58 protein-coding genes, 1 pseudogene and 2 riboswitches (2 of these 61 only partly in view) are annotated in these 56,840 nt (G+C 55.8%); of the genes and pseudogenes, 19 read left to right on the forward strand and 40 right to left on the reverse strand.

The window, feature by feature from the left end; genetic code table 11:
• Positions 1 to 399, reverse strand: the 5' portion of a protein-coding gene (upp, locus tag AB1S56_RS23750) for a uracil phosphoribosyltransferase (protein WP_340870840.1). It extends 231 nt beyond the left edge of the window; the window shows 399 of its 630 coding nt (coding positions 1-399); the start codon lies at positions 397 to 399; its stop codon lies beyond the left edge, outside the window.
• Positions 400 to 633: 234 nt separating this feature from the next.
• On the opposite strand from upp, the gene AB1S56_RS23755 reads away from it, so the two are divergent.
• On the forward strand, positions 634 to 2,844 hold the full coding sequence (locus AB1S56_RS23755; RefSeq protein WP_340870839.1) for an Ig-like domain-containing protein: 2,211 nt from the start codon (positions 634 to 636) through the stop codon (positions 2,842 to 2,844).
• 88 nt (positions 2,845 to 2,932) lie between these two features.
• On the opposite strand, the gene AB1S56_RS23760 is transcribed toward AB1S56_RS23755, so the two are convergent.
• The 13 genes from AB1S56_RS23760 to spoIIR all read right to left on the reverse strand — a co-directional run bounded on the left by AB1S56_RS23760 (position 2,933) and on the right by spoIIR (position 17,003).
• Positions 2,933 to 4,039: a mechanosensitive ion channel family protein gene (locus AB1S56_RS23760; RefSeq protein WP_340870838.1), complete on the reverse strand. Its 1,107-nt coding sequence runs from the start codon at positions 4,037 to 4,039 to the stop codon at positions 2,933 to 2,935.
• A 130-nt stretch (positions 4,040 to 4,169) separates the two neighbouring features.
• Positions 4,170 to 5,126: a dipeptide ABC transporter ATP-binding protein gene (locus tag AB1S56_RS23765; protein ID WP_340870837.1), complete on the reverse strand. Its 957-nt coding sequence runs from the start codon at positions 5,124 to 5,126 to the stop codon at positions 4,170 to 4,172.
• Positions 5,123 to 6,130, reverse strand: coding sequence for an ABC transporter ATP-binding protein (locus tag AB1S56_RS23770; RefSeq protein ID WP_340870836.1), 1,008 nt, complete (start codon positions 6,128 to 6,130; stop codon positions 5,123 to 5,125). The genes AB1S56_RS23765 and AB1S56_RS23770 overlap by 4 nt, the downstream gene beginning before the upstream one ends.
• A 34-nt stretch (positions 6,131 to 6,164) precedes the next feature.
• Positions 6,165 to 7,103, reverse strand: coding sequence for an ABC transporter permease (locus AB1S56_RS23775; protein ID WP_340870894.1), 939 nt, complete (start codon positions 7,101 to 7,103; stop codon positions 6,165 to 6,167).
• 24 nt (positions 7,104 to 7,127) lie between these two features.
• A complete protein-coding gene (locus AB1S56_RS23780; protein ID WP_340870835.1) occupies positions 7,128 to 8,060 on the reverse strand; it encodes an ABC transporter permease in 933 nt (310 codons plus the stop codon).
• A gap of 127 nt (positions 8,061 to 8,187) precedes the next feature.
• Complete coding sequence (locus AB1S56_RS23785) at positions 8,188 to 9,873, reverse strand: peptide ABC transporter substrate-binding protein (protein ID WP_340870834.1); 1,686 nt, start codon at positions 9,871 to 9,873, stop codon at positions 8,188 to 8,190.
• Positions 9,874 to 11,087: 1,214 nt separating this feature from the next.
• A complete protein-coding gene (gene glyA, locus AB1S56_RS23790; protein ID WP_340870832.1) occupies positions 11,088 to 12,335 on the reverse strand; it encodes a serine hydroxymethyltransferase in 1,248 nt (415 codons plus the stop codon).
• 53 nt (positions 12,336 to 12,388) lie between these two features.
• Positions 12,389 to 12,994 carry a TIGR01440 family protein gene (locus AB1S56_RS23795; protein WP_340870831.1) on the reverse strand — a complete coding sequence of 202 codons (606 nt, stop codon included), beginning with the start codon at positions 12,992 to 12,994 and terminating at the stop codon, positions 12,389 to 12,391.
• 30 nt (positions 12,995 to 13,024) lie between these two features.
• The gene (rpiB, locus tag AB1S56_RS23800) at positions 13,025 to 13,483 is read right to left on the reverse strand and encodes a ribose 5-phosphate isomerase B (RefSeq protein WP_340870830.1); all 459 of its coding nucleotides are present in this window, start codon (positions 13,481 to 13,483) and stop codon (positions 13,025 to 13,027) included.
• Between the two features lie 193 nt (positions 13,484 to 13,676).
• Positions 13,677 to 13,757, reverse strand: a riboswitch (ZMP/ZTP riboswitch).
• A gap of 59 nt (positions 13,758 to 13,816) precedes the next feature.
• Complete coding sequence (locus AB1S56_RS23805; RefSeq protein WP_340870829.1) at positions 13,817 to 14,398, reverse strand: low molecular weight protein arginine phosphatase; 582 nt, start codon at positions 14,396 to 14,398, stop codon at positions 13,817 to 13,819.
• Positions 14,399 to 14,415: 17 nt separating this feature from the next.
• Complete coding sequence (locus tag AB1S56_RS23810; protein WP_367903478.1) at positions 14,416 to 14,991, reverse strand: manganese efflux pump MntP family protein; 576 nt, start codon at positions 14,989 to 14,991, stop codon at positions 14,416 to 14,418.
• Positions 14,992 to 15,044: 53 nt separating this feature from the next.
• Positions 15,045 to 16,100 carry an L-threonylcarbamoyladenylate synthase gene (locus tag AB1S56_RS23815; protein ID WP_340870827.1) on the reverse strand — a complete coding sequence of 352 codons (1,056 nt, stop codon included), beginning with the start codon at positions 16,098 to 16,100 and terminating at the stop codon, positions 15,045 to 15,047.
• Between the two features lie 168 nt (positions 16,101 to 16,268).
• Positions 16,269 to 17,003: a stage II sporulation protein R gene (spoIIR, locus tag AB1S56_RS23820; RefSeq protein WP_340870826.1), complete on the reverse strand. Its 735-nt coding sequence runs from the start codon at positions 17,001 to 17,003 to the stop codon at positions 16,269 to 16,271.
• Between the two features lie 137 nt (positions 17,004 to 17,140).
• Here spoIIR and sigJ point away from each other — a divergent pair, with 137 nt between their 5' ends.
• Together sigJ and AB1S56_RS23830 are read left to right on the forward strand one after the other, a co-directional pair.
• Positions 17,141 to 18,037, forward strand: coding sequence for an RNA polymerase sigma factor SigJ (gene sigJ, locus AB1S56_RS23825; protein ID WP_340870825.1), 897 nt, complete (start codon positions 17,141 to 17,143; stop codon positions 18,035 to 18,037).
• A 79-nt stretch (positions 18,038 to 18,116) separates the two neighbouring features.
• Positions 18,117 to 18,536, forward strand: a complete 420-nt coding sequence (locus tag AB1S56_RS23830; protein WP_340870893.1) for a carboxymuconolactone decarboxylase family protein — start codon at positions 18,117 to 18,119, stop codon at positions 18,534 to 18,536.
• 131 nt (positions 18,537 to 18,667) lie between these two features.
• On the opposite strand, the pseudogene AB1S56_RS23835 reads toward AB1S56_RS23830, so the two are convergent.
• The 4 genes and pseudogenes from AB1S56_RS23835 to prfA form a co-directional block, all read right to left on the reverse strand.
• A pseudogene (locus tag AB1S56_RS23835) lies at positions 18,668 to 19,090 on the reverse strand (L-serine ammonia-lyase, iron-sulfur-dependent, subunit beta); the annotation flags it as partial.
• A gap of 65 nt (positions 19,091 to 19,155) precedes the next feature.
• Positions 19,156 to 19,797: an L-serine ammonia-lyase, iron-sulfur-dependent subunit beta gene (gene sdaAB / locus AB1S56_RS23840; protein WP_340870823.1), complete on the reverse strand. Its 642-nt coding sequence runs from the start codon at positions 19,795 to 19,797 to the stop codon at positions 19,156 to 19,158.
• Positions 19,798 to 20,241: 444 nt separating this feature from the next.
• Positions 20,242 to 21,189 (reverse strand): peptide chain release factor N(5)-glutamine methyltransferase, encoded by a 948-nt coding sequence (prmC, locus tag AB1S56_RS23845; protein WP_340870822.1) that lies wholly within the window; start codon positions 21,187 to 21,189, stop codon positions 20,242 to 20,244.
• A gap of 151 nt (positions 21,190 to 21,340) precedes the next feature.
• A complete protein-coding gene (gene prfA / locus AB1S56_RS23850; RefSeq protein WP_340870821.1) occupies positions 21,341 to 22,420 on the reverse strand; it encodes a peptide chain release factor 1 in 1,080 nt (359 codons plus the stop codon).
• A 319-nt stretch (positions 22,421 to 22,739) separates the two neighbouring features.
• Here prfA and AB1S56_RS23855 point away from each other — a divergent pair, with 319 nt between their 5' ends.
• Complete coding sequence (locus AB1S56_RS23855) at positions 22,740 to 23,699, forward strand: serine hydrolase (protein ID WP_340870819.1); 960 nt, start codon at positions 22,740 to 22,742, stop codon at positions 23,697 to 23,699.
• 138 nt (positions 23,700 to 23,837) lie between these two features.
• On the opposite strand, the gene ychF is transcribed toward AB1S56_RS23855, so the two are convergent.
• Positions 23,838 to 24,938 (reverse strand): redox-regulated ATPase YchF, encoded by a 1,101-nt coding sequence (gene ychF, locus AB1S56_RS23860; protein WP_340870818.1) that lies wholly within the window; start codon positions 24,936 to 24,938, stop codon positions 23,838 to 23,840.
• A gap of 155 nt (positions 24,939 to 25,093) precedes the next feature.
• Here ychF and AB1S56_RS23865 point away from each other — a divergent pair, with 155 nt between their 5' ends.
• The gene (locus AB1S56_RS23865) at positions 25,094 to 25,279 is read left to right on the forward strand and encodes a hypothetical protein (RefSeq protein WP_340870817.1); all 186 of its coding nucleotides are present in this window, start codon (positions 25,094 to 25,096) and stop codon (positions 25,277 to 25,279) included.
• A 91-nt stretch (positions 25,280 to 25,370) separates the two neighbouring features.
• On the opposite strand, the gene AB1S56_RS23870 is transcribed toward AB1S56_RS23865, so the two are convergent.
• The 7 genes from AB1S56_RS23870 to AB1S56_RS23900 form a co-directional block, all read right to left on the reverse strand.
• Positions 25,371 to 26,225, reverse strand: coding sequence for a carbohydrate ABC transporter permease (locus tag AB1S56_RS23870; RefSeq protein ID WP_340870816.1), 855 nt, complete (start codon positions 26,223 to 26,225; stop codon positions 25,371 to 25,373).
• A gap of 23 nt (positions 26,226 to 26,248) precedes the next feature.
• Entirely contained in the window at positions 26,249 to 27,109 is an 861-nt protein-coding gene (locus AB1S56_RS23875) for a sugar ABC transporter permease (protein WP_340870815.1), read from the reverse strand.
• A 110-nt stretch (positions 27,110 to 27,219) separates the two neighbouring features.
• Positions 27,220 to 28,554 (reverse strand): extracellular solute-binding protein, encoded by a 1,335-nt coding sequence (locus AB1S56_RS23880; RefSeq protein ID WP_340870814.1) that lies wholly within the window; start codon positions 28,552 to 28,554, stop codon positions 27,220 to 27,222.
• Between the two features lie 274 nt (positions 28,555 to 28,828).
• Positions 28,829 to 31,183: an S-layer homology domain-containing protein gene (locus AB1S56_RS23885; protein WP_340870813.1), complete on the reverse strand. Its 2,355-nt coding sequence runs from the start codon at positions 31,181 to 31,183 to the stop codon at positions 28,829 to 28,831.
• Between the two features lie 243 nt (positions 31,184 to 31,426).
• Positions 31,427 to 32,515 (reverse strand): IS200/IS605 family element RNA-guided endonuclease TnpB, encoded by a 1,089-nt coding sequence (tnpB, locus tag AB1S56_RS23890; RefSeq protein WP_367903405.1) that lies wholly within the window; start codon positions 32,513 to 32,515, stop codon positions 31,427 to 31,429.
• Between the two features lie 279 nt (positions 32,516 to 32,794).
• The gene (gene trxA, locus AB1S56_RS23895) at positions 32,795 to 33,106 is read right to left on the reverse strand and encodes a thioredoxin (protein ID WP_340872426.1); all 312 of its coding nucleotides are present in this window, start codon (positions 33,104 to 33,106) and stop codon (positions 32,795 to 32,797) included.
• Between the two features lie 65 nt (positions 33,107 to 33,171).
• Positions 33,172 to 33,588 carry an Rrf2 family transcriptional regulator gene (locus AB1S56_RS23900; protein WP_340872428.1) on the reverse strand — a complete coding sequence of 139 codons (417 nt, stop codon included), beginning with the start codon at positions 33,586 to 33,588 and terminating at the stop codon, positions 33,172 to 33,174.
• 269 nt (positions 33,589 to 33,857) lie between these two features.
• Between AB1S56_RS23900 and AB1S56_RS23905 the strand changes: the two genes are divergently transcribed.
• Together AB1S56_RS23905 and AB1S56_RS23910 are read left to right on the forward strand one after the other, a co-directional pair.
• The gene (locus AB1S56_RS23905) at positions 33,858 to 34,067 is read left to right on the forward strand and encodes a hypothetical protein (protein ID WP_340872430.1); all 210 of its coding nucleotides are present in this window, start codon (positions 33,858 to 33,860) and stop codon (positions 34,065 to 34,067) included.
• Positions 34,068 to 34,213: 146 nt separating this feature from the next.
• Positions 34,214 to 35,413, forward strand: a complete 1,200-nt coding sequence (locus AB1S56_RS23910; RefSeq protein ID WP_340872432.1) for an acyltransferase — start codon at positions 34,214 to 34,216, stop codon at positions 35,411 to 35,413.
• Here AB1S56_RS23910 and AB1S56_RS23915 read toward each other — a convergent pair.
• The 7 genes from AB1S56_RS23915 to AB1S56_RS23945 form a co-directional block, all read right to left on the reverse strand.
• Positions 35,410 to 35,553, reverse strand: coding sequence for a hypothetical protein (locus AB1S56_RS23915; RefSeq protein ID WP_367903406.1), 144 nt, complete (start codon positions 35,551 to 35,553; stop codon positions 35,410 to 35,412). The genes AB1S56_RS23910 and AB1S56_RS23915 overlap by 4 nt on opposite strands.
• 47 nt (positions 35,554 to 35,600) lie before the next feature.
• The gene (locus tag AB1S56_RS23920; RefSeq protein ID WP_340872433.1) at positions 35,601 to 35,756 is read right to left on the reverse strand and encodes a hypothetical protein; all 156 of its coding nucleotides are present in this window, start codon (positions 35,754 to 35,756) and stop codon (positions 35,601 to 35,603) included.
• 144 nt (positions 35,757 to 35,900) lie between these two features.
• Complete coding sequence (gene hisC / locus AB1S56_RS23925; RefSeq protein ID WP_340872434.1) at positions 35,901 to 36,980, reverse strand: histidinol-phosphate transaminase; 1,080 nt, start codon at positions 36,978 to 36,980, stop codon at positions 35,901 to 35,903.
• A 3-nt stretch (positions 36,981 to 36,983) separates the two neighbouring features.
• On the reverse strand, positions 36,984 to 37,445 hold the full coding sequence (locus AB1S56_RS23930; protein WP_340872435.1) for a VanZ family protein: 462 nt from the start codon (positions 37,443 to 37,445) through the stop codon (positions 36,984 to 36,986).
• A gap of 13 nt (positions 37,446 to 37,458) precedes the next feature.
• Positions 37,459 to 37,980, reverse strand: coding sequence for an N-acetyltransferase family protein (locus tag AB1S56_RS23935; protein ID WP_340872436.1), 522 nt, complete (start codon positions 37,978 to 37,980; stop codon positions 37,459 to 37,461).
• Positions 37,977 to 38,678, reverse strand: coding sequence for a molybdenum cofactor guanylyltransferase (locus AB1S56_RS23940; protein ID WP_340872437.1), 702 nt, complete (start codon positions 38,676 to 38,678; stop codon positions 37,977 to 37,979). The genes AB1S56_RS23935 and AB1S56_RS23940 overlap by 4 nt, the downstream gene beginning before the upstream one ends.
• Before the next feature lie 73 nt (positions 38,679 to 38,751).
• On the reverse strand, positions 38,752 to 40,413 hold the full coding sequence (locus tag AB1S56_RS23945; RefSeq protein WP_340872438.1) for a glutamine--tRNA ligase/YqeY domain fusion protein: 1,662 nt from the start codon (positions 40,411 to 40,413) through the stop codon (positions 38,752 to 38,754).
• A 239-nt stretch (positions 40,414 to 40,652) separates the two neighbouring features.
• Positions 40,653 to 40,803: riboswitch (cyclic di-AMP (ydaO/yuaA leader) on the forward strand.
• Between the two features lie 4 nt (positions 40,804 to 40,807).
• Between AB1S56_RS23945 and AB1S56_RS23950 the strand changes: the two genes are divergently transcribed.
• Positions 40,808 to 41,293, forward strand: a complete 486-nt coding sequence (locus tag AB1S56_RS23950; protein WP_340872439.1) for a C40 family peptidase — start codon at positions 40,808 to 40,810, stop codon at positions 41,291 to 41,293.
• A gap of 115 nt (positions 41,294 to 41,408) precedes the next feature.
• On the opposite strand, the gene AB1S56_RS23955 is transcribed toward AB1S56_RS23950, so the two are convergent.
• Positions 41,409 to 42,641 (reverse strand): MFS transporter, encoded by a 1,233-nt coding sequence (locus tag AB1S56_RS23955; protein WP_340872440.1) that lies wholly within the window; start codon positions 42,639 to 42,641, stop codon positions 41,409 to 41,411.
• Between the two features lie 109 nt (positions 42,642 to 42,750).
• On the opposite strand from AB1S56_RS23955, the gene AB1S56_RS23960 reads away from it, so the two are divergent.
• A complete protein-coding gene (locus AB1S56_RS23960; RefSeq protein ID WP_340872442.1) occupies positions 42,751 to 43,215 on the forward strand; it encodes a GNAT family N-acetyltransferase in 465 nt (154 codons plus the stop codon).
• On the opposite strand, the gene AB1S56_RS23965 is transcribed toward AB1S56_RS23960, so the two are convergent.
• Together AB1S56_RS23965 and AB1S56_RS23970 are read right to left on the reverse strand one after the other, a co-directional pair.
• Complete coding sequence (locus tag AB1S56_RS23965; RefSeq protein WP_340872443.1) at positions 43,206 to 44,459, reverse strand: EAL domain-containing protein; 1,254 nt, start codon at positions 44,457 to 44,459, stop codon at positions 43,206 to 43,208. The genes AB1S56_RS23960 and AB1S56_RS23965 overlap by 10 nt on opposite strands.
• Positions 44,460 to 44,638: 179 nt before the next feature.
• A complete protein-coding gene (locus AB1S56_RS23970; protein ID WP_340872444.1) occupies positions 44,639 to 44,932 on the reverse strand; it encodes a hypothetical protein in 294 nt (97 codons plus the stop codon).
• Positions 44,933 to 45,114: 182 nt separating this feature from the next.
• Between AB1S56_RS23970 and motA the strand changes: the two genes are divergently transcribed.
• Positions 45,115 to 45,915, forward strand: coding sequence for a flagellar motor stator protein MotA (gene motA, locus AB1S56_RS23975; protein ID WP_340872496.1), 801 nt, complete (start codon positions 45,115 to 45,117; stop codon positions 45,913 to 45,915).
• Entirely contained in the window at positions 45,899 to 46,756 is an 858-nt protein-coding gene (locus tag AB1S56_RS23980) for a flagellar motor protein MotB (RefSeq protein ID WP_340872445.1), read from the forward strand. Before motA ends, AB1S56_RS23980 begins: the two co-directional genes overlap by 17 nt.
• Positions 46,757 to 46,845: 89 nt before the next feature.
• On the opposite strand, the gene rluF is transcribed toward AB1S56_RS23980, so the two are convergent.
• Genes rluF through AB1S56_RS23995 form a run of 3 tightly spaced genes read right to left on the reverse strand, consistent with a single transcriptional unit; the run spans position 46,846 to position 50,121 of the window.
• Positions 46,846 to 47,550 carry a 23S rRNA pseudouridine(2604) synthase RluF gene (gene rluF / locus AB1S56_RS23985; protein WP_340872447.1) on the reverse strand — a complete coding sequence of 235 codons (705 nt, stop codon included), beginning with the start codon at positions 47,548 to 47,550 and terminating at the stop codon, positions 46,846 to 46,848.
• A 32-nt stretch (positions 47,551 to 47,582) separates the two neighbouring features.
• Positions 47,583 to 48,266, reverse strand: coding sequence for an oxidoreductase (locus AB1S56_RS23990; protein WP_340872449.1), 684 nt, complete (start codon positions 48,264 to 48,266; stop codon positions 47,583 to 47,585).
• Positions 48,267 to 48,303: 37 nt separating this feature from the next.
• A complete protein-coding gene (locus AB1S56_RS23995; RefSeq protein ID WP_340872450.1) occupies positions 48,304 to 50,121 on the reverse strand; it encodes a PAS domain S-box protein in 1,818 nt (605 codons plus the stop codon).
• A gap of 221 nt (positions 50,122 to 50,342) precedes the next feature.
• On the opposite strand from AB1S56_RS23995, the gene tadA reads away from it, so the two are divergent.
• On the forward strand, positions 50,343 to 50,807 hold the full coding sequence (tadA, locus tag AB1S56_RS24000) for a tRNA adenosine(34) deaminase TadA (protein ID WP_340872452.1): 465 nt from the start codon (positions 50,343 to 50,345) through the stop codon (positions 50,805 to 50,807).
• Between the two features lie 4 nt (positions 50,808 to 50,811).
• Here tadA and AB1S56_RS24005 read toward each other — a convergent pair whose 3' ends face one another.
• Positions 50,812 to 51,003 carry an aspartyl-phosphate phosphatase Spo0E family protein gene (locus AB1S56_RS24005; protein WP_340872453.1) on the reverse strand — a complete coding sequence of 64 codons (192 nt, stop codon included), beginning with the start codon at positions 51,001 to 51,003 and terminating at the stop codon, positions 50,812 to 50,814.
• A 273-nt stretch (positions 51,004 to 51,276) separates the two neighbouring features.
• Between AB1S56_RS24005 and AB1S56_RS24010 the strand changes: the two genes are divergently transcribed.
• The 7 genes from AB1S56_RS24010 to AB1S56_RS24040 form a co-directional block, all read left to right on the forward strand.
• The gene (locus tag AB1S56_RS24010; protein ID WP_340872454.1) at positions 51,277 to 52,485 is read left to right on the forward strand and encodes a carboxylate--amine ligase; all 1,209 of its coding nucleotides are present in this window, start codon (positions 51,277 to 51,279) and stop codon (positions 52,483 to 52,485) included.
• Between the two features lie 16 nt (positions 52,486 to 52,501).
• Entirely contained in the window at positions 52,502 to 54,004 is a 1,503-nt protein-coding gene (locus AB1S56_RS24015; protein ID WP_340872455.1) for a UDP-N-acetylmuramoyl-L-alanyl-D-glutamate--2,6-diaminopimelate ligase, read from the forward strand.
• 2 nt (positions 54,005 to 54,006) lie between these two features.
• On the forward strand, positions 54,007 to 54,723 hold the full coding sequence (locus tag AB1S56_RS24020) for an amino acid racemase (RefSeq protein WP_340872456.1): 717 nt from the start codon (positions 54,007 to 54,009) through the stop codon (positions 54,721 to 54,723).
• A 223-nt stretch (positions 54,724 to 54,946) separates the two neighbouring features.
• Positions 54,947 to 55,183: a glutaredoxin domain-containing protein gene (locus tag AB1S56_RS24025; protein ID WP_340872457.1), complete on the forward strand. Its 237-nt coding sequence runs from the start codon at positions 54,947 to 54,949 to the stop codon at positions 55,181 to 55,183.
• Complete coding sequence (locus AB1S56_RS24030; protein ID WP_340872458.1) at positions 55,180 to 55,860, forward strand: Crp/Fnr family transcriptional regulator; 681 nt, start codon at positions 55,180 to 55,182, stop codon at positions 55,858 to 55,860. Before AB1S56_RS24025 ends, AB1S56_RS24030 begins: the two co-directional genes overlap by 4 nt.
• Before the next feature lie 19 nt (positions 55,861 to 55,879).
• Positions 55,880 to 56,515, forward strand: coding sequence for a TVP38/TMEM64 family protein (locus AB1S56_RS24035; RefSeq protein ID WP_340872459.1), 636 nt, complete (start codon positions 55,880 to 55,882; stop codon positions 56,513 to 56,515).
• 17 nt (positions 56,516 to 56,532) lie between these two features.
• Positions 56,533 to 56,840 carry the 5' portion of an FAD-dependent oxidoreductase gene (locus AB1S56_RS24040; RefSeq protein WP_340872461.1) on the forward strand. Its footprint extends 1,123 nt past the window's final position, so the window shows 308 of its 1,431 coding nt (coding positions 1-308); its start codon is at positions 56,533 to 56,535; its stop codon lies beyond the right edge, outside the window.

Raw genomic sequence — 56,840 nt, forward strand, 5'->3', positions numbered from 1 at the left:
CATGGGATCGATGACGATCAGCAGGCGGTTCGGCGCGTCCGTCGGCAGATTAATATAATATTCCTTGGGCTGCAGCGTCTCATGGTCGCGCGCGAGGCCAATATGCCCCACCTTCGCCGATGGGATCAGCTTCAGAATACCATCCACCATCCCGAGTCCAGCTCGCAGAATGGGGATCAGCCCCAGCATGCGTCCCGAGACAACCTTCGCTTCCGTCACGGCAACAGGCGTCTCCACCTGAATCGTGTCCAGCGGAATGTCCCGCGTAATTTCGTAAGCCATCAATGTCGCAACTTCATCCACCAGCTCGCGGAAATCCTTCGTATTCGTCTCTTTATTCCGAATAAACGTCAGTTTGTGCTGAATTAAGGGATGGTCACAAATAACCAATTTGCTCATGGAGCGTAATTCCTCCCAGTTTCCAAGTCGACGGGCCTTGCTGTACCTCTACTCTTAGCATGGTCACAATCCCATATATTATAGCACTGTAAAGAAAGGGTTGCATCCGAGATTGACAAAATTGTTTCGTTCTCCGTGTGAAAATATTCGTATTCGCCTCTACATTTTCGACTCTGAATGGCCGTTAATGATATGGAGGAGATAATATTTTCCAATGAAAGGGATGGGATACCTGTGTTGCCAATACAAAAAAGCCTGCGGATGCTGGATCATCAAGCCCGCCGCTGGCTCACTGCCATGCTTGCTATTATCATGTTCACATCCGGCATGCTGCTGCCGTCAGGCGCATACGCAGCGGAGGACAGCGTAACCGGCATCGAGTGGAGCTACGCCGAGTCGGATTACAATCCGAGCACCTCTTCGCTGGAGATGTATGTAGAGGACGGCACCGTTCGTCTATCTGTGCTGGCCATTCAGTCTGGCTCCGCCTCCAGGAAGGATATAACGGCGGAGGCCGTCTGGAAGACCTCAAGCAGCTCCATCGTCAAGGTCGACAAAGGCGTCTTAAGCGGGGTCGGCAAAGGCACCGCGACGATTACAGCTACATATAAAGGCTATACCTTAACCATCAAGGCGTCATCGGATTACGTCTACAATGAAGTGACGCTTATGCTGAACAACTCTGCAGCCCCTGCCGCCATCTCCAATGTGCTGCTGGGCGACTCGCTCGCCTTCACCCTCGACGGGGACGGGCAGAACATTACCGATGTCGCGGCATGGAGCACATCCAGCTCTGCTGTCGCCACAGTCGACAACGGCCAGATCACGCTGAAGGGCGCCGGGATGGCTACGATTACAGCCAAGTACAAGGGCCGGTCGGATACAGTCAAGCTTACCGTAACATCGCCGTTCAAGTCGATCGCGATCAGCCCCAAGGCACCCAATGACCTGCTGGAGCTGGAGGTTGGCGGAGATGACTTCTCCCTCGCCGCAGTGGTCGAGCGGAAATCAGGCGGCTCCTTGGAGGTGACGGAGGAAGCGACGTGGACCAGCAGCAACACCAAGGTGCTCACCGTGGATCAGGGCGTCGTCACGCCAGTCGGAACCGGGAAAGCTGCCATAACCGTCTCCTATCTCGGGGTGGCTGACACGCTGAATGTCGTGGTGCGGACGCCTTACCAGTCCATACGCATTGCACCGGACAAGGAGTTCCATATGCAGCTGCAGGACGCACCGCTTCAGATCAAGGCAGAGGCGCTCAGCAACTCGAACGTGACCTCTGACATTACGGCCGCAGGCGTATGGACATCGTCGGAGGTGTCCGTAGCGACAGTCTCCCAGGGCAGGGTAACGCCAAAGTCGGTAGGCACCACCAAAATTACCGTATCCCATAAGGGCGTCAGCCGCAGCATTCAGGTTACGGTATACCCCAGCATCAAAGGGCTGAAGGCTGCCAAATCAACCATTGATGGCTTCAGGAAGCTCCAGGGGGAGCTCCCTCCGATAACGGCGACCACCTTCGACGGATCAACCCTCGATGTGTCGAAGCTTGTGAAGTGGGAGGCGGCGGACGAAGAGATTGCAGAGCTGGAGAACGGCGTCTGGACGGCCAAGAAGCTTGGCGAGACGACATTGACAGGCACTGTGCAGGACCTGGAGGTCAAGGTGAAGCTGGTTGTTCATCTGAAGCCGGTCAAGCTGCTCGCCGAGGCCAAGGATATGAGCGTCGTTCTGGGCCAAGCCACCCCGCTGCCGAAGGTCACCGTCATCTATGAGGATGGTGAGGAGGCCGATATATCGGAGTCGGTGGAATGGACAACCACGTCGGATAACATTGTGCTTCTGGAGAAGGAGATGAAGGGTCTGGAGGCGTCCACCGTCACGTTGACGGGTACGTATCTAACCAAGACAGTCTCCGTTCGCGTGAAAATAGAAGAAGAAATTGTGAAGCTCGTGGTTGAGCCAACAAGCCTGGAGCTGAACCCTGGCCGCTCCAAATCCATCAAGGTGACCGGCTATTACAAGAACGGCAAGAAGGTGAACGTCGGCACCAAAATGAACTGGGCTGTCGCAAACGCCGATATCGCAGCCATCAGCGGCTCATCCTCCGTGAAGGCGATAGCCGTCGGCACCACCAAAGTAACGGGCGTCTATCAGGGGAACACCGTAGAGGTGCTCGTCACTGTTACGCCTAAGCTGAAATCGCTGCAGCCCTCCACCAAATCCGCGCAGCTGGCGATAGGGGGAACGGTTGCGGTCCACGTGCAGGCCGTCTATTATACAGGAGCCCCTGTAGATGCGACGCTGCTGGCGGAATGGACAACCTCCAACGCCTCTGTGGCGTCGGTTAAGGACGGGCGGATTACCGCCGTCGGCAAGGGCTCTGCCACAGTCAAGGCGTCCTTCGGAGGCAAAACCATCTCCATCCGTGTAACGGTTAAATAAGAAGCGTCGGGAAACAGGACAGCCCTGCCGGAAAGCGTATGTACGCTCCAGCAGGGCTGTCCTTGTTCATATCCCTTCACTTTCCGTGTTACATCCCCCGCAGCGTCTCCCCGCCCTGCTCCTGGGATGCGCCGCTCTCCAGCAGCACGCGCTGCACCGGATAAGCCAGCCTGACGCTCTCCTCCTTCAGTATGCGCAGCATCTCCAGCTGCGTCTCCTGCCGTACCGTCAGGTGGTCCTTCCAAACGACAGTCTTGGTGAAATAATAAAGGAAGATGCCGAGTCCGCTTTCCTTAAACTCATTGAACCGCACCATAATGGTGCGCTCGTCTATATCGCTGTTCTCCATCAAATAACGTTCGATGCGGCTGATGGCCGCCGTCAGGCGATCGCCGTCCGTGTCCAGCGCAACGTTCAGCGTGAAGGTAATGCGCCGCCGTCCCATTAGGCTCCAGTTCGTAATCGGCGAATCCGCGAGAGTCGAGTTCGGCACCGTCACCAAGGCGTCCGCGAATGTGCGGATTTTGGAGCTGCGGAACGTAATATCCTCCACAACGCCCTCCACAGCCGGAGTCAGAATCCAATCCCCCTTGGAGAACGGCTTCTCCATCACGATAACAATGCCTCCCAGTATATTGCCCAGCGTGTCCTTCGCCGCCAGGGCGATCGCGAGGCTGCCCAGACCCATCCCGGCTACTACGCCATTAATATTGAAGCCCCATTCCGAGACGACCGCCGTGAACACGATCACCACGATGATGAACCGCACCACCTTGGACAGGAACGGAATCAGCATGCTGGAATCGTCGCCACCGAAGCGCTTGCTGATCGTCTCCAGCAGCACGGAGGAGGATGCGGACAGGTTGTACAGGCCCACACCAATAAGCAAAATCATGAAGCTGCGAAATAGACTGTGCACAACATAAAGATGAAGATACAGCCAGCTATCCCCAGTCGCGTAATAGATAATGGCTAAATAAGCGCCTAACAGAACAAATATGCCGCGAAGCGGCTTCTCGAAGCCCTCCAGCACACGGGCAGCCAGCCTCACCCTCTCCAGCTTCCTCATCAGATAAGAGAACAGAAAGCTGACGAACAACTTCCGGAACAGCAGGAACAATGCGAATATGCCAAGCGAAATGCCCAGCTCCACAAGCCTCCAAGCCTCCGCCCTCTCCATCACCCAATCCATCATTCGTATCCATCTCTCCTTCCCGGGAAAATAAAGGTCCATTCTAACATAGATCCCTTCATCCGTCGAAGGCGCCTCGCAGCAAAAAAAAGCCTCCTTCATCAAGTTGTGAAGGAGGCTTTTCCCTATACACTTACGCGTAGTGGCAAGCCGCGAAGTGGCCTTTGCCCACATCGAGCAGCTTCGGCGCGTCGGTCTTGCACTTGTCCGTCGCGATCGGGCAGCGCGTATGGAACTGGCAGCCGCTCGGCGGGTTAATCGGGCTAGGAAGGTCACCCTTCAGCACGATGCGCTCGCGCTCCGCTTCCACCTGCGGATCCGGGATCGGAATCGCGGACAGCAGGGCGCGGGTATAAGGGTGGCGCGGATTGTCGTACAGCTCACTGCTCTCCGCGAGCTCTACGATCTTGCCGAGGTACATAACCGCCACGCGGTCGGATATATGCTTCACCATGGACAGGTCATGCGCGATGAACAAATAAGTCAGCCCCATCTTGCGCTGCAGATCCTGCATCAGGTTCACGACCTGGGCCTGGATGGATACGTCCAGCGCGGAGATCGGCTCATCGGCGATGATGAACTTGGGATCCACCGCAAGCGCGCGGGCGATCCCGATCCGCTGACGCTGACCGCCGGAGAACTCATGCGGATAACGCAGCGCATGCTCCGGGTTCAGGTTGACGAGATCCAGCAAGCCCTCGACCTTGCCCTTGCGCTCGGCGCGACTTCCCGCCAGATTATGAATGTCCAGCGCCTCACCGATGATGTCGGTCACCGTCATACGAGGGTTAAGCGAAGCATAGGGATCCTGGAAGATCATCTGCATGTTGCGGCGCAGCGCCTTCAGCTCGGCGCCCTTCAGCTTATAGATATCCTTGCCGTCGAACGTCACGCCGCCGCCGGTCGGCTCGTACAGCCGCAGAATCGTGCGGCCTGCCGTAGACTTGCCGCAACCGGATTCACCAACGACGCCTACGGTTTCGCCGCGCCCGATGTTGAACGAGATATCGTTCACGGCTTTCAGAATATTGCCTTTGCCCAAGTTGAAGAACTTGCGCAAATCATTGACTTGAACGAGTGGAGAGCTCATGATACCGGCACCTCCCGTTTCGCATAAGGATGCAGCATCCAGCACGCAGCCGCATGGGATTCGCTATCCTTGATGTGATGCAAATTAGGATCATTATCCACGCATACCTTCATCGCTTCATCGCAGCGCGCGCAGAAGCTGCAGCCCACTGGCGGCTTGATGAGATCCGGCGGCGTGCCCGGAATCGGAATAAGCGGCTCGTCCTTCCGCTGGTCCAGACGCGGAAGGGAGCGCAGCAGGCCGCGCGTATAGGGATGCTGCGGATTCTGGAAGATCTCCCACTTGGTTCCGGTCTCGACGATCCGTCCGGCATACATGACGATGACGCGATCGCAGACATCGGCTACGACGCCAAGATCATGGGTGATCAGAATAATGGAGGTACCCATCTTCTGCTGCAGATCCTTCATCACGCGCATGATTTGCGCCTGTATGGTTACGTCCAGCGCTGTGGTCGGCTCGTCCGCGATAAGCAGTGACGGATTGCATGCCAGCGCGATGGCGATCATGACACGCTGCCGCATGCCGCCGGAGAATTGATGCGGATATTGCTTGATCCGCTGCTCCGGATTCGGAATGCCGACCAGATTAAGCATCTCAATCGCCCTGGCCATTGCATTGGCCTTGCTGACATTCTGATGCTTGATCAGCCCTTCCATAATTTGCGCGCCCACCGTCAGCGTTGGATTTAATGAAGTCATAGGATCCTGGAAGATCATACCGATCTTATTGCCGCGCACGGTCTGCATTTCCTTCTCTGTCAAGGTGAGCAGCTCTTGTCCGTCGAACTTGACGGAGCCAGACTTGATACGACTTGGCGGAGATGGATTCAGACGCATAATGGATTGGGCGGTAACGCTTTTGCCCGAGCCGGATTCCCCTACGATCGCAACAGCTTCGCCTTCCTTCACATCGAAGGAAATGTCTCGGATCGCCTGTACTTCCCCGGCATAGATATCGAACGAAACGCTCAGGTTTTTCACTTCCAGCAAGGTCTTCTTCATCCTTAGGTGACCTCCTCTCAGCTAAGCTTAGCTACTATTTTTTCAGCTTCGGATCAAACGCGTCACGCAGACCGTCTCCGAAGACGTTAAAAGCAAAGATCGTGATGCTCAGGAATAAGGCCGGGAACAACAGCCGCCACGTGTAACCGCTCATCATCGCACCCGCGCCGTCATCAATCATCGTTCCCCAAGAAGCGATCGGCGACTGAACGCCGAGACCGAGGAAGCTCAAGAACGCCTCGGTGAAGATCGCGCTTGGAATCGTAAGCGTCAGCGTGACGAGAATGGGACCCATTGCGTTAGGAATCAGATGACGGAAAATAATGCGGAACGCGCCCGCGCCAAGCGACTTCGACGCCAAAGCGTACTCCTGATTTTTGAGCTGCATAATCTGTCCTCGCACAATCCACGCCATGTTGATCCAGCCCGTAATCGACATCGCGACGATAATCGTCGTAAGACTCGGCTCCATGACAACAAGCAGGAGAATAACGACAAGCAGGTAAGGAATCGCAGCCAGTATCTCCGAGAACCGGTTCATGACCTCATCGACCTTGCCGCCGAAGTAGCCCATGATCCCCCCATATATAATACCGATGATAAGATCGATCAACGCGGCGACAACGCCGACGAACAGCGATACCTGAGCACCCTTCCACACTCTCTCGAACATATCCCGGCCTAGTTCATCAGTGCCGAACCAATGCGTCGCGTTAGGCGGCTGATTCGTATTCTGAAGATTCGTTGTGTAATGATCCAGCGGCCAGATCAGAGGCATAAGGATGGACAAAACAATCAACGAGACGATAATCCAGAAGCCGAACATCGCCAGCTTATTGCTAAGCAGACGCTGCTTGATATCCTGCCATGCCGTCAGGCTTTTGCGGCCAACCTCGTCGACTCGCACCTCGTCACGACGCAGCTTCTCGAACAGCTCGGGCGACAGCCTGTCAGAGTGTTCGGTGGAAGACATTTTGATATTGAAATCAGACATGGATTATTTCGCCACCTTTCCGCCGGCGCGCATGCGCGGATCCACCAGCACATAAGCGACATCCGCCAGGAAGCGGCTCGCCATGAGGATGACGGCGTAGAAAATGGTAATGCCCATAATAAGCGGATAATCGCGATCTATAACACTTGTAACAAAGTGCTTGCCGATGCCCGGAATCGCGAAGATCTTCTCCACGACAACGGAGCCCGTAATAATGCCGGCGGTTAAGTATCCCAAATACGTTACCACTGGAAGCATGGCGTTGCGCAGCGCGTGCTTCACGACAATTACGTAACCGGAAAGCCCTTTGGATTTGGCAGTTTTAATAAAATCAGCATTCAGCACTTCAATCATGGTGGATCTAAGCAGTCTTGCGATAAAGGCGATCGGGCCGGATGCCAGCGTAATCGTCGGCAATACGTAGTCCATCGGACTGTCCAGGCCAGCGACCTCAAACCATCTTAAATTGGTGGCGAAAATATACTGCAGAGTTGGTGCAAGCACGATACTGGGTATCGCTAAGCCGATTACGGCAATGGTCATGGCCAGGTTGTCTAGAAATTTGCGATGATACATCGCGGCGAGTATGCCCAGAATACATCCCACCAGAATCGACGTAATAATCGCCGAAATGCCTAGCCTGAGGGACGGTCCAAATGATTGCTTGATCATCTTGTCTACCGATTGGAACTTCTTCTTCATGGAAATACCCAAATCGCCTTGCGCAAGATTCGACAGGTACTTGCCGTATTGCACAATAAGCGGCTTATCGAGGCCGTAATACGCTTCCAAGTTTTTCTGAACAGCTTCGCTTGGCGCCTTCTCCGATTGCAGCGGGCTGCCCGGAATCGCGTTCATCAGCATAAATGTCGCCGTAATGAGCAGGAACAACGACACCACCATAAATATAAACTTGCCAAAGATGAAACGGAGCATTTCGATCACCCACTCTCTCACAATCTTTTTGCATTTCAAAAGGGTATATATAGAGAGACTATATATACCCTTCTGGAACAGTTACTCTAAGCTAGCTGTTTATCAAATTGGACAGGCTGGTTAGACCTTATTGCTTGCTGCCGTGTACCCAGTCCAGGTGGCCTGCGTAGTCGGACACAATGCCTTCAAAGCCTGGTTTGATCATCGTTACTGTTGTGTAGTAGTACGTCGGCATAACACCCATGTCGTCGCCGATCGCGATTTTCTCTGCGTCAGCCATCAGCTTCTGGCTTTCTTCTGGCGTAGCAGCTACCAGGGAGTCGTTCAGCAGCTTGTCAACCTCAGGGTTGCTGTACTTGCCGTCGTTGTTGCCGGACTTGGAGTAGATCAGGTCGTACGTGAAGTTGATCGGGTGGTTGATGTCCGCGCCCCAGCCGGAACGCGCGATATCGAAGCCGCCTGCTTTTCTTGTCTCAAGGAACGTACCCCACTCTTGATTCGCCAGCTTCACTTCGACGCCAAGCGTCTTGCGCCACATATCAACAGCAGCCTCAGCCAACGATTTGTGGCCTTCGCTTGTGTTGTACAACAGCGTTACTTCAGGGAATGTGCTCAGGCCAAGCTCGGACATGCCTTGTGCCAGAAGCTTCTTCGCTTCTTCAGCGTTCTCAGTGAAGTAGCTTGTGTCCGGGAATTGCTCACGGAACATCTTGCCGCCAGTGCCCGCGATGGACGGTGGCACCAGACCGTAAGCCGCTTGCTGATTCGCTTTTGTTACATTGTCAATCAGGGATTGACGGTCAAGCGCCATGGAGAACGCTTTACGGATATTCACATTGTTGAATGGCTCTTTGTTGTTGTTGAACAGGTAGTAGTATACGGATGCAACAGAGGTAACCTCAGCTTTGCCGTCAGCTACCAGCTGCGTTACAAGGTCGGATGGTACGGAGCCCGCTTGCGCGCCGATCCAGTCGATTTTGTCCGTTTCGTACAATTGGTACACCGTGTTCTCGTCTTCAACAAGAGAAATCGTTACCGTGTCGAAGTTGATTTTGTCTACGTTGTAGTAGTCAGGGTTCTTCTCAAGCACCAGCTTGTCCGCATGCGCCCACTCCTTCAGAAGGAAAGGACCGTTGGATACGATGGTGTCAGCCTCAGCAGCCCAGTCAGCAGCACCTTCAACCGTTGCTTGGTGAACCGGCAGGTATGTGTAGTGAGCCAGCAGGCTTGTGAAGTATGGAGCAGGTGTGTACAGCTTCACTTCCAGCGTGTAGTCGTCAGTTGCCTTCACGCCTACTTCATCAGCTGTGCCTTCGCCGGAGTTGTACTTCTCAGCGTTCTCGATGTAGAACAGCATGTATGCATACTCAGAAGCTGTCTCTGGGTTCAAGGAACGTTTCCACGCGAATTCGAAGTCCTTAGCCGTTACAGGATCGCCGTTGCTCCATTTCGCATCTTGGCGCAGCTTGATCGTGTACGTTTTGCCGTCCTCCGAAGCGTCGATGGACTCAGCCAGCGCGTTCTCTGGCTCGCCAGTTGTGCTCAGACGAGTCAGACCTTCGTAGATACCAGCCGCAACGATAGAGGATTGTGCATCCGTCATCAGAGCAGGGTCCAAGCTTGGCGGTTCGCTTGCAAGTGTAAAGCGGAATTCCTGTGGAGCTTTCGGCTCATCAGTAGCCGTTCCTTGATTGCCCGCGTTGTTCGCAGGATCTTCCTTCTCGTTGTTGCCTGTGCAAGCCGCTAGCAGCATGCTGAACGCAAGAACTAGGACAAGCATGAAGTGCACTGGTTTTTTGAAATTTCCTTTCACCAACATCAACTCCCACTTTCTATATAATTTTTTGTTAAAACCATAAGTAATGAGACGGAGCTGTTTAAAACCACGTATGTAACATTAACTGACATGGTTTTAATATTTATTCAACGTAAAACAATATACAACTACATTTAAACAATTGTCAACAAAAACAATCAGCTTCCAGCTCATATCCGTCCATCTTACTATTTCCTATTGCAGAAAATTTATGAGTACCCTTTGTTTTCCCAGTGAATTCGCCGCTTGCTTCATTACTTTGCCCCATGTATGTGTTAAAACGCTTAAGCATTGCTGCGTATAAGCATTAATGCGGGTTTGTAGCAATGCTTGTATGTATTGTTGCAAGTCCGTATTAATGCAATTGCGCATTACATCGTCGAGGCTTTAACGTATTTGCAGGCGTGAACAGCAGTGTTCTCGCATCAAGCGACATGTCCGGAGTCCCCAGATATACGTTCCCCAAACCATTTGAGAATTATCCCAACGTTACATAACTGTAATATATATACAAATATTATTAATTATTTTTTCTTGAAATTAAATTTCATGTAATGGCGTATCGTTCATCCTCCGGCTTTCGCAACAACGACATCACGTGTCGCTGTTGAACCAACTAACCCATTCTTCAGAGCTATAACGATCCCTCGTGTCGGTATCGTGCCCCGAATGACCGCTTTCGTCGCAACAACGACATCACGTGTCGCTGTTGAACCAACTAACCCATTCTTCAGAGCTATAACGATCCCTCGTGTCGGTATCGTGCCCCAAATGACCGCTTTCGTCGCAACAACGACATCACGTGTCGCTGTTGAACCAACTAACCCACTTTTCGCTGCTATAACCATCCCTCGTGTCGTTATCGCACTCCGAATAACCACTTTCGTCGCAACAACGACATCACGTGTCGCTGCTGCGGGATGTCCAATGGAATTTTTAAGTGTGTCAGAGGAATCTATTTGTTGTGGAAGAGACGAAGGCCGGAATTGAAGTGTGTTCGACACGTTTATTCGTGCGGAGCGCGGAGGTCGGGGATTTTAAGTGTTTCAAAAACGTCTATTTGTAAGGGGAGTGGAGGTTTGGGACCATTTAAGTGTGGGAGAGCGCAGGTCTGCAGCTTTTAAGTGTGTCAGAAGCATCTATCTGACTAGTGCTTCCATGCAAAAAAACCGCCTTGGCTGTCAGCAGCCAAGGCGGTGTTTATGCCGATATTAGTAAGTCATGCCAGGGTAAAGCGGGTATTTCGCAGTCAGGTCGCGCACCATGCCAGTTGCTTTGTCGAGAACGGCTTGGTCCTCTGGATTGTTCAGGACAAGCGCGATAACCTCCGCAATAACCTTCATGGCTTCCGCATCCATACCGCGAGTTGTCGCAGCCGGCGTGCCTACGCGGATACCGCTTGTGATGAACGGGCTGGTCGGGTCGAACGGAATCGCGTTTTTGTTCACAGTGATGCCTACTTGATCGAGCACATGCTCAGCCGCTTTGCCCGTAATGTTCAGGCTGCGCGTATCGATCAGCATGAGGTGGTTGTCCGTGCCGCCAGATACGATGTTGATGCCTCTGGCTATCAGCTCCTCGGACAATACCTTGGCATTGTTCACAACGTTGGTCGCGTATTGCTTGAACGAAGGCTGAAGCGCCTCGCCGAAAGCAACAGCTTTGGCCGCGATAATATGCATCAGCGGACCGCCCTGGGAGCCAGGGAATACCGCTTTGTCGATTGCGGCTGCCCAAGCCTTGCGGCACAGAATCATACCGCCGCGAGGACCGCGAAGCGTCTTGTGCGTTGTTGTTGTGACGAAATGAGCGTGCGGTACTGGGCTAGGGTGCAGACCCGCAGCTACCAGACCCGCGATATGCGCCATGTCGACCATGAACAGAGCGCCTACCTCATTAGCGATTTGGCCAAGCTTCTCGAAGTCAATGACGCGCGGATAAGCGCTGGCGCCCGCGACGAGCATACGAGGACGATGCTTGAATGCCAGCTTGCGCACTTCTTCGTAATCGATTGTGAAGGAATCCTCTTGCACGCCGTAAGCTACGAAGTTGTACAGAAGACCGGATGCGTTAACCGGGCTGCCGTGCGTCAAGTGGCCGCCATGCGCCAGATTCATGCCCAGAACCGTGTCGCCAGGCTGGAGCGTCGCCAGATATACCGCCATATTGGCTTGAGCGCCGGAATGCGGCTGCACGTTGGCATGCTCAGCGCCGAACAGCTCCTTCGCGCGATCGCGCGCGATATCTTCCACGATGTCCACGTGCTCGCAGCCGCCGTAGAAGCGTTTGCCCGGGTAGCCTTCCGCGTATTTGTTCGTCAGAACGGAGCCCATAGCTTCCAGTACCGCTTCGCTAACGATGTTCTCCGATGCGATCAGCTCGATGTTGTCGCGCTGACGCTGCAGCTCAAGGCCTAGAGCCTTCAATACCTCTGGATCTTGCTTGCGTAGTTGTTCCACTTGTATATCCTCCTCAAATGTATTCAAAAAGCTATTCAAACCGCATAAATGAACTACTCACAGGTTGGAGCGGCAAGCTCAGGCCTCAGGCGGTGTTCCGCCTCGTAGACCGCTCTTGCTCCGCCGATCAGCTTCGGCCGCGTATACGCCATCGTGACATGCGCCTCGCCGATCAACTTGATGGAAGGCCGCACCGGTACGGCTACCCGCTTCAGGTGCATGCCGATAAAGGTGTCGCCAATATCGATCCCGGCATGAGCCTGGATCTCCTCCACGAGACATGGAGCCTCCAGCTTGCCGTAAGCATAAGCCGCCATGGAGCCTCCTGCCTTCGGCACAGGCACCGCATGGACAAGCTCAAGCCGATGCTTCTCCGCTGTCTCCCTATCCAGAACCAGCGCCCGGTTCAGATGCTCGCAGCATTGGTAGACGGGGATAAAGCCCGCCTCAACGCGCACCGCTTCGACTCCCGCGTAAATAGCGGCAGCAGTCTCTACAGCTCCGGAAGTGCCAATGCGCTTCCCCAGCACCTCGCTGGTGCTGGCGCCCACAACAAGCAGCTGCCCCGGCCGCAGATTACCCGCTTCCACCAATTCGCGAACCACTTGCTCGACAGCCGACGAGATGTGATCCTGCATCATGTTGCCATTGTCGTTCATCCTTGATCCAGCCCCTTCCCGGTCAAGCCATTAAGGGTGATTGCTGAAGCGCTTCTCCAATTCCATCACCTTGCCGATGCGTCCCACGTGACGGTCCTGGTTCGAGAATGGCGTCTCCAGCCATACGCGAACGATCTCACCCGCAACGCCCGGTCCGATGACGCGCTCTCCCATCGCCAGGACATTAGTGTCGTTGTGCTCGCGCGTAGCCTTAGCGGAGAAAATGTCATGCGTCAGCGCGCAGCGGATGCCGGGATACTTGTTCGCGGCGATCGACATCCCAATGCCTGTGCCGCAGATCAAGATGCCGCGGTCAGCCTGGCCGCTAGTGACCATCTCGCATACGGGCAGCGCATAGTCCGGATAATCGACGGATTGCTCGCAGCTGCAGCCTACATCCACAATTTCATGGCCAAGCGATTGAATAATAGGAACAAGCTCATCTTTCAGACGGTAGCCGCCATGGTCAGCGCCAATTGCAATTTTCAATGCTAACACCCTCCACGTCCTATGGTTTGTACTCCAAAAACACTCTGCAGCTAGTATACCTTGTTTTGTCCGAAATGTCGCAAGCTGAAACACCCAAAAGCTGCACCTTCCAGCACAACCGCACGCCTCAAGCCCATCGGATAAATTTTCTGTAAAATAAGAAAAAGAGCAAAACACGCGTCAAGCGCATGCTGCTCTTTGCCCAGGCGACCGGCCGTATGTTCCGATGCTCCACCGTGGTTACCCACTCTCGTCGCCAGTTACATCGGATACCTTCATTGTCTCCCTCATCATAGCTCATTTTGCCGTAGAAATCAATCGACTCCAGGCAAATTATGTCCGCTTCGCCAGCTTGTCCAGCAGCCTGCGAATCGCCTCTTCCATCTCCTCGGAGCAGCTGTCATACAGAGCCTGGGACCCGCCGAAGGGATCCGCGATGTCGAAGCTCGGAAGCCTGCTCTCCAGCTCCAGCAGACGCTGCCGCTCTCCTGGCGTTAACTGCTGGCCGAGAGCCGCCTTCATCTGCAGCTCCGTATACAGGCCCTCCAGCTCCTGAATATCCTGCTGGAGACGATCGTCCATATAAGCAAATTCCTTCAGCGTATACGTCTTGTCAACCGCTTCCGGATGATATTGAAGCAAGTCCCTCTTGTGGGATGCCGTCATGGTCAGTATCAAATCTGCCCACTCTACCGCCTCAGCCGTCAACGCGCGAGACGAGCCCCTATGCTCGATGCTGCGCTTCTTCAGCGTATGCAGCGTATTGGAGGAAACAGGCAAGCCGTCGATCGTGGATACTCCCGCTGACCGGACGGCAACCTGTACCCCTCTCTTCATGGCCATATGCAACAGCATCGCCTCTGCCATGGGCGAGCGGCAGGTATTGCCCGTACAGATGAACAAGATCCGCTTCATCTCTCCAGCCCCTTCCGTCAAAAGATAAAGATAAAGCCAAACACCAGCAGAATCGCCCCGCCGCAAGCTTCTCCGTATTCGCCCAGATTGCCGCTGACCTTGCGTCCCAGCAGCAGGCCAAGCATAGACATCAGTCCGCCGAAGAAGCCGAACAGCAGAATCGTCAGCCACATGTTCGCCGAGAACATGCCAAGCGTCACACCCACGGAGAAGGCGTCCACGCTGACGCTGAGCGCCAGCACAAGCAGCCCTGCCGTGGAGCGGTGGTTGAAGGACTGCACCTCTTCCCCTCGCAGCGAGCTGTAAATCATATGCCCGCCAAGCAGCACGAGCAGCACACCCGCGGCGGTGGTCGCCACATCGCCCAGCAGGCCGCTCACCAGCTGCCCCGTCAGAATGCCGCCAATCGGCATGATAATATGGAATAGTCCGATGACAACGCCAAGCTTCAGGACATCCCGAAGCCTGATTCCTTTCAGCCCGATGCCCAGCCCCAGCGAGAACGCGTCGAAGCCCAGCGCCATCGCAATAATGAGCAGCGTCAGAAACTGTCCCGTATATGCACTTGCATCCATTCGTCCCCAGCCCTCCATGTCCGCCACATTATTCCTCTTGAACAACATATGCGGTCATAGGGACAAACATACTACTTGTCTGGTGTCTCCAGACGGAGCACCCGGCCGCCTGCAGCCTTCCTCATGCGATTCATGAGAGCGCCGCCCAAGCCATTCGGCTCACAGCCCTCCGCCCAGATGCGGGCAATACCAGCCTCGTCGAAGGCTCTCAGATGGGCGTACAACAGGCGCGCCGCTTCCTCCAGACGGCTCTCGCTTCCCAGCTCAAGCACCAGATCGGCCTTGTACTCTCCAGCTTGCTCGCTGAAGGCCAGCACGCCAGTTGTGAGACCCTCCTGCCGAGCTGCGGCAGCCAAGCCATTAATATGAGCAGCAACACTCTCCCGAGCGCCCTCTACAACGGTCAGCTCGCCCTTCGGCGCGTAATGGGTATATTTCATGCCTGGGGAACGGGGCTGCTCCGGCTGCGCAAGGCCATCCTCGCTGTCGCTGATCACCGCAATGCCAGGGAACGCGCGCTTAAGAGCTTCGATCGTCACGCCGCCGGGACGCAGCACGCGAATAGCGCGGTCACCCTCCAGCTCCACAACGGTTGACTCCAGCCCTACACCGGTCGCCCCGCCATCAATCACGCCATGCATGCGCCCGCCCAGATCCTCCAGCACATGACTGGCGAGCGTCGGGCTGGGCCGGCCAGAGCGGTTGGCGCTGGGCGCGGCGACGGGCACATCCGCGAGTCGGAGCAGCTCCAGCGCGATGGGATGATCCGGTATTCGCACCCCAACTGTCGGCAGGCCCGCCGTCACAAGCGGCGACAGCGAGCCCGGCTTCACGGGCAGCACAATCGTCAACGGCCCCGGCCAGAAGCGCTCCATCAGCTCCTCCGCAAGTCTGGAACAGGGTCCCATAAGCTCGCTTAGCTGACTCCTGCTTGCGAGGTGCACGATGAGCGGGTTGTCCGATGGCCGCCCCTTCGCGGCGAAGATCGACGCCACCGCCTCCGTGCTGCGCGCGTCAGCCCCCAATCCGTACACCGTCTCCGTCGGGAACGCCACAAGACCGCCAGCCTTAAGCGTCTGCGCAGCCTGCTTCAATTCTTGCTTTTGCCATACTATCGTATCGATCATCTCGGTATTCAATCCTTGCTATAGTGTCCAGTTCACCGCTATTATAGCACATTCCGCACGATGGAAGAGCAAGTCCGGGACTGGAGCGTAACGCCAACAACGCCATCACGCGGCAGCGCCGCGCTCCCGGGAGGAACGCGGCGCTGCCGCATAGAGTATGGCTATTGGTTAAAATAATGATCTGATCCAGTCGATCAGCGACTGCAGCAGCTCCCACAGGAAAAACTTCGCTTTCGGAGCCTCGCCGGCTCCCGCTTCCGCTTTCACGCTGTCGCTCGATGTCTCAGTCACGACGCCGGCCGCCTCCTCCGAAGAGACTAGCGCTGCAGTAGCAGCGGTCGCCTCGCCGGTAGCCGCGTCGACGAAGCAAAGCGGAGGGAACAGCACGCACCACCAGTTCTGCCCCTTGCCCTCGCCGATCGTAATGAGCAGCGCTTCATATTGACCTGCCGGGTATACTTCATTGCCGTACATTTTGGTAGGGAAATCAACCAAGCCAAGCTCGGCCGTGGAGTCGTAAGAGAAGCCTCTGCTTGCCAGCACGCCAGCCACGATGCCCTGAAGCTCCGGAAGCTTCCTCCGGATCGTCTCGCGCGCCTCCTCAATCGTCTCTTGGCCCGTCGCCCAGCTGTTCATGGCCCGCACCACTTCATCGCGCACGATGCGCTTCACCAGCTGATCGGACGCGCTGTCCGAATTGGCGAGAATACGCAGACGGATCGCTTCCTCCGGAATGCCGGCATCCACGAGAGCGGCGTCCATCTTTCCTGCTTCCCAGCTCATAATTAATACAATAATTGCCATTATAATAAAACCATACGAACGACGGTATTGAAATCGATAAGGACGAATACTTGCACGATAAGCGGTATAATCGGAATAAAAGGAATAAGGTCGGGACATTGCACAAGCTCCTCTCGCGCACCCGCCGGTGCGTCTGCTTGCGTTCCGGAACGTCTCTATCCGTCATTATGTCCAAGCTCCCACCTCTATAAACCTATCATCTACCAAAAAAATACGAGAGAACGGAGGCTGACCTCATGCATACCCATCCGACCTACGAATTGTACCGCCCCCTCCTGACGAACCTGGCCTATCGGATGCTGGGCTCCAAGGGAGATGCCGAGGATATCGTGCAGGATGTGTTCCTGGACTACCATCAGCGGGAACAAGGGGGGATCCAGCATGAGAAGGCGTACCTGGCCCGAATGGTCACGAATCGCTGCCTGAATGTTCAGGGCTCCGCCCGCAAGCGGCGGGAGACGTACGTCGGCAACTGGCTGCCGGAGCCGGATGTCGCTTACGGCGCGGCTCTGCCCCCCGATCCGCTCCAGCTATGGGAGCGGAATGAGACGATTACCTATGCGATGCTCGTTATGCTGGAGCAGCTCAGCGGCATCGAACGGGCCGTCTTCCTGCTTCGCGAGACGCTCGCGTTCAGCTATGACGAAATCGCGGAGATCGTCGGCAAATCGGAAGCCAACTGTCGCAAAATCATCAGCCGCGCCAAGGCAAAGCTCGGGGACGCGCCCGACACCCCGCCCTTCTACAGCGAGCGGGCTGCAGAGCTGGCGAAGGCCTTCATCACGGCCGCGGAAACCGGCAACACGGAGGCGCTGCTGGGTTTGCTGACGGAGGATGCGGTGATGATATCCGACGGCGGCGGCAAGGTGCGCGCGGCGATCTTCCCCATTCTGGGACGCGAGCGCATCTTGGCCTTCTACGAAGGCTTGGCCCGCAAGGGCGTCGTGGGGCGGGGGTACATCCCCGCTTCCGTTAACGGCCAATTCGGGTTCTTATTGTTCGAGGAGGGCGAGCTGAAGCGCGTGTTGACCTTCCAATGGGATGCTGCCGGCGAGCGGCTGCAGCGCGTTTTTTTGATCATGAATCCCGATAAGCTGACTTCTGTCACAAACCAACCCGCTGATTTGTCTTAGAAGCATAGCCGGCCGCAGCGCGGTTCGGCGAATCCAATCTAAGGAGTGGTGCAGGGTGACTAACGCCAAGAGAGTGAATATGAATAAAGAGCTGCCTGCCGGGTATCAAGCCATGCTGGGCCTGGAGCAATTCGTGAGGTCGTCCAGCCTGGAGCATAGCCTCATTGAGCTTGTCAAAATCCGCGCGTCCCAAATCAACGGCTGTGCCTTCTGTATTAACATGCACACCGTCGACGCTCGCAAGGCCGGTGAAACCGAGCAGCGTATTTACGCGCTAAGCGCATGGAGGGAGACGCCTTACTTCAGCGCGGAGGAGAGGGCGGCGCTCGCCTTGACGGAAGCCGTTACGCTGATCGCAAGCCACCATGTGCCGGACAGCCTCTACGAGGAGGCAGCGCGCTTCTTCAACAACCAGCAGATGGGCGAGCTCATCATGGCGATCGTGACGATCAACAGCTGGAACCGTATCGCTATCGCGACGGGCTTGATGCCGGAGTAATTTTTATAAAAAGAGAGAGGAGCTCGTCGCTGTGACGGGCTCCTCTCTTTGACGACATCCCAGCTACACCTTGTCCCCTTTGACTCGCTTCGACCGGAGCTCCTCCATAATCGCTTTCCCGGTCGGGGTTATACCATCTTCTGGTCGGACCAGCGGAATCGCTCCTGGCAGCTCACAAAGACGCCGGGAATAATGCCGCAGGAGCCTGCCGTCGGCGTGGCAATGACGCGCCCCATCGAGGCGTTCACCTCCGAGACGGCAAGGGCATAGGCCATCGCGTCGCCGGCAACGCCCAGATTGGAAGCGCCGTCCGCGTTGTAAGCGGCCACCCGCTGCGCGTCGAGTCCCGTAATACCGCTTCGGGAGGTTGTATTCTCTGTCAGCCCCTTTTTCACGGCACCCTTCATCACAGCGTAATAATCGGCCATCTTGGCGAACTCCGATGTCGGCTCATGACCGGATTCCGCCGACTGCTCGGCAAGCATAAGCTCCCCGATGGTCAGCCCTTCCTCCGTGCACAGCTTCACTATTTCGTTCAAATGGCGAAATCGCATGCTCGTTCATCCCCTCCGCGTCAACAATGGACATCCGTTAGATCCACGACTCTGATAGATTGCACCTAAGGGCAAGCCTCCAGCTTTTTCAGCAAGGCCTCCGTCAGCTCCGTATCCAGCTCCATGACGGTGAGCGCATCTCCGCTCCGGCTCTTCCGGTCGACGGACATGTACCCGATGTTGGAATGCTCCTCCTTGAGCCTGCCTGTCAGCTCCGCAATGACGCCGGGAGCGTCGGCATGGAAGATGGCAAGCGTCTTGTAGACACCCATCAGCTTGGCGCGGAACCCGTTGATTTCTACAATCTCGATATTGCCGCCCCCGATGGAGATGCCAACCGTCTCAAGCGTCTGTCCCGATGCCGTCGTCAGCATGATTCGAGCCGTATTGGGATGGGGGTACAGTCCCTTGCCCTCGCGGAATATAATCGACATACCGGATTGCTCTGCGAGGCTCAGCGCATCCGGCAGACGCGGATCATCCGTCCCATACCCCAGGATGCCGCCAGCAATCGCCACGTCCGTGCCATGCCCCGCATAGGTAGCGGCGAACGAGCCGTAGAACGTGACGACTGCCGCGATGGGAGCCTCCCCAGGCCCCAGCAGCTGCCTTGCCGCGCGACCGATGCGCGCCGCTCCCGCCGTATGGGAGCTCGACGGCCCGACCATGGCGGGACCGATAATGGAGAACACATCCTTGAACCGCATCCCTTCCACCTCCGTATGATACAGCTCGTCACTAACCTGCTACTGCATTGAACAATCCTTGTTAGTGCGCGTCAACCGCGCCCCGTTCCATCCGCAGCAGCTGCAACAAGCGTAGACGGCTGCGCCGTCCATAGGCGGGCAGCATACGTTTCGCGTTCAAAGGCTGCAAGCGCGGCGCGCTACCAAGCCAATTTGAACGATTTTTCGTTCAAACTCTAAGCACATCTTTTGCCGTAAGCGACGTGGCACCAAAACCGCATATTCCCTCACTCCCATGCAAAATGAAGATGGAAGCCAGCTTCACCCCGAAATTTGTTGAATACTAAAAGCACACTTATACCCCAACTTTACACACTCTTTATCCACAATCGATGCAAATCATCATTTCCAAAAAAAATAAAGAGGCGCCGTAAGCGGCACCTCTCTCTTCCAAGCCCAGCCTATTTATGATGTCCGCACCGCGACAATATGGCGCTCAATGCCGCCGTAGTCGGTGATGATGCGAATGTCGTCCCACTGGCCCATCCCGCGCATCAGCTCCGCCACAATCCGCGGCTGGCCCATGCCGAGCTCGAATGCCACAATGCGCGGCATGGCCGACAGCAGCGGCAGCTGCTCCAGCATGCGGCGGTACGGGTCGAGCCCGTCCGCTCCGCCCTCCAGCGCGAGATGCGGCTCGTAATCCCGCACCTCGCGCTGCAAGCCAGGCATATCCGCCGACGGAATGTACGGCGGATTGCTCACCAGCACGTCGACGCGCGCCCCCGCGCCGTCGACGGCAGTCCCGCCGCGCCCCGAAGCGATGAGGGGCGCGAGCAGGTCGCCCTGCGCGAACGCGATCCGGCCCGCCGCCGTATGGCGGGCCGCGTTCGCGCGGGCGACCTCAAGCGCGTCCGGCGACAGGTCGGACGCGATCACGCGCCAGTCGTGACGCTGCGCCGCAAGCGTCACGGCGATGGCGCCGCTGCCGGTGCCGACGTCGACGACCGTCGGCGCCGCGGCGCCATGGGCTGTCGCCGCCGGAGGCCAGAGCCGGCCGGCGGCGTCCAGCACCGCTTCCACGAGGAGCTCCGTCTCGGGGCGCGGGATAAGCACGGCGGGCGTCACCGTGAACGGACGCCCGTAGAACCATTCCTCGCCGAGCACATATTGCAGCGGCTCGCCAGCCCCTCGGCGGCGGATCAGCGTCGTCCACGCCTCTCCCTTCGCCTCGGGGAAGGGCTCGCGCCACGCCATAAGCAGCGCCGCGCGATCCATGCCAAGGGCATGCTCCATAAGCCGATCCGCCTGGCTGCGGCCATCCTCGACCCCCTGCTCCTCCAGCCAGGCAGCCGCCCGATCCCGCGCTTCCCGAACCGTCATCGGCGGTATGTAAAGCCTATCTTCGCCCATCCTCTCTCCTCCATTCCAATCCTCTAATCCCTCCAACTCACAGCCCTCGCTGCGGCTTAAAAAAAAACCGGCCGCCCGCCTCGCCTGCCACATAGCAAACGAAGCCGCGAACCGGCATTGTATGGAAGCCCTAAGGAATTCCGATTAGTGATTAGTTGGTGCCCATCGTTTCGCGCTCCAGCGCCTCCGCCTGCTCCGCGATCGTCAGTGACGTAATGATGTCGTTGAGGTCGCCGTTCATGACGGAATCCAGACGGTGCAGCGTCAGGTTGATGCGGTGATCCGTCACGCGGCTCTGCGGGAAGTTGTATGTGCGAATCCGCTCACTGCGGTCGCCCGTGCCCACTTTGCTCTTGCGCTCGCCAGCGTACTTCGCTTCTTCCTCTTGGCGGCGAATGTCGTAAATGCGCGCGCGCAATACCTGCAGCGCCTTCTGCTTGTTGTCGTTCTGCGATTTGCCGTCCTGACAGGTCGCCATAATGCCCGTCGGCACGTGAAGCACACGAACCGCCGACTTCGTCGTATTGACGGACTGTCCGCCAGCGCCGCTGGAGCAGAACGTGTCGATCCTGATGTCTTTGTCCAGAATTTCGACTTCGACATCTTCAACCTCCGGCATAACGGCAACCGTCGACGTCGAGGTATGAATGCGTCCGCCGGACTCCGTTACCGGAATACGCTGCACGCGGTGTGCGCCGCTCTCATATTTCAGCTTGCTGTAAGCGCCCTTGCCGTTGATGGAGAAGATAACCTCCTTGAAGCCGCCAAGGTCGTTCTCTGTATACTCCATCAGCTCGCAGCGCCAGCCCTGCGTATCGGCGAACTTGGTGTACATGCGATACAGCTCGTAAGCGAACAGCGCCGCTTCGTCGCCGCCCGCCGCTCCGCGAATTTCCACGATGACGTTCTTGTCGTCATTAGGGTCCTTCGGCAGCAGCAGAATGCGCATGATCTCCTCCAGCTCGGTCTTGCGCTGGGACAGCTCTTCAATCTCCATCTTCACCATCTCGCGCATCTCATCGTCGAGCTTCTCGCCCAGCATCAGCTTGGCGTCGTCCAACTGCTCCGATACCTGCTTATATTCCGTATAGGCGTCATGCGCCTCCTGTAGATCAGACTGCTCCTTGGACAGGTCCCGAAGCCGCTTCGGATCGCTGGCCACATCCGGATCGCATAGAAGCTCGCTGAGCTTCTCATAACGGTCGGCGAGTGCTTGTAATCGGTCAAACACGTTTAGTCACCTCTGTTACTTTCCATTAAGATATACAATATTATAGCACAATGCGATTGGTGTATCGATATGCGGTTTTATCGACTACAGCTTCCTTCAACAACTTATCCACAAATCATTCACAACCTGTGCACATCATGTCCACATTTCAGCCAGTGATATCCACAACACTTGTTGAAAACCCCCACTGCACCTGCTTTTACGAGTGTTCCCGCTCTCAGAAAAGTTATCCACATGTGCACATGTAAAAATGATTGCTGTGCAAATCATTTTATATCATATTATGCTCTTCTAAGCATGATCTAGAGGAGGGATTAGGATGAATAAAAGCATCGCAGATTTTGAACGTCTAACAAGCACGGACTATGACAATATTGCTGGCATAGTGGTGATGCAAGACAGCAAAATGATATATGAAGGTTATTTCGACGGCTATACCGCTGACGATTCTATTCATATCGCATCTGTGACCAAGAGCGTTGTATCTGCGTTGATGGGTATTGCCATCGACAAAGGATATATGGAGGGCGTGGAGCAGAGAGTATTGGACTTCTTCCCTGATTACACGGTCAAACGCGGCGAAAAAACGATACGGGATATCACCATAAAACACCTTCTCACAATGACAGCACCGTATAAGTACAAGTCGGAGCCCTATACCAAAGTTTTTAAAAGTGAGGATTGGACAAAAGCTGCTCTGGACTTGTTGGGCGGGAAACGAGCTCCTGGGGCTTTTCAATATACCACCATCGGCATACAGATTTTATCCGGTGTTCTTTCGAATGCAACCGGTCAATCGGTGCTCGATTTTGCCACAGACAATCTCTTTGAGCCACTAGGAATCCAAGCACCCCCTCCTGCCAGCATACAGAGTAAAGAAGAATATTTTTCTTTTCTGAAGGACAGATACGTCAGCGGTTGGATGATGGATGCCAAGGGCACGAACACTGCTGGCTGGGGGCTAACCTTGACGCCAAGAGATATGGCCAAAATCGGTCAGCTGTACCTCAATGGAGGCTCCTGGAACGGCAAGCACATTCTATCCTCCAAGTGGACCCAGGACAGCACGACAGAAAGCAGCCGATGGGGGGAGAGGCCCTATGGTTATTTATGGTGGATTGTGGACAAGAACTGTTATGCAGCTCTTGGTGATGGCGGCAATACGATATACGTGAACACTGGGAAGCAAATGGTCATATCCATCGCTTCTCGTTTTATGCCGCGTGCCCAGAACCGAATCGCATTCATTAACAAGCATATTGTACCCATGTTCGAGTAGCACAATTGGGATAAGTGAGGCACCACGCAAAAAAACACGCGGGAACCGCCCCGGCATTCCCATGCCTGGGGCGCATTCCCGCGCGTCTCGATGCGGCTGTGCCAGCTTGCTGCTGGCCGGCCGCTCCGCCGAAAGCTTCTATACATTAAACCGGAAGTGCATGACGTCGCCGTCGCGCACCACATAATCCTTGCCCTCCAGGCGCAGCTGGCCCTTCTCGCGCACCGCTGCCATGGAGCCGCCAGCGGCCAGATCCTCATAGGACACGACCTCGGCGCGGATGAAGCCGCGCTCGAAGTCGGAGTGGATGACGCCAGCCGCCTGCGGGGCCTTCGTGCCCTGACGGATCGTCCAGGCGCGAACCTCCTGCACGCCCGCTGTGAAATACGTGTACAAGCCCAGCAGCTTGTAAGCCGCGCGAATGAGACGGTTCAGGCCGGATTCCGCCATGCCCAGCTCCTGCAGGAACATCTCCTTGTCCTCGCCCTCAAGCTCGGCGATCTCGGACTCCACCTTGGCGCTGATCGGCACCACCTCGGCGCCCTCCTGGGCCGCGTAATCGCGTACGATCTGCACATATTCGTTGGCGTCCGAATTCGCCGCCTCTTCCTCGCTCACGTTCGTCGCGTACAGCACCGGCTTCATCGTCAGCAGGTGCAGATCGCGGATGAGCAGCTTCTCATCGTCGGTCAGTTCCATGCTGCGAGCCGGCTTGTCGTTGAACAGCGTCTCCTTCACACGCTCCAGCAGCTCCACCTCTTGGGCAACCTTCTTGTCGCCGCCCTTCAGGTTTTTGCGGGAGCGCTCAATACGCTTCTCCACCGTCTCCAGATCGGAGAGAATCAGCTCCAGATTAATGGTGGTGATGTCGCTGATGGGGTCCACCTTGCCCGCAACGTGCGTAATGTTCTCGTCCTGGAAGCAGCGCACGACATGCACAATCGCGTCAACCTCGCGAATATGCGCCAGAAACTTGTTGCCAAGTCCTTCGCCCTTGCTCGCGCCCGCTACCAATCCCGCGATATCTACGAACTCGAACGCGGTTGGCACGATGCTCTTCGGCTGCACAAGCTCAACGAGCTTGTCCAGACGATCGTCCGGCACTTCGACCACTCCAACGTTGGGATCGATCGTACAGAACGGATAGTTGGCCGATTCCGCCCCCGCCTGTGTGATCGCGTTAAACAATGTCGACTTGCCGACGTTCGGCAGTCCTACGATTCCAGCCTTCAAAGCCATGTATCAGACACTCCCTATTATCCGTGAATGTAAACAACTCCCGTCATTATACCCCAGCGGCATACACAATGAAAGGGCAAAGCGTACCCTTCTTGCCGGCGGCTGCATGCCTCCGCTTCACCGGGCAATACTATGCGGGCAGGGAGGTGACAGCAATGGAGAACCAGAATCACAAGGGCAACTACAAGGGTACTACGAATATGCGGGCCAAAAACCAGGATATGGCGTTCGTGAACGACACGATCGAGGATGCCAAGTCTGTATCGAATTTTTCCGGCAAAAAGAAAAAAGAAAACGGACTCCAGCTTCTAACAGCCTCTAACCGCTCTCTGGGCCGCTAACGCCTGCAGCCACGCCATAACCGGAATAGGCCGGTTACAGCGTGGCTGCACAACATGCGTCCGGCCGTTCAGCCCGCCGCTAAAGCTGTCATCAGCCCTTAACCGCGCCTTCCGTCAGGCCCTTCTCGATAAATCGCTGAATGAACAGATAGATGATCAGGACCGGCACAACGGTTAACGATACGGCCGTCGCCATCAAGCCGAAGTCCGTTCCGTACTGCGAGCTGATCTCGCTCAGCAGCGCGACGATGGGGCGGACAGCTTCCTTGTTGACGAAGATCAGCGCCGAGAACAGATCATTGTACGACCAGAGGAAGACAAAGATCGCGGCGGAAGCGAAGGCCGGCCGGGAAATCGGGAACAGGATTTTGGTGAACAGCGTCCAGCGGTTGCAGCCGTCGATGAAGGACGCCTCCTCCAGCTCCTTCGGAATCGTCGCCATATAACCCGCCAGCACGAGAATCGCGAACGTCAGATTGCCCGCTGTCTGCGGGAAGATGAGACCGAGATAGGTGTTAACCAAGCCCCATTTGATCACCAGCTCATACACAGGCACAACGGTCGCGAACGCGGGAATGAGCAGGCTGGCATACAGAATGGAGAACAGCGCCCTTCTGCCGCGGAATTGGAATCTGGATAATACATAGGCGGCTAGTCCGCCGAAGAGAAGCACGAGCAGCACGGTGCTGCCGGACATGATCAGGCTGTTCAGATAGCTTTTGCCAATATTAATGCGGTCAAAGGCATTTGTATAATTATCCATTACAGGCTCGAATGCGATGGCAAAGGATTGGTTCATGACATCCCGCGACAGCTTAAACGAGTTGTTCACAATCCAAAACATGGCGTAAATCGTTGTTAGGGCCCAGCCGCACAACACGACATACATGAAGACAGTGCCGGGCTTGATCCGTATAGGCTTCTTCCCTGATTGTACTGATTGCATAAGCGTACACCCCTAGTACCAGCTTAGTATGAGATTTCATCCCTCTTCAACAGACGGTTGGCGAGAAGCGACAGCAGCACTCCGAATACGACAATATAGATGGCGATCGTCGAGCCGTAGCCGAAATTCTGGTCCACGAGCGCTTTCTTGTACATATACGTGCCGAGCACTTCTGTATCATTCTGGCCTCTGGTAAGGACGAAAATAAATTCGAACACCTTGAGCGTGCCGGTAATCGCAAGCGTGATGACGACCTTGATGTCGCTCATGATCAGCGGAATGGTCAGCAGGAAGGTTTTTTTGATTCCCGTAATGCCCTCCAGCTTGGCCGCTTCATAGAAGTCTGACGGAATCTTGGACATTGCGGTCAGGAATAATACGAAATAAAAACCAACGTAATGCCATACTGTAGGAATCGCTACGGCTTTCAAAGCCATATTTTCGCTAAGCCAATTCACTTTATCAAAGCCCATATTCTGCAGAAGCGTGTTGAGCAGACCGAATTGGAAGTTGTAGAACAGCACGAACAGCAAGGCGATAGCTGTGCCGGAGATGACGACCGGGAAGAAGAACACCATCCGGAAGAAGCCTTTGCCCCATGTAATATTGTCGACGAATATAGCCAGCATAAGCGCAATGCCAACTTGAAAAATAATAACGTACGCCATCAGCTCAAGCGTGTTCAGCGTCGCGGCGCCCAGGAGATCGTCGGAGAACATCCGGACATAATTCTCGAAGCCCACCCACGTCTTGGTCGTAAAGCCTTTGGTGCGGAAGAAGCTGAGATACATACTCTTGAAGAACGGGTAGTACAGGAAGATGGACAGAAATGCCGCAGCCGGCAGCAGGAACAATACGATATATTTGCGATCGCCCTTCATCATTCATCACCTTTGATGTTTATTTTTCACGCAAGGCTCTGAAATGATGACGCCGCCCTTGAATCAGAGGGGCGGCGACTATCATTCGTTCCATTTGCGTTAGGCCTAATCGGTTATTTGGCTGCCGTCTCGATCGCTTTCGCTTCTTCCAGCGCTTCAGCAGGCGTTTTCTTGCCTGTGACAACCGGCTGGATGTTCGCGCGGATCGTGTTGAACGTCTCAGGCGTTACTTTGGAGTCGATTGGCGAGTTCACGGAAGTCGCCTCCGATACCATAGCGAAGCCGTCTAGTACCGCTTGCGGCAGGCCTTCCGGTTGAACGCCCGCTGCTGCTGGCGTGCCGCCGTTTGCTGTTGCGATGCTCTTGATCGATTCAGGAGAAGTCAGATGCTTCAGCAATGCCAGTGTCGCATCCTTCTTCGCCGCGTCGTCGTAAGCTGCTTTCGACATGTAGAAGCCTGTGCCGAAGCCGCCTACTACGTCCTTGCCAGTGCCAGCGCCGCCAGGGATCGCAGGGAAAGGAAGAACCGTTGTGTTCGCCTTGACATCGTCGGAGAAGCCGCCGATTGCCCACGAGCCTTCAAGAATCATGCCTGCCAGACCTTGGGAATAGTAGTTCGCCGCCATGCCGAGGTCGATAGTTGCCGCGTCTTCAGGGAATGCGCCCAGATCGTATACTTCCTTCATAGCCGCCAGGCCCTTCTCCCAGTTCGGATCGACGCCGTCCTTCAGAGCTTTCGCTTGGCCTTCCGCGCCTGCGGCAGCCAGTACGAAGTGCTCGATCAGGTAGTGGGATTGGTCGAATGGACCGGACAATGGAATGATGCCTTTGGCTTTCAGAGCGGATACGGCTGCTTTGAATTTATCCCAGTCCGTCGGAAGCTCAATGCCGTTATCAGCGAAAATTTTCTTATTAACCATCAGGCCCTCGAAGAAGCCTGTCAGTGGAATGGCATACGTCTTGCCGTCAGTGTGCTTCGTGAAGTCCAGCGCGGCAGGAGCGAAGCCGTTCTTCCACTCAGCGTCAGCTGCCAGCTCTTCGTCCAGCGCAACCACCTTGCCGGAGTTGATGATCTCAGCTGCGTCAGCGCCAACGAAGTAGAACAGCAGGTCAGGCTCGTTGCCGCTTGTCATGTCGGTGTTGACCTTCGTGCGGAAGCCGTCGTCGTTCGCCGACATTACGTCGTTCTCGACCTTGATATGCGGGTTAGCCGCTGTAAAATCGTCGATCGCTTTCTGGAACGCTTCACGCGCTGCGTCTGTACCGCCGAATGTCGAGAAGACGCGGAGGTTGACCGCTTCAGGCGCCTTGGACGGCTCGGTTGTCTCCGATGGCGTGCTGGAAGCACCGCCGTTCGTGTTGTTGCTGCCGCCGTTGTTGCCGCATGCGGCCAGAAGCATGGACATCATGAGGATAAGGCTAACAATCGTGAGTGATGTTTTTTTCACTGATAAATCCCCCTTTAGGTTATTAGGCCAGATCGGATTATTTCCCGAGCTCTGCTTGCCTCCTAACTCAAATTCTAGGGCAGAAACACCAGTAAAATCAACGGTTTTCGGGGCTACATTCCTCTCATTTCGGGGGAGAGATTCGTCTGGGAAATAGGGGGATTATTCTCTGGTGAAGGGGGAAAATTCGTATTCCGGGACCGGAGGGGGAATATTCGCGGATGAAGCGCAGAAGGGACGCTCCACTATTGGAACGTCCCTTCCTGCTCATATTTTAGAAACGCAGCGGAGCCTCCTGAAGCTCTGCCCGCTTCTGCAGGTAGCGGTAGAATGCGATGGAAGCCTCTGCGCGAGTCACTTGCTTCTCCGGCAGGAACTTGCCATCCGACAGGCTCATAATCTTCAGTCCGACCACGATGGCCGCCTGCCCCTTGTTGTCGATAGACGACTCATCCTTGAAATTCGACTTGAAGATATGGTCGTAGTCGGCAAGCGTATTGTATCCCAGCGCCCGCACGATCAGCTCCGCCATCTCATCCCTCGTGACGAGGCCGTCCGGGTTGAAGGAGCCGTCGCCGAGATCAATCAAATTCTGGGCAAGCGCGCTCTCGACGTAAGCGAAGTATTGGGAGCCCGCCGCCACGTCGGCGAAGGAGGCCTCCAGCTTCATGCCGCCAGAGTGATCCATCGCATAATAGCCGCGGCCGCTGTTCCGAGCCAGCACCAGCATCTTGATCAGCTCGCCCCTTGTAATCTTGGCGTTCGGTCTGACCTTGCCGTCCTCCAGATCAAGCGCCTTATACGCCACCATCAAGCTGAGCGGCTCCTCCGCCCAATGACCGGCAGCGTCCGTCGGCTTCGGCACCTCCAGCGTCGTGACCTCTCCATTCTCCATACTGCGCCACTGACCGCTGAGCGCGTCCAGGAATACCGCTTCATACCTTGGCTTCTGCTGGAGCGTATACACGAGCTCCACCTCGGATTGGGTCTCAACCTGATCGTTGTCCGTTATTTCCCCGGATGCCATCATCAGCTTATACTTCTCGATGGGGAGGGGCTTGCCTTCCCACCAATACTGCTGCAGCACACGGTATGTCAACACAACGCCGTAGTAGTCCATGTAGCGATCAACCGCTTCATAGGACGGTATTGTGTCCGGCGCTTGAGCCGGATAATCGTAGCTATAGATATTGGCGTCATAGCTCTCCACCTTGCCAGTACGCGCGTTAATGGTTACCGAGACATGGTCATAGGACACCGTCGCGCCGTGCACCTTGTGGCGGAAGGTGATGTAATAGGAGCCCATCTCCTCCTGAGGAATATTCCTGTAGCGTTCAGCATCTGGCTTCACCAGGTGCAGCTCGTGGGTAAGCCAAGGCAGCTGCGCCTTCACGGTGTCCACGGCCTTCTGAACGGCCTGATCCAGCGTCAAGCTGGTTCCCGTCGTCGCCGGCGCACTATGGGAGTAGCCATAATAGCTGCGTACAGCTCCCGTGCTTCCATCAATGCTCGCGTACATATAGCCGCTTTCCTTGCCGTCCTTCATAAGCGCCCAGTGCAGATTCCAGTTGGAAGCCGCCTCGCCCGATGGCGACTCGTATTCGTTGTAATTGGAGCTCGTGAGCTTCGCTCCTTCCGGCAGTCCGAACGCCTTCTTCACCGCTGCTGCAGCCCCCTCCTCTGTCAGCTTGGCAGCCTTCGGCGGAGTCGCGAGCGGCTTCTCTGTCAGCGGAGCGTCCTGCAGCTCGCCAATGTCCCATCTATCGTACTGCGTAGCAGGCCGCTCTTCGCCCGTCACCGCATCAATAGCGATTGGGGACATGGAATAAGACAGCACAGGCTCCTGCTTTCCATTACCGTTGGGCGTGAATATATAAACCAGCTCAGGCTTGGCCAATTTCCGTAGTTCTTCTTCCGCTTTGCTGGCGGATAACGTATTCGGCGCAGCCGGGAAGTCGATTGTATCGTCCCACTCCAGCTGGAAGCTGGTGACATGGCCTTCACTGTCCACGCTGAGATGGATATAGTTGTCCAGGTACGGCTTGCCGTGCACAATCCGATCGAATCGAAGCTCATGCCGCACTTCGCCGCTCAGGGGCGGGAGCACGCTTGCGCCTGTCTTATTGTTGAATTCGACCTGCGGGGCGTAGTCGGCCGCAACCTCCTCAATGAACGCAACGCCAAGCTTAAGAGCGGCCTCGCGATGTACCTTGAGCGGATAGGATGGCGCCGAACCCGGCACGCTGGAATAGGAATGGAAGCTCAGCAGCTGGCCTGAGCCTGCGTCCAGAGCTGCGGAGATGCCCCCTTGCTGCTTGCCGTTGACCGTCTTAACGAATTCCATATGCCAGACCTTTTGCTCGCCGTCAAACTTCTGCATGCTCGAGAAGCTGGAGCTCTGCAGCTTATACTCCGCAGGTATGCTGATATATTGGCGCAGCTGCTTCTCCGCCTGCTCCTTGGACATAGAGGCTGCGTCCGGCTTCTTGGCGCTCTCCCCCGTTCCGGTCTCTGCAGCCGTCTCCGCCTTCGAAGCCTGCTTCGCATAGGCGCCAGGCATAACCGCCGTGCCGACCAGCATCGCCGCCGCCAGCACAATAGCCAGCTTCTTCCTCATATGTACGTTCACTCTTGTTCCCCCTTCATGAGTTTGGCAATATATTCATTTTCTAGACGAGACTAGTGAACGGGAGGTTGCAGGGATGAACAAAAAAATGATAACGCATCCAACATAAGCTTGAACACTCCCGCCACCTAAGAGGTGGAGGATTCTTGGGTTGCTGCTCCTCACGGAGCAAAGTCGTAGCGATATTTTTTTGAAATATCGTACACCAAGCGATCCCTGTGGTTCCCACAGTTCCTATTTTGTTCGTTACTGGGCCATGGCCTTTATGTTTTGTGCCGCATTCCAATCTCGGTCATGTGGCGTTTGGCAAGATACACATGTCCATCCCCGCACGCTCAAATCCCTCACTTCTGCTTGCTTGTACCCACAGACGTGACAGGTTTGGCTCGTTGGCGCAAATACCGGTGTTTCCTTGATCGTTCGCCCATACCACTTGGCTTTGTAATGCAGTTGACGGCTCATTTCGCCCCAGGATGCATCTGCTATGTGTTTGGCGAGGTGTCGTTGTTTCATCATGTTTGCAATACGTAAGTCTTCGAGACAGATCGTTTGGTTTTCACGGATCCATTTCGTAGTCTGCTTATGCATCGCGTCTAATCGGCTATTTCGAATCCTTTCATGGATGAGGGCGACTTTTCTTTTCGCTTTAGACCAGTTACTTCCGCCTTGTTTCCTTCTTGCAAGGATGCGCTGCCATTTCGTGAGCAGCCGTTCATATCGCAATGTATATCTTGGATTATCCATTGCAGGACCTTCCGAAGGCACGGCAAGATACTTGATACCCACGTCAATGCCAAGTATGCTGTCCGTTAAAGGAAGAGGCTGGATGTCAACCTCGCATACCAACGATACAAACCATTTGCCGCTTGGGGCTAGTCGTACGGTAGCGGATAGGATCCGGCCTTCGATCTCTCTTGACTTGGCATAGGGTACCCAGCCTAGCTTGGGAAGTTGCAGACGGTTTCCCTTCACGGCAATGTTCCCGTTCGTATATCGCGTCGTATAGCTTTGTACGGGATGCTTGCGACTCTTGAAGCGAGGTCGTTCATTTTGCTTGTTGAAGTGGCGCTGATATCCGTCAGCCAAGTTTCGCACAGCTGACTGCAGGGCAATGCTATCCACTTCTTTCAACCAAGACCACTCGCGCTTCATGTCAGGAAGCTGAGATGCACAGGCGTTATAAGACAAACCTTTGCCTGTAGCCTGATAGATCTGACTCCATTTTGATAGGAAGTGGTTGAACACAAAACGGCAGCAACCCAACGTTTTGCGCAGTTGCATGATTTGTACATGACTAGGATAGATCCGAAATTTGAAGGCTTTATGCTGGAGCATCGTCTGATTCGTCACCTCGCTGCAAAAGAGATGAATGTTAACTCATTCCAATTATAGCACAAATGTTCGTGTCTATCCATGAGCAAATTCCCGATTCATCCCCTGCCTACGCTCTCACTTCGTGAGTAAGGTGGCTTAGAGGTAGGGGTATTCTCGGTGTCTATGATAAACGGAAGGATAACGATGAGGATGAGCTGCGCAAAAAACCGCGAGCCGGCAGCTTGCGCTGAACGACTCGCGGTTGATGGAAGTCCTAACATGAGGCTGTTAGCACCTTGCTTACAGCTGATTCGAAATTTTCGCTTTCAGCGCGTCCTTGCTTTGCAGACCGACCATCTTGTCGACTGGCTGACCGTCCTTGAACAGGATCAGCGTCGGAATGCTCATTACGCCGAACTGGGAAGCAAGCTCCGGCTCTTCGTCCACGTTGATTTTGGCGATTGTCGCTTGGCCTTCCATCTCTGTGGAAAGCTCGTCAACGATTGGCAATTGCATTTTGCAAGGGCCGCACCATGGTGCCCAGAAGTCTACCAAGGAAACGCCGCTCTCAATGCTCTGCGTAAAGTTGTCTTTCGTCAATGCTACTGTCATTGCAATCATCCTCTCTAACTAATGTATGATTTAGGGAAATCCCGTCTCACCTGTACTGCAGCTTGCTAGCAGGCATGGATCTGCTTGAGGACATCGCCGATCGTGATGCCGCCGAGGTGATCCTCCAATTGCTTCTCTGCCCGGCAGAAGATACCGTGCATCACTTGATTCATATTGGAGCCCACGACGCAGTCCATTCCGGGATCGCCGGAGCACCAGCTCGGTATTAACGAGCCTTGGGCCATGACGCGATAAATATCGGCGAGCGTGACAGCATCCGGGTCGATGGTCAGACGGTAGCCGCCCCCCGAGCCTTCCCTTGTCTCCACATAGCCGCCCTTCCTCAGTCCGCTCATGACCTTGCGGACGCGGGCGGAGTGCGTGCCGACGTTATCGGCAATCATGTCGCTGCTTGCCATCTTCTCCGGCAAATAAGCCAAATAAACGAGACTGTGTACGGCGATCGTAAATTCACTATTCACTGTCAGCGGGCCTCCCTGCTTTATACTGTAATATTATCCGTTACAGTTGTAGTTGTCAAGAGGACTTCTCCCGCATCCGTTCCTAGTGTGGATTAAGCGCCGCCCGCTTATTCCAAGCTTATTCGATAAGCTGGATGTATTGGGCCAGGCGGCAGGATGAATCTTTTCTCATCCTTACCCAAATCCGTCATGAACGAATCCACCGCGCGAATATACATGAAGGGAGTCTCCCATTATGTGCTTCCAAAGAGCCTAGGAGGTGAACGAAGGTGGGATTGTTTGGGAATCGTTGGGTCGTCGTGCGTACGGAGAGCGGTTCGAGAGCCGATGACATCGACCGGCTGTATGCGCTGTTCAAGGAGCGTGGACTGAAAGCGAAGGTCGAATTGGAAGGCAGCACGGTGAAGAAGGTGAAGGTGCACAAAAAAGATGTAGATCGGGCAAAGGAGCTGATTGACATCTTCGACAAGGAGCGTTAGAGGCAGCAGCATAGAGCGGTTAACAGGAGCGGAGCGCGCTGATTATGGCGTCTTCGCTCTTTTACTTATTCTACATAATATTAAACGCAACTTCTTTTCTTCCAATTACGTTCCATATGATAAAGGCGCAAGACGAAAGGAAGACTATGAATTCATCGATTTCTATCCCTAAAAAAGAGCAAATCCATGAGCTTCAGCTGGTTCGGGCCATCGCGATTATCGGCGTCCTCTCTGTCCACGCCAGCGCAGCGGCCACTGTCACCATGAAGGACTCGGCTTATTTTTTCGGCTACAATCTCGTCAATATCTTTATGCGGTTTGGCACGCCAACCTTTATTCTGCTCAGCAGCTTCGTATTGTTCTACAGCTATTATAACCGTCCGCTGGACGGCAAGCTGATCGGAAGCTTCTACAAACGGCGGCTGCTCTATATCCTGGTGCCGTATATTGTTGTGTCTGCGATGTATTTCATCTATTTGAAGCTCGCCTACCAGCAGCCCTTCTGGACATTCGCGTCTCTTGATGAGTTCTGGCAGAAGCTGCGGACCGGGAAGGTGTACGCCCATCTGTATTTTGTCTATATCAGCATTCAGTTCTACCTTCTGTTCCCGATCCTGCTGTGGGTATCGAAGCGCTGGCCCAAGCTCGTGTACGGCTTCATCCCATTCGGGTTCGCGGCGCAGTGGGCGTTCGTGCTGTACAATTATTATGTGGAGCCTGTGAAGGACAAGGGGAGCTGGTCGCTGTCTTATTTCTCCTTCTTTTTCGTTGGGGCGTTCCTCGGCATCTATTATCCCAAGCTGAAAAAATGGATCGCGATGACACGCGAGCATGCTACGGCGGGACGCGTCGCGCTCTGGCTGCTGCTGCTGGGCGCTTGGCTCGCGCTGGCGCTTGCCCACGTCCGAATCTATCATAACGCACGCGCGTATGGCACTATCTATCCTGGCATGCTGTACGAGTTTCTATGGAATTTCCATACGCTGTTCTCAGCGTTCGCTGCGCTGGGGCTGTCGTATTTCATGTACAGGCATCTGCCACAATGGATCTCGGGAACGCTTTACAGCATCGGCCAGCTGTCCTTCGGCATCTATCTGATCCACATTCTGTTCCTGTTCTTGTATGACCGTTATGTGCCCCATTCCGGCTTGGCCTGGCTGGAGCACCTTCGCTACTTCGGCAGCTGGGCAGTCATGCTGGCAGGCTCATGGGCAACTGTTGCCGCCGCATCCCGTTTCCTGCCGCTCAGCTGGGTGCTGTTCGGCCAGACGCCTCGCCGGGAACGGAGCAATGCCCGCTCCAGCGGCGCTCAAGCCAAGAACCAAGCGACCGTCCGGTCGGCCTAGCGGCTGGTGCGGGATGGCGCACCGCTGCACACCGTAACAGCGACACCTCGTGTCGCTGTAACACCAACTAGCTGCTCTGGCGCCGCCATAACGATCCCACGTGTCGCTGTTGCTCCTGCTGGCGCACCATTTGCTGCCATAGCGACACCTCGTGTCGCTGTAACACCAACTAGCTGCTCTGGCGCCGCTATAACGATCCCATGTGTCGCTGTTGCTCCTGCTGGCGCGGCTTTGCTGCCATAGCGACACCTCGTGTCGCTGTAACACCAACTAGCTGCTCTGGCGCCGCCATAACGATCCCACGTGTCGCTGTTGCTCCTGCTGGCGCGCCATTTGCTGCCATACAATATACCCTGCCCACACGTGACCGTAGGCGAGCAACACCCCTGCCGCTCAACTTGCAGAAGAAGAACAAAAAAAGGTGCCCAAGGCACCTTTTTTATTTGTATATCCGTATGCTGCACCGAGCGCGGCAGCTGCAGGCCGCTTACGCTTGGCCAAGCTCGCGCACTGTCTCCGCCAGAGCGGCGAGGAACGTGTCCATCTCCTCATCCGTGCCGATGCTGACGCGCAGATGATTGTCGATGCGCTTGGAGGCGAAATAACGGACGAGCACGCCCTTCTCCCGCAGCTGGAGGAAGATGTCCTTCGCCGCAATCACGGGATGCGAGATGAACAGGAAGTTTGCCGCGGAAGCCGTGCCCTGGAAGCCGAGCTCCGCCACCTGCCGCGCAATGCGCTCGCGTGTGCGGATGACCCGCTCCGTCGTCTCGCGGAAATAAGCGTCGTCCTGCAGCGACGCCACGGCGCCATGCAGCGCCAATCTGTCCAGCGTATAGGAATTAAACGAATTCTTGATGCGGTCGAGCCCTTCAATCAGCTCCTCCGAGCCGAAGGCGAAGCCGACGCGCAGCCCTGCGAGCGAACGGGACTTCGACAGCGTCTGAATGACGAGCAGGTTCGGATAGTCCGGCACCAGCTTCACTGCGGACTCCCCGCCGAAGTCGATGTAAGCCTCGTCGATAATGACGACGCGATCAGGGTTCCCCTTGAGAATCGCCTCAATATCGGCAAGCGGAAGCAGCTTGGCCGTCGGCGCGTTCGGGTTCGGCAGGATGATGCCGCCGTGATCCTCCGCCGACGCAAACTCGTCCACCGGAATGTTGAACTCATTATCCAGCGGAATGAGTCTCGGCGATAGACGGTACAGCTGGGCGTACACCTTGTAGAAGCTGTATGTAATATCAGGGAACAGGAGCGGCTTCCCAGGATCGAAGAAAGCCGCGAACGCGAACGCAAGCACCTCGTCGGAGCCATTGCCTACAAACACCTGCTTCGCAGGCAAGCCATAGCAGCGAGCCGCCTCCTGAATCAAGGCGTCGCAGGTGGGATCGGGATACAGCCGCAGATCAGCGTCCGCCGCCGCCGCGATAGCCTCCAGCGCCTTCGGTGAAGGCGGATACGGATTTTCGTTGGTGTTCAGTTTAATATACGTCTTGTCCTTCGGCTGCTCGCCGGGCACATATGGCTCCAGCGATCCGGCGAGCGGACTCCAATACTTGCTCATCGTCTAGGTTCCTCTCCTCATGAATGGCCGGGTCAGCAGCAATCCGATCCAAGCGCCGGCCGTGTTCAATATAATATCGTCAATGTCGAAGCTGCCGACCTTCATCAGCATCTGGGCAAGCTCCACTGTGCCGATCAAGCAGACGCAGGCGGCCACCAGCATGTGGCTGCGGCTGAACCGCGTGTGCAGAAGCGGCAGGAACATGCCAATCGGAATAAACAAGATCAGATTGCCGAATACATTTTTGACCCAGGTATCGAAGTTAAAATAATGCCGGTACACCACATACCGCTCAATCGTCTCGAACGGTACGAGATTGTAGGCGTAGTCGTCCATCAGCGCACGGTCACGCAGGAACAGGAGATTCAACATGATTGCGGCATACAGCATCGCCAGCACAGTAACGGTTACGTTAAAGCCCAGCCGCTTGCTGTGCGCGTTCCGGTACCATCTAACGGCAATCACCTCCCTCGCATCGTTATGGCTGCTCTGCGGACACCTTCCTGCCCATAATAACCAAGTCGCGCTCCACGCCGTCGAGCACAGCTACGCGAGGCAGGAAGCCGTATTGCTCAAAGCCGAACCTCCGAAGCAGCCGCAGGCTTGGCTCATTATGACCGAAGACGAAGCCCAGCAGCGTCGTCAGCCCCAGACGGGGACACTCCCGCAGCGCCCTCTCAATCAGAACAGAGCCTAAGCCCCGCGCGCGATGCTTCTCGTCTATGTATATGCTGATCTCAGCCGTTGCTTGATAAGCCGGACGGCCGTAGAAGGATTGGTAGCTAAGCCAAGCGCCAATCTCCCCGTCCTCCATGCGAACAATCCAGATCGGCCGCTTGTCGGGTGAATGCGCATCGAACCACGCTCGCTTGCTCTCCACCGTCGCTGGCTCCAGATCGGCTGTAACCATGCGGCTGGCGATAGTTGAGTTGTAGATGTCCACAATCCGCTCCAGATCGGAGGGCTCGGCATCATGTATGGTGTAGGCTGGCAGGCTCATCTCTCATCTCTCCGCATTCTATCCAAATATTGTTCATAATCTTCCGGCGTGTTGAGGTTGCATAACGTTCCCCCATCAGCCGTGCTCTCAGCAACTGCTCCCGTACTCTCAGCGGTAAAAGCCAGCCTAATCGTCCGAAGCCGATCCAGCAGCCGCATGACCCTATAGTCGCGCTGGACCAGCGACTCGGCCACGGCTGCGGCAGCCCGGGTATGATATAACGCATGGAACGGCTGGCCGCTGACATGGATGACATCCGCCTCGCCGTCTCTCTCCCGTGCGGCCTCGCGCATACGCGCCAGCAGCGAGGGAGATACCTCCGGCATATCGCACGCCATGACGAACACATAGCCTGGCGGCAGCACGGATAAGCCCGCATGCAGACCGGCAAGCGGACCGTCGCCGGGGTACGCGTCCAGCACGAAACGAACTCGCCCGGACTCCAGCTCCTTCCGGCAGCCCGCAAGCGCTTCGCGGTACTGCTGCACACGCTCCGTCGTCCCCGCTGCAATCGTTACCGAGTCCATCAGGCCCAGCATCCCTGCAACCAGCCGCTCCAGCAACGTCTGCCCGTCCATGTGCAGCAGAGCCTTGTCCCTGCCCATCCGGCTGCTGCGCCCTCCCGCAAGGATCAGACCGTGCAGTGGACAGTCCGGAGTATTCCCCTCGTTCCTCATCGCCAATCCCTCCAGCTTCATACATGCCTCCTCGGCATACAGACAGCCCGCCCGGCGCAATAGGCCGGACGGGCTGCTGTCATGCCGAATGCCGTTAGGCCTTCGAAGGATCGAACGAGCTCTTCAAGGAGACAATGCGGTTGAACGCAAGCTTCTCCTCTGTAGAATCCTTCGGATCGACATTGAAGTAGCCGTGACGGAAGAACTGGAACTTGTCGCCGCCAGCCGCCTCCTTCATGTTCGGCTCCACATAGCCGCGCTCCACGGACATCGAATTGGGGTTGATCCGCTCCAGGAAGGACGCGCCCTCCTCCTTCGATTCGTCGAGAATAAGGGGCTCATAGAGGCGGAATTCAGCCGGAACGGCCCCCGACGCCTCCACCCAGTGGATGGTGCCCTTCACCTTGCGCTCACTGAAGCCGCTGCCGCTCTTTGTCTTGGGATCGTACGTGCAGCGAAGCTCGATCACTTCACCGTTCTCGTCCTTGATGACCTCTTGGCACGTAATGAAATACGCGTGCTTCAGGCGCACCTCGTTGCCCGGGAACAGACGGAAGTACTTGCTGGGCGGATTCTCCATGAAGTCGTCCTGCTCGATATAAATCTCGCGCGAGAACGGAATTTGGCGCGTGCCCATCTCTTCATTCTCCGCGTTGTTCTCCGCCTCCAGCAGCTCGACCTGTCCCTCTGGATAATTCGTGATGACGACCTTCAGAGGCCGCAGCACCGCCATCGTGCGCAGAGCCTTCAGCTTCAGATCCTCCCGGATAAAATATTCCAGGTTCCGCTCATCCACCACGCTGTTGCTCTTCGCCACACCGATCTCGCGGCAGAACGCGCGGAGCGCTTCCGGCGTATAGCCCTTGCGGCGCAGGCCGCTGATCGTCGGCATACGCGGATCATCCCAGCCGCTGACGACGCCCTCATCTACCAGCTGCTTCAGGTAGCGCTTGCTCATGACCGTATTGGTCAGGTTCAGCCGCGCGAACTCGTATTGCCGCGGCTGTGCCTCCATCTCGCACTCCGCGATCGCCCAGTCGTACAGCGGTCGATGGTCCTCGAATTCCAGCGTGCATATGGAGTGCGTAATACCCTCGATTGCGTCGCTTAGCGGATGCGCGTAATCGTACATGGGATAGATGCACCACGCATCCCCTGTGCGGTGGTGATGCGAATGCGAGATCCGATACAGCACCGGGTCGCGCATCGTCATATTGGGCGAAGCCATATCGATCTTGGCGCGAAGCACACGCTCGCCGTCCTTGAACTCGCCCGCGCGCATGCGCGCGAACAGATCGAGATTCTCCTCCACGCCGCGATTCCGGTAAGGGCTCTCCTTGCCCGGCTCCGTCAATGTGCCTCTCATCTCGCGCGTCTGCTCAGCCGTCAGATCGCAGACGTACGCCTTGCCCTTCTTGATCAGCAGCACCGCGCGATTGTACAGCTCCTCGAAATAATCGGAAGCGAAGCGGAGCTCCTCCCAGTCGAAGCCGAGCCACTTCACATCTTCTTGAATGGACTCCACATATTCCGTATCTTCTTTCACCGGATTCGTATCATCGAAACGAAGGTTCGTCTTGCCCTTGAACTCGTCAGCCAGCTCGAAATTCAGACAGATCGACTTGGCGTGTCCGATATGCAGGTAGCCGTTCGGCTCCGGCGGGAATCGCGTGATGACTTCCTGCACGCGGCCGCTCTTTAAATCTTCCACGACGATGTTTTTAATAAAGTTTGAGGATGATGTCTTGTTCTCCACAGCGCTCTCCACCCGCGACCAACCTTTCCCATTACGAATTTCGTTATCTATTTATAATACACAAATTATGGGGAAATTACACGTGCCAAACGCCGTCGCAGCTTGTCTGCTTCGCAGTATATTCGTTACCGGCTGCAACATATACCCGCTTTACTGCGTTTTATAACATTTGTTTTATTAGAATCCTCTCACTTTCAACACGAATCTACAATTTGCCATTATAGTAGACCTTAAGTTGTTTAATCATACTGCCTAATTCCCGATCGGGAAACGGGGGAACCACTCTGGGTGAATTGATCTCGACGTTCGGCTCGCTGAACGCCTTGGAGATCATAGGGAACCTTCAACCGAACCCCACAGCTAACCTCGTAGGCACCGGAAGGAGCTCCACCAATTGAAGAAGAAAGTAAGCATGATCCTTGCGGGCCTCGTTCTGCTGCTCGCATTCCAGGCGGGAAGCGTATTCGCAAGCGCTTCCAAGATGGACGGCATTATCGACGACTTAATTGGCACGAGATATTCGTATGGCGGCACATCCGTGAAGGGCTTTGACTGCTCCGGATTCACGGGATACGTATTCGGGAAGATGGGCTTGGACCTCCCGCGCAGATCGGTAGATCAAGCGTCCGTTGGCACCAAGGTAGCGAAGGCTGATCTGCAGCCAGGAGATCTTGTCTTCTTCGACACAAGCGGCCACAACAACGGCGGCATCTCGCATGTTGGCATCTACGTTGGAGACGGCAGCTTCGCTCATGCCTCCACTAGTAAGGGCGTAACAGTCGACAAGCTTGAATCCTCTTACTACAAGTCGCGCTTCGTTACCGCGCGCCGCGTAATGGATGAAGAGACGTTCAAGACGTTCACGCAAGCAACACAATAAGCCATCGTACACAGCGGGCGCCTTCCTAGGGAAGGCGCCCGCTTGGATGCTCCGCAGGAATCTGAAGAAGGCTGCTCTATCGTCCCAGCGATAGAGCAGCCTTCTTGTCTTCCCATTAATTCCGCAGTCTTCGTCCAAGCGCCAGCATCAGCAGCAGGACCATAAGCATCAACACGACTGAGCCTGCCAGGCTCTGAATAGTCGTCCCAACGGGATAGCTGTCCATCAGCCAGCCCGTTAGCCGGGGCAGCAGGGCTCCGCCCAAGCCGCCCAGCGCCACCAGCAAGCTCGTCGTTCGCTCCGTCATGCCAGGAAGCAAGCCATTCGCATACACGAGCGCAATGCCGAATATGCCGGAGAAGCATAAGCCGATCAATCCAATTAAGATGAGAGCCATCCCCTCCGTTGCCGATACCGCCAAGCCTCCGAAGGCCAGGGTCGCCCCAGCAGTGAACAGCGCCAGATAACGGCCATGCCCTATCCGATCGGCCAGCACTCCCGCGAACAATCGCCCCAGCACGACCGACCCCCAGAACAAGCTCAGCGCCGCGGCGGCCGAAGCCTCCTCCATGCCCATACGCTCGATTAGGATAGAGGGAAGGTAATTCGAGAAGCTCATCTCCACACCGACGTATACCAGGAAGAAGAGCGCGCTCATGATAAGGAACGGCAGCGAACGCGACGAATAGCCCAGCCAGCCTCTGGCGTGAACGGGAGCCAGGGACGTCCTCGCGTCGGAGGGAGAAGCCGCCTTCTTACCCTCCGCCTCGGCTGACGCCGCTGTCCACCTCATACCCAAGCTGTCCTCCAGAGCGCCGAAGGACATCGTCAGCCATAGCACGAAAGTGATGCCGGCCATGGCCGATAGGATCGGGAAGGACAGCTGCCATATATGGAGCTGAATCAAATAAGCAGCCGTGAGCGGAATGACAAGCGCTCCCAAGCCGAAGAATGTCTCCAGCCGGCTCATCGCCGACGCTTTGCCCTTCACCAGATCAATGACGGCGGCTCCCACAATCGCCTCGGTCATGCCGAAGCCGATACCTGCAAGCGGCGCAAATGCCAGCATCCAGCCCCAAGGGAGCAGCAGGCTGTAAGCCGCTTCGGCGATGGTCAGCAGCCCAAGTCCAATCAAGACCGCCGTACGCTTGCCTACTCGCGCCGTCAAGGAGGGAGCAAGCAGCACCCCCGCCAGAAAGCCGAGGAATTGGTTCATAATCCATTGCCCGCCGTCCCTGTACGTCAGGCCATAATAGTCGATGAGCTGCTCCAGAACGGCTCCGCCAACGACATGCGCGATGCCGATGACCAGATAGGACAAGCAGCCCAGCCACATTAGCTTTTTCATTACCGTATGTTCTCCTTGTTCCTCCACGCCTGAACCGACGCTGCTCTGATATAATAGCTGTATGACAAACTCTAATAACCCTTCTCATTATAAACCAGGGGATTGGCAGTTGACCATCGAACCCCTGTCGGAGCTTCATGCGGCCGAGCTGTGCCGCTGGCGATATGAAGCGCCTTACGACGTCTACAACTGGCCAGACTGGACGGACATGAAGAAGGACGGCATCGAATTCGGCGACCCCGTCCTGCGCGTTCAACAATATAGGTCCGTGCTGGATCCAAGCGGAGAGCTCGTTGGCTACGCGCAGCTGTTCCCGCTGGGCGATGTCGTCAGGCTCGGCCTGGGACTGCGCCCCGGCTTATGCGGACGGGGTCTCGGAGAACGCCTTGTCCGTACGATTGCCCAGGAAGCGCTGCGAAGCTCGCACGGCGCCCAGATTGATCTCGAGGTGTTCGTCTGGAACAGCCGCGCGATCCGGGCCTATGAGAAGGCTGGCTTCCGGATCGAGGATACCTATATGCGGCCTGTGAAGGGCGCCGAGCAGGAATGCCATTGCATGGTCTACTACCCGTAGCCGAACGTCTTGCCGCTGCTTTGGCGACTGCTCGTATCCTGAATATCCGCGAGCAGAATATGTCCAGGGCGAGCCATGATAAGCACCGTGCGCACCCATTCCCTTGTGTCGAGATCCGCGTACGATTTGGACACAATGGATCTGCGGCGTTCATGCAGCTGCGCAACATTGGGCACAAAATATGGCCTCCAGCTCCAATTCGCATCCCGGAACCGATCATCGCGGCGCCATGCCCCCAGACCTCCTCGTATGTAGTTGGCTGACAGCTGGATGCCTTCCTCATTGCATAAGTAGACGCGGATACACCGCTCGTGCAGCCTCGGCAGCAGCTGTGCGATCCAGAGGTCTGGGTCGGCCCCGTCCTCAAGCGGGCGAACGGAGGCCAGCAGCTGCTCCACCAGCAGCTCCGCCTGGCTGTGCCAGAGCTTCTCCGATACCGCGTATTGCTTCATATATTGCTTAAGCTCATTCTCGATGATGGAGGAGAATCGCTTCGGCTCCTGGAAATTCGCTTCCGCCTTGGCGAAGAAGAAGCCCTGCACGTAACGAGCGCCGGAGCCGATCGCCCGCTCCAGATCATCTCTTGTCTCTACCCCTTCGAACAGCAGCGAGGCGCCAATCTGCTCCGCCAAATCCGAGAAGGAGCGCAGCACGCCGAAGTAGCCGTTATGGGTGGCGCTTCTCTTCACCATATGCACATCAATCTTCAACAAATTCGGCTGAAGCTGCGCGATCCGGTCCATGTTGCTGAAGCCGCTCCCCACATCGTCAATGGCAATCAGGCAGCCCTTCTTGCGATACCGATCCACGACGAGGCGGAGCACCTCCATAGAGCCGCCGAAGCTCTCCTCGGTAATTTCAATGACAATGTGCCGGGGATCGACTCCAAGCCTCTCCAGCAGCGTCAGCGTATATAGCTCGCCCGACTCGCCGGTGTTGTATATCCAGCCAGGCTTCAAATTGATAAATAATAAAGGAGGGTCCTCCTCCTGCCCCAATCTAGCGATAGCCTGCTCCCGGATGATACGGTCGACTGTCAAATGATCGTCGGAAGGGATGGACGGATTGCCGAAGAACGGCCCGAGACTGCGTACGGTACCCTCGCCCACCGCTCTGGCCAGCACCTCGTAGCCGATAATTCGCCCCGTATCAAGAGCGATAATGGGCTGATAATACGGAGTCAGCATCTCGTTGTTCAGCCCTAGCGACAGGGGCAGCGGTTCGTGGATTGGAAAGACTGACATAGGAGCCCTCCTAAAAGTGTCACGTGCGTGTCAATAAATCTACCATTATTTTGTTCTCTCATTGTACTGGAGGGCATGCATCTTGTAAAGATTCGACATGATTCGCACGTTTTTGCCGCCAAACGAGCTAGGAGCATCAGGGGCACGAATTGCCGCTAATGCTCCCACCCCGCTTGCTGCTAGATCAGCCGGACGATCTGAATAACGTTGTCCCCCTGGGACACCTCAATGACATGATGCTTGCTGTTATAGATGACAACGCCGCTGCCCACTCCGATCTCGGACTGCTCGCCGAGCCCGTAGAACACATCGTCCGCGAGCGCCTCCATCACCTCTCGGCGATCCTCCTCGCCCAGCACGGCCCACTCCTCCTGCTCCATCTCAAAAAACGTATAGCTGCCGTCAATTTGGCCGACAGCCTCCGTCAGCTCCTTCAAAATATCAGCATATTCCCTCGCATGGCGCACTCCCATTATCCATACCACTCCTTCTCATGATGAAAAGTGTACTTTTTGAACCGTCACTATAATCTCAGAATACCCTTTTGACGATATAAATAGAAGTAGTCAACGCTGAAAGGTCTCGGGGCGCTCCACTGGCGCGGACTTTTCCATCAAGAAATAATAGAAATCAAACATACTGGACGGGGTGCATGATGAAAAATTCAACGGTTATTGGTATCATAGTTGGTCTTGTCGCGATACTTGGCGGGATGGTGCTGAAGGGCGCGCATCTATCCTCACTGCTTAATCCCGCTGCCTATATGATCATTCTGGTGGGTACCTCCGCCTCTATTCTAATCGCATTCCCCATGTCCGAGCTGAGCAAGCTCGGCAAGCTGTTCAAGATCGTATTCTCCGAGCCCAAGCTGCCGTCCCGCGAGGATCTGATCGTCCGATTTATGGAGTGGGCTTCCATCACACGCCGCGAAGGGCTGCTCGCTCTGGAAGCGAAGGTCGACGAGATCGAAGACGATTTCCTCCGCAACGGCATGCGTATGATTATTGACGGCAACGACCAGGACCTTGTCCGCGATGTGCTGCTTGAGGATATTTCAGCCACGGAGGAACGCCACAAGGCTGGCGCGCTGATCTTCACGCAGGCAGGCACTTACGCTCCGACGCTGGGCGTACTGGGGGCCGTTGTCGGCCTCGTGGCCGCCCTGGCCGATATGAGCGACATGGGCAAGCTCGCTCACGCTATCGCGGGCGCGTTCATCGCGACTCTGCTCGGTATCTTCACAGGTTATGTCCTGTGGCATCCCATCGCCAACAAGCTGAAGCGTATCTCCAAGCGCGAGATTCAAATCCGCTTAATGATGCTCGAGGGCCTGCTATCCATCCAATCGGGTGTCTCGACCATCGCGATCCACCAGAAGCTGTCCGTCTTCCTGACGCCAACTGAACGGAGGAAGATGGCCGAGAAGGAGGGCGCAGCCGATGAGCAAAAAGCATAAGCATGACGACCACGAAGAGCATGTAGACGAATCGTGGCTGATTCCTTACGCCGACCTGCTCACCTTGCTCCTGGCGCTGTTCATCGTGTTATACGCCATGAACACTGTCGATATCAAGAAGTTTGAACAGATGTCCCAGGCATTCAGCGTCGCCTTCAACAACAGCGGCGCGGGTATCCTTGATTTTCCCGCGATCATCCAGGAGGGCTCAGACCCCAAGAAGAACGATCAGAACGCCGACGACAAAGACAAGTCCGAAGCCAACAAGCAGCCGGAGGACAATACCAACAAGGCTGCGGTCTCCCAGGAGGAGGCCGATCTGCAGGAGCTGATCAAGCGGGAGCAGGCGGAGCTTGAGGATCTGAAGAAGAAGATCGACGCTTATATCGAGAAGGAAGGGCTGACCTCGGATCTTGAGACGAAGCTCAACATGTCGCAGCTCCTCATTACCATTAGCGACAATGCGCTGTTCTCGCCGGGACAAGCTACAGTGAAGCAGGAGTCCAGGGCGCTTGCTGTTGCGATCGCCAAGATGCTGCAGGAATATCCCAATTATAAGATCATCGTCGCCGGCCATACGGACAACACACCTGTTGGCCGCTCCGAATTCCGCTCCAACTGGGATTTGAGCACGATGCGCGCGGTCCGGTTCCTGGATATTATGCTGGAGAGCAGCAAGCTTGATCCGAAGCGCTTCAGCGCCGTAGGGTACGGCGAGTTCCATCCAGTCGCAGACAATGACACGACCGCCGGCAAAGCCAAAAACCGCCGCGTCGAGGTATCCATACTGCATACGTACGTTGACGCTATGAACCTGCAGCAGGTGCAGGTCAAGCAATAGAGCCCTCGTTGCCATCATGCCAGTAGGCATAGGGGGAGCAAAGGGAAGAGCCGCCAGCTGATAGCCGGCGGCTCTTCCTTTTGCTCCCCCTAGGAGCGAGGCTCATATTGCAGCATGGCGAACAGCTCGCGGCGCTCGCCCTCCGTTAGATCGCGCCACTTCCCAACAGGCAGCTCGTCCAAACGAATGTTCATAATGCGGACGCGCTTCAGCCTTCGCACATGATAGCCGAACGCCTCGCACATTCTGCGAATTTGCCGATTGCGGCCCTCCGTCAGCACAATCCGGAAGGTCCGCTCCGATACCCGCGTTACCTTGCATGGCAGCGTCAGGCTGCCCAGCACCTTAACGCCCTCGGACATCCCCTTCACGAACGCCTCGTTAATCGGCCGATCGACCGTGACGATGTACTCCTTCTCGTGCTTGCCCTCAGAGCGCAGAATAGGATTCACCACATCGCCGTCATTCGTCATCAGAATCAGCCCTTCCGAATCCTTGTCCAGCCGTCCAATGGGGAATATACGTTCCTTGTGCCCTACGAAATCGACAATGTTCCCTCGGATATGACGCTCCGTTGTGCTTGTGATGCCTACCGGCTTGTTAAGCGCGATATAGACATGGCGCTTGTGCTCGCCGATTCGCTGCCCGCGAACGCGAACGTCGTCGCCCTGCTCCGCCTGGCTGCCTAGCTCGGCCACTACGCCGTTAATGGTCACCTGGCCGCTCTCCACAAGCTTGTCCGCCTCGCGCCTGGAGCAGTAGCCCGTCTCGCTAATAAATTTATTGATCCTCACAGCTGATTCACCTCATTGTAGCGTATCCTACACTATGACAGCGAATTGCGCAACCGCTTGGCCAGACTGGCAATTTCGCCGGATGGAATGATGAGGGGCAACGTATCCCGCGAGGCTGCGGCAGCCGCCATCGCCTCTGCAATCTGCCGCGCCGGATTCGGCTTGTATGGGCTCATGGGGCCAGCGAACAGAAAGGGCAGCCCCTTGGCCACCTTAGCAGCCAGCTGCTCGCCGAAGCGAAACTCCTCCCGGTCTCCTATAATGAGCGACGGTCGAATAAGATGCAGGCGCTTCAGCGGCAAGGCCTGCAGCTCACGCTCCAGCCTGCCCTTCACCCGGCTGTAGTAGAATACTGATTTTTCGTCGGAGCCCATAGCGGTAATGACCAGCAGGCACTCCGCTCCGCCACGGGCCGCCAGCCGGCCAAGCTCAAGCGGATAGACGTAGTCCACCAGCTCGAACTGCGCCTTGGAGCCCGCCTTCTTCATCGTCGTACCCAGCGCGCAGTAGACATCCGCCCCCTGCACCATCTCGGGCGGCAGCGCGCCCAGCTCATTGTAGTCGATCACCAGCTGCTCCAGCCGGGGATGAGCAAGATTCATCCTTCTTCTGACAAGCACAGTCACCTTGCTGTAATACGGACGTCCTAACAGCAGCTTCACCAGCTCGCTGCCGACCAGCCCGGTCGCTCCCGCAATAACGGCTCTCCTCTCCAAGCCAGCTCCCCCTCTATGATCTCTATCGTTCCATGAACTATGCCTCCAATGGCGTCTGCTCCTCGTCCATCTTCAATGCCGGAAGCGTCAGCTTCACCGAGGTTCCGACGTTCACCTGACTCTGAATATCCATTGTACCCTGATGGCTGTTGACAATACGCTGGCTGACCATAATGCCGAGGCCAGTGCCCGTCTCCTTGGCCGTGAAGAACGGATCGCCGATCTTCGAGATCATCTCCTCCGGAATGCCCACGCCTTCATCCGTAATGGAGATCGCGATGCTGCTGCTTTTCCTCTGAATGGAGATATGGATCGGACCGCCGCCCGGCATCGCCTCAATGGCGTTCTTGAGCAGATTGATAAACACCTGCTTCAGCTGGTTCTCCTCGCAGCTGATGAAGCAAGGCTCCTCCGTCATGACCGTGCGGAATTCAATGTTGTGCAGATGCGCTTCGCTGTTCAGGAACTGCAGCACATCCTGCAGCACATCCCGGACATCCTTGGCGACGAACTTGGTCGCTTGCGGCTTCGCGAGGATCAGAAATTCCCCTACAATAAGATTGATCCGGTCCAGCTCGGACAGCATAAGCGAGACATGAGACACATTCAGCTTCTTGCTCTGCAGCTGCAGTTGGAGGAAGCCCCGCAGCGTCGTCAGCGGATTGCGGATTTCATGCGCAACCCCCGCCGCGAGCTGGCCGACTGTCGTCAGCTTCTCCGAACGCCGGAGCAGCTCCTCCATCCGGTTGCGGCTGCGCATATCCCGGCAGATGCTGGCGAATGCGCGGATAGAGCCGTCAGAATCACGGATGGGCGACAGCGTGACGCTGACCGGGATCGTCTCCCCTGTCTTGGTCACGCGGACCGTCTCCTGCGCCGGCAGATTCTTGCCCGCCAGCAGCAAGCCGATCATCTGGCGGTTCTCCATCCGGTGCGTATCGGGAACGGTGGGATATCTCATCCCCAGCACCTCCGCCTCCTCATACCCGAACAGCCCCTCGAACGCTTGGTTTACCTGCACAACCTTGCCGTCCAGATCCATCAAGTGAATCGCGTCGTTGGAGTGGTTAATAAAGGATTCCAGATGCTCCTTCATGCGGCGGTTCTCCTCGAACGCCTTCCTCAGCTTGTTCATATAGATGCTTAAATTTTGCGACATCGCGTTAATCTTGAGCGCGAGCAGACCGAATTCATCCTTCCGCTTAATCTGAATCGGCTTGTGGAAGCGAACCGACGACACCTCGTTGACCTTCCACAGTATATCCTTGAGCGGCCTGATGACATACCCGACAAACCAATAGATGACGATCAGCATGATAAGCAGAAATATGCCGGTATAAAGCAGCGTATAATCCCTCTTCATGCCGACAAGCGCCCACAGCATGCTGCGGTCGTACACAACGCTGATGACATAATCCCCAAGCCGATCACTGGTATAATAGCTGCGCAAATAATCGACCCCGTCTATCTCCACGATACGGAGAACGAATTCGCCGGGAGCAGAGGCTTGCACATAGGTCAGATCGTTGCTAGCATCAGTATAGGTGTACGTACCGTAATGCACGTTAAGCGTGTTCTTCCGGAAGACGGATACTTCCTTGATGGAGCTGCTCACGACCCTCAGCGTATCGAAGAGAAATTCTGGAGTCGTCGCGTCCCCATCAGCGTCGGAGCCTCCTGCCGCTTCAAAGGCGTCAATAAACTCTGCCGTCTGCACGGAATGATGCTCCATCGACGCTTTGTTATAATCCTTGATGCCGTTCACCATCGAATATTCGCTTAGCAGATGGTATAGAATGACAACAGCAAACAATACGAGCGATATGGCCATACACAGCTTGGTCTTAATCGACAATGAACGACACATCCTTTGGCGTGATGATCGAAAAGACATAGCACTTATTATCTATTCACACTTCATTCACACTGTCAACAGAACTTATGCACAGCGGTGTATAAGTTGTGAGTAATTATGTGCACAAGACATCTTTTATCCACAATTTTATTCACAGTATGTTAACATCGGAATAAATGTTCGTTGTATAAGATTTGATGAAGCAAGGAGTCTGACTGGCTATGAAAAGAGAAGAAGAAGACCGTCGCTGGATGCTGGAAGCCATCGCCGAAGCCGAGAAAGCGGAAAGCATCGGCGAGGTCCCGATTGGCGCCGTCATCGTACGGAACAACGAGATAATCGGGCGCGGCCACAACCTCCGCGAAACGAAGCTGGACCCTACCGCTCACGCTGAGCTGGTCGCCATTCGGGACGCCTGCGAGCGAATAGAAGCCTGGCGCCTGCTGGAGTGCACGCTCTACGTCACGCTGGAGCCTTGTCCCATGTGCGCGGGAGCGATTGTGCAATCCCGGGTGAAGCGTGTCGTGTACGGCACGCATGATCCCAAGGCCGGTTGCGCAGGCACACTCATGAATCTACTACAAGAGCCCCGTTTCAATCACGAAACGGAGCTCACAAGCGGCGTCCTGCAGACAGAATGCGCATTGCTGCTCACTCGATTCTTTCGTCGGCTGCGTAAGAAATAATGTATTAAGATTTGTCGCGATGCGCGGATAGTTCAAATTCGGTGCGTTGAATTTGCTGCAGAGCAACAATAAGCTGATCGGCTTCCTCGCTGATTGCTAGTACGGCCGGATCGGTCAGGCTGCCTCGCGCTTCGGCCATTTCATGCAGCCTCTGTCGAAGCGATTGCAACTGTCTAAGCAGGTGTTTTTTTTCCATGGTCGCTTCGAGGCACACTCCCTTATCTAGTAATCATGCGGTAATAGTACCATTATACTCGTTGCCACCCGAAGTGTTTGTAAAACGGTGTCGACGGATGGATACTATTTTTTGGCATCATTCGACAATTCAGGGATAAGCACCCCTTTTACTGGGTCTTGGGCACTATGTGGCGCAGCCATATGTATAGAGGTCTATTCATATAATTGTAATATAAGATACGATAAAGTAAAATGAATGCCATACCTCAACGAAACGGCGGGAGGCGGAAAAATGCGCCACAAGGCAGTTATTCTTGGGTGTAATTATTATATTGGCTTAAGCGTGATTCGTTGCTTGGGCATGCGCGGCATACATACGGTCGCCGTTGATTACGCAGAGCAAGGCGCTTACGGCGCGCTGTCGAAATATACGTCGGAGCGCTTGATTGCTCCTCATTATAAAGAAGAGAAGGAAGCGTTCATCGCGTTCCTGAAGGATTACGGGAGCAAGCAGGAGGCGCCGCCGGTGCTCTTCCCTTGCCATGACTCCTACGTCGAAGCGATCGACGAGCATCTCACAGAGCTGAGGGAGCTGTATCTGATCCCGCAGACGAAGCAAGGCTTGTACACGGAGGTGATGAACAAGGACTCGCTGCACCTGCTGGCCCGCGAGTATGGGGTTGCGGTGCCGGAGACGCTCCGTCCCGGCGACGAGGATTTCCTGAACCGGGTTGAACGCGAGCTGGGCTATCCCTGTATCGTAAAGCCCACCGACTCGCCAGCCTTTGTCGCCGTCTTCCGGCGCAAGCTCTTCCTTGCGCGGGATCGCGTGGAGCTGCTGGAGGCGATGGAGCAGGCAGCCAACGCGGGGCTGGATGTCATCGTGCAGCGCATCATCCCCGGATTTGATGATCATATGTACACCTACGACGCTTATTTGAATCAGGAATCCAAGGTTACGCACCAGGTGACCTGTCAGAAATATAGACAGTTCCCCATCAACTTCGGCGCATCGGTCTATACGGGCCAGCTCTGCGTGCCGGAGCTGATGGACATTGGCGGTCCCTTCCTGGAGCGCATCGGCTGGAAGGGCTTCGCGGAGATCGAGTTCAAGAAGGATGCGGAGACGGGTGTGTTCTATCTTATTGAAGTGAATGTGCGGACGACCAATTTGAACGAGCTTCTGCGCAAGGTAGGCATTAATTTCCCTTATGTGGCCTACATGGAGCTTGCAGGGTCGCCGGTGGAGCCCTGCACGGTGACGCGGAACACGAACCGTGTCTTCTGGTATGCCTACGAGGACATGCTGGCGGTGAGGGATTATTGGCGCGAGGGTCAATTAAGCGCAGGCGAGGTGCTGCGGTCTCTGCTGAAGCCCAAGGCGTATGCCATATGGTCTTGGCGCGATCCCAAGCCTGCGCTCGCGTTCGCGTCCATTCTCGCGGGCAAGCTGCGGGGCAAGGCGCGGAGAAGAGCTTATGCGGCATCAGGACAGGAATAGAATGGGAGTGAGGAGCATGCTGCTGGAGGCATTGCTGGAAGGCTTGCAACACCGCGTCCTACAGGGACAGCTTCAGATCGATATAACCGATATCGCATTCGATTCCCGCGAGGTGGTTAAGGGCGGCTTGTTCGTCGCGATCGCCGGCTTCACTGTGGATGGACATCGCTATATAGACAAAGCGGTCCAGCTGGGAGCGGCGGCTGTGCTGGTGGAGCAGGACGTGGAGATCGACGGGGACGTGACCGTAGTGAAGCTGCCGGATACGCGGCAAGCGCTGGCGGAGGTGTCCGCCCGCTTCTACGGCAAGCCTTCCGAGAAGCTGGACCTGATCGGCATTACGGGAACTAACGGCAAGACGTCCACGACTTATTTTATCAAATCGATATTGGAGCAGACAGAAAGCAAGGTAGGTGTGATCGGCACCATCGGGGCGATGGTGGGGCATGAGCCGCTGAGCACCCGATCGACGACGCCGACAACGCCGGAATCGCTGCATCTGCAGCGCATGTTCGCGGACATGGTTCATGCCGGCGTGCGGCATGTTGTGATGGAGGTTTCATCGCATGCGCTAAGCCTGCATCGGGCCGCTGCGACCCGCTTCCAGATCGGCGTCTTCACGAATCTCACTCCGGATCATCTGGAGCTGCATAAGACGATGGAGGAATATTTCCAAGCGAAGGCCATGCTGTTCGATTTGACGCGGGACTTCAACATTATTAACGCCGACAACGACTTTGGCCGCAAGCTGATCGACAAGGTGAAGCATTACCCCGCCAAGCTGGTCACATACGGCATAGATGCGGAGGCGGACGTGCGCGCTGCGGACATACGGCTGGAAGCGGACCGCTCCACGTATATCGCTCGCACCCCGGCGGGCAGCGTGGAGGTCACGGTTCACCTTCCCGGCATGATCTATGTGTACAACAGCCTGGCTGCGCTCGCCTGCGCCTACTGCAGCGGCATCAGCCTGGAGCAAGCGGCTGCGGGCATTCAAGCGGTGAAGAGCATCAAAGGCAGGCTCGAGGTGGCGTATCAGGATGATGAGCGGAAGATCGTGATCGACTTCGCTCATACGGAGGACAGTCTGGAGAAGGCGCTGACGACGCTGCGGCCGTTCACGAAGGGCCGTCTGCTGCTCGTATTCGGCGTTTATGCGGCGCCAGGCGCAGCTGGAAGCGGCAAGCGCGAGGCGATGGGCAGAATTGCGGCAGAGCATGCCGACTTCTGTATCGTCACCTCTGACAATCCCAAGGATCAGGACCCGGACGCCATTATCGCCGAGGTGTCAGCAGCCGTGGAAGCGGCTGGAGGGGCCTTCCGAGGCATTGTGGACCGCAGGGAGGCCATTCAGTTCGCAATCGACATAAGCGAGAAGGACGATGTCATTCTTATCGCCGGCAAGGGCCACGAGACGACGCAAGTGATCGGCAAAACGGAAATTCCGTTTAATGAAGCGGAGATTGTAGCCGAGATCATGAGCGCGCGCAATACGAATTTTTCATCAAAGAAGGTTTGACCATGGATCAGAAAAGCTTAGGCGTCATTGGCGGCATGGGTCCCAAAGCGACCGCCGTCTTCTTCGATAAAGTGATCGAGAATACCGCAGCCCAGCGGGATCAGGAGCATGTCGACATGATTATTGTGAATCATGCCACCATACCGGACCGCACCACGGTCATTCTGGAGGGCACGGAGGAGCAATTCCTGCGCGCGGTGTCGCGCGATCTGGCACTGCTCGAGAACGCCGGCGTCGCGCATATCGCGATTCCTTGCAACACCTCCCATTATTTCTACGATCAGATGCAGGCGATGACCACCGTCCCAATCATCCATATGGTCGACGAGACCGTCCGAATCATTCAGGAGCGTTATGGCAGCGGCACGAAAGTCGGCGTGCTGGCGACATCGGGCACGATGAAGAGCGGCGTCTACGCCAGGGCCTGCGACAAATACGGCATGGAGCATTATGCGCCGGATGAAGCTATACAGGCTCAGGTGATGAAGATTATCTACTCCAATGTGAAGAGGGATATGGACTTCTCGCCGGACGAGCTGGAGGCGCTGATCCGCGAGCTCCGGCAGCGTCACGGCTGCGGCTGCGTCATCCTGGCCTGCACCGAGCTGAGCTGCATCGAGCTTGGCCCGGACTATGCGGAGGGCGTCGTGGACGCCATGCAGGTGCTTGTCGAGCGCTCCATCGCGCTGTCCGGGCGGACGGTGAAGGAGCGCGGCTGAGCTCACAAGCAGCATCACGTTCTAATCCCTAAATATGGATACGGAAGCCTGCAGCGGACCGCTGCAGGCTTTGTTGCGATGCCGGGCATGACTCCATCTCTGATCTGTAAGTTTTCTTACAGATCAGAGAGTGCTCCTTATGATACAAAGGTAGAAGATCAAGGAATAGGACCTCCGATTCTAACCCCATGCCTATAGAGCCGCTAGGAGTGAATGCCATCACATGAAGCCAATTAAGCTATACTGGAGAAGCAACTGCGCCCAATGCCAGCGAATGCTGGATTTTTTCGAGGAGAAGGGAATACCGATTGAAGCAATAGACGTTACTTACGATAAGGAGCAATTTGCCGAGATGCTTCGGCTTGGAGGCATTGCCACGCCCCTGCTTGTTATGGGGCAGCAGGTTTTTCATTTTTTTGATAGGAACAAAATTAATCGCGCTCTGGAGGAACTGGTATGAATAAATTATGGTACTTGTCTCAGATTAGCCTGCTCGACGCGCTGCCTATGGAGGATCTGATGGAGATTGACCGGATGGCGCCGATGACCCGAATCGGCAAGGGGGAGCTGATCCAGACGCCGGATACCTTCCGTGAGGGGCTCTACTTCCTCAAGACAGGCAAGCTGAAGCTGTACAAAGTCAACTCGGCGGGGAAGCAATTCATTGTCAGCATTCTTGGCACAGGCAACGTATTCGGAGAGATCGACTCCTTCTCCCTGGGCACTCGCGACACCTTCATTGAGACGATGGAGGAGACCATTCTCTGCTCCCTGGACAAGGAGATGTTCGAGCAATTCCTCATGGAGCGTCCCCAGCTGGCTGTCAAGATGATGAAGGAGCTCAGCGCGCTGCTGCAGGAGCGAGACGCGCAGCTGGCTCAGATGGCGCTTGGCGATGTGCGCAAGAAGGCCCTCCATCTTCTCGTGAAGCTGGGGCAGAAATTCGGCATGGAGGAGGATGGCTTCCATCGGATTGACATGGCGCTCAGCCATCAGGAAATCGCCAGCATGATCGGCTCCACAAGAGAGACGGTTACCATTGCGCTGAATGAGCTGGCTCGACAGCATTTGATTAAGACGGGGCGCATGACCATTCATGTGGATCTGAAGCGCGGGATGGAGCAGCTGGACGTCTAAGGAGAGGAGAATGGACAGGATGAAGCATTCGCGCGTATGGATCGCCATTGGACTCCTTCTCCTTGCAGGCGGTCTCCTCTACTTCAATCATCAAGTGCTTCATATCCGGCCGGCCGAGGTGAAGGAGTGGATCGTCGCCTTCGGCTGGGCTGCACCGGCTGTGTACATGCTTGTCTACACCGTTCGCCCCCTCATTCTGTTCCCCGCCTCCCTCTTGTCTCTGGCAGGCGGCCTGGCCTTCGGACCCTTGTGGGGAACGGTCTACACCGTCATTGGCGCTACGATGGGGGCTGTCGTGGCCTTCGGTGCGGCGCGGCTGCTGGGGGAGCGGTTCGTGAAGAACAGCGATTCGGGCAAATGGCATGCCGTTCAGCTTCAAATGGAGCGGCGCGGGTTTATATATATTGTTATACTGCGTTTTATTCCCATTCTCCCCTTCGACTTGGTCAGCTATGCCGCCGGCGTTGCGAAGGTGCGGCCGTACGCATTCATAATGGGCACGCTCATCGGCATCATACCGGGTACGTTCGCCTATAATTACCTGGGCTCAAGCCTGGCCAGCGGACAGCTGAGTACGATTGTTATTGCTGCAGCCTTATTGCTCCTTGTGATACTCCTCTCGCTGCTGCTGAAGAAAAAAGTGAAACTTAAATAGGAGGTTGGTTGCCGTCTATGAAAACATATGATCTGGTGGTCATCGGAGGCGGGGCCGGCGGTCTCACAGCCGCCGTAGGAGCGGCGCAATTCGACGTCAGTGTCGCCCTGATCGAAAAGGAGCGGCAGCCTGGAGGGGATTGTCTGCACACGGGCTGTGTCCCCTCCAAGGCGCTTATCGCCGCAGCCAAGGACCTGCATACTGCCCGTAAAGCCGCCGCCGCTTATGGTCTCCAGCTAACGGATGACGCCTCCTATAAGGAGGCCTATGACAGAGTGCAGGCAGCCAAAGCGACGATTCAGGAGCATGATGACGCGGATCGACT

Source organism: Paenibacillus sp. PL2-23 (genome assembly GCF_040834005.1).
Classification (GTDB): domain Bacteria; phylum Bacillota; class Bacilli; order Paenibacillales; family Paenibacillaceae; genus Pristimantibacillus.

Bases quoted from the DNA above. Each gene is read 5' to 3' on its own strand.
- AB1S56_RS23760 (WP_340870838.1), bottom strand. From the start codon at position 4,039: ATGATGGATTGGGTGATGGAGAGGGCGGAGGCTTGGAGGCTTGTGGAG.
- AB1S56_RS23765 (WP_340870837.1), bottom strand. From the start codon at position 5,126: ATGAGCTCTCCACTCGTTCAAGTCAATGATTTGCGCAAGTTCTTCAAC.
- AB1S56_RS23770 (WP_340870836.1), bottom strand. From the start codon at position 6,130: ATGAAGAAGACCTTGCTGGAAGTGAAAAACCTGAGCGTTTCGTTCGAT.
- AB1S56_RS23775 (WP_340870894.1), bottom strand. From the start codon at position 7,103: ATGTCTTCCACCGAACACTCTGACAGGCTGTCGCCCGAGCTGTTCGAG.
- AB1S56_RS23780 (WP_340870835.1), bottom strand. From the start codon at position 8,060: ATGCTCCGTTTCATCTTTGGCAAGTTTATATTTATGGTGGTGTCGTTG.
- AB1S56_RS23795 (WP_340870831.1), bottom strand. From the start codon at position 12,994: ATGAACGACAATGGCAACATGATGCAGGATCACATCTCGTCGGCTGTC.
- AB1S56_RS23805 (WP_340870829.1), bottom strand. From the start codon at position 14,398: ATGAAGCGGATCTTGTTCATCTGTACGGGCAATACCTGCCGCTCGCCC.
- AB1S56_RS23810 (WP_367903478.1), bottom strand. From the start codon at position 14,991: ATGGAGGGCTGGGGACGAATGGATGCAAGTGCATATACGGGACAGTTT.
- AB1S56_RS23815 (WP_340870827.1), bottom strand. From the start codon at position 16,100: ATGATCGATACGATAGTATGGCAAAAGCAAGAATTGAAGCAGGCTGCG.
- spoIIR (WP_340870826.1), bottom strand. From the start codon at position 17,003: ATGTCCCGACCTTATTCCTTTTATTCCGATTATACCGCTTATCGTGCA.
- sigJ (WP_340870825.1), top strand. From the start codon at position 17,141: ATGCATACCCATCCGACCTACGAATTGTACCGCCCCCTCCTGACGAAC.
- AB1S56_RS23830 (WP_340870893.1), top strand. From the start codon at position 18,117: ATGAATAAAGAGCTGCCTGCCGGGTATCAAGCCATGCTGGGCCTGGAG.
- sdaAB (WP_340870823.1), bottom strand. From the start codon at position 19,797: ATGCGGTTCAAGGATGTGTTCTCCATTATCGGTCCCGCCATGGTCGGG.
- prmC (WP_340870822.1), bottom strand. From the start codon at position 21,189: ATGGGCGAAGATAGGCTTTACATACCGCCGATGACGGTTCGGGAAGCG.
- AB1S56_RS23855 (WP_340870819.1), top strand. From the start codon at position 22,740: ATGAATAAAAGCATCGCAGATTTTGAACGTCTAACAAGCACGGACTAT.
- ychF (WP_340870818.1), bottom strand. From the start codon at position 24,938: ATGGCTTTGAAGGCTGGAATCGTAGGACTGCCGAACGTCGGCAAGTCG.
- AB1S56_RS23865 (WP_340870817.1), top strand. From the start codon at position 25,094: ATGGAGAACCAGAATCACAAGGGCAACTACAAGGGTACTACGAATATG.
- AB1S56_RS23870 (WP_340870816.1), bottom strand. From the start codon at position 26,225: ATGCAATCAGTACAATCAGGGAAGAAGCCTATACGGATCAAGCCCGGC.
- AB1S56_RS23875 (WP_340870815.1), bottom strand. From the start codon at position 27,109: ATGATGAAGGGCGATCGCAAATATATCGTATTGTTCCTGCTGCCGGCT.
- tnpB (WP_367903405.1), bottom strand. From the start codon at position 32,515: ATGCTCCAGCATAAAGCCTTCAAATTTCGGATCTATCCTAGTCATGTA.
- trxA (WP_340872426.1), bottom strand. From the start codon at position 33,106: ATGACAGTAGCATTGACGAAAGACAACTTTACGCAGAGCATTGAGAGC.
- AB1S56_RS23910 (WP_340872432.1), top strand. From the start codon at position 34,214: ATGAATTCATCGATTTCTATCCCTAAAAAAGAGCAAATCCATGAGCTT.
- AB1S56_RS23915 (WP_367903406.1), bottom strand. From the start codon at position 35,553: ATGGCAGCAAATGGTGCGCCAGCAGGAGCAACAGCGACACGTGGGATC.
- AB1S56_RS23920 (WP_340872433.1), bottom strand. From the start codon at position 35,756: ATGGCAGCAAATGGCGCGCCAGCAGGAGCAACAGCGACACGTGGGATC.
- hisC (WP_340872434.1), bottom strand. From the start codon at position 36,980: ATGAGCAAGTATTGGAGTCCGCTCGCCGGATCGCTGGAGCCATATGTG.
- AB1S56_RS23935 (WP_340872436.1), bottom strand. From the start codon at position 37,980: ATGAGCCTGCCAGCCTACACCATACATGATGCCGAGCCCTCCGATCTG.
- AB1S56_RS23940 (WP_340872437.1), bottom strand. From the start codon at position 38,678: ATGAAGCTGGAGGGATTGGCGATGAGGAACGAGGGGAATACTCCGGAC.
- AB1S56_RS23955 (WP_340872440.1), bottom strand. From the start codon at position 42,641: ATGAAAAAGCTAATGTGGCTGGGCTGCTTGTCCTATCTGGTCATCGGC.
- AB1S56_RS23965 (WP_340872443.1), bottom strand. From the start codon at position 44,459: ATGTCAGTCTTTCCAATCCACGAACCGCTGCCCCTGTCGCTAGGGCTG.
- AB1S56_RS23970 (WP_340872444.1), bottom strand. From the start codon at position 44,932: ATGGGAGTGCGCCATGCGAGGGAATATGCTGATATTTTGAAGGAGCTG.
- motA (WP_340872496.1), top strand. From the start codon at position 45,115: ATGAAAAATTCAACGGTTATTGGTATCATAGTTGGTCTTGTCGCGATA.
- AB1S56_RS23980 (WP_340872445.1), top strand. From the start codon at position 45,899: ATGAGCAAAAAGCATAAGCATGACGACCACGAAGAGCATGTAGACGAA.
- tadA (WP_340872452.1), top strand. From the start codon at position 50,343: ATGAAAAGAGAAGAAGAAGACCGTCGCTGGATGCTGGAAGCCATCGCC.
- AB1S56_RS24005 (WP_340872453.1), bottom strand. From the start codon at position 51,003: ATGGAAAAAAAACACCTGCTTAGACAGTTGCAATCGCTTCGACAGAGG.
- AB1S56_RS24010 (WP_340872454.1), top strand. From the start codon at position 51,277: ATGCGCCACAAGGCAGTTATTCTTGGGTGTAATTATTATATTGGCTTA.
- AB1S56_RS24015 (WP_340872455.1), top strand. From the start codon at position 52,502: ATGCTGCTGGAGGCATTGCTGGAAGGCTTGCAACACCGCGTCCTACAG.
- AB1S56_RS24020 (WP_340872456.1), top strand. From the start codon at position 54,007: ATGGATCAGAAAAGCTTAGGCGTCATTGGCGGCATGGGTCCCAAAGCG.
- AB1S56_RS24025 (WP_340872457.1), top strand. From the start codon at position 54,947: ATGAAGCCAATTAAGCTATACTGGAGAAGCAACTGCGCCCAATGCCAG.
- AB1S56_RS24030 (WP_340872458.1), top strand. From the start codon at position 55,180: ATGAATAAATTATGGTACTTGTCTCAGATTAGCCTGCTCGACGCGCTG.
- AB1S56_RS24035 (WP_340872459.1), top strand. From the start codon at position 55,880: ATGAAGCATTCGCGCGTATGGATCGCCATTGGACTCCTTCTCCTTGCA.